The sequence below is a fragment of the Rhodococcus sp. UYP9 genome (genome assembly GCF_040547235.1).
Lineage (GTDB): Bacteria > Actinomycetota > Actinomycetes > Mycobacteriales > Mycobacteriaceae > Rhodococcoides.
Genome location: NZ_JBEPPH010000010.1, coordinates 57672 through 100883, shown reverse-complemented (window position 1 = coordinate 100883; position 43212 = coordinate 57672). Strand labels below are relative to the sequence as shown.

Below are 43212 nucleotides of genomic sequence, written 5' to 3'. Positions count from 1 at the left end.
AGGCGGTCCGATCCAGCTTCGTTCATCGCGGCCAGGTTGGTGGTCGGATTGGTGGCGAAGTGCGTCGCGCCGCGGGGACCGTAGACAGCGAGGTCAGTTCCAATTGCGAAAAAACGCAGAGGTCTGTTCAGATCATCGCATTGCTAGCGCTTAGTGCAATGAGCCGATCGAAACTCGGTGTCCCAGCATCGTTCGTTTGTGGCAGAGAAAAACCGAATAAGGCGTACTTCGACGTGGGGCTTGCGCCGTGGGACTTCCGACACCCTCGCCGACTCTAAGTTGACGACTGCACTTGCAGATCACATCCACGGCGTTACTCGCAACCGACGCCGTCACCATCACCGTCGAGCTTGCTGCTGTATCCGGGTTGTCCGGCCCTGATGGGGGCGGCACCGGCTGCACGAACTGCACTGCAATTCGTGTAGTACACGCTCGAAGGTGCAGGTGCCTCGACCAGCGGGGCTGGTGCCGCCGGAGCGGGTGCTGGTGCTGGTGCTATGGGAGCAGAAGCAGGTGCGACGGGTGCGGGTGCTGCTGGAGCAGGTGCGGGTGCGGCGACTGGGGCTGCGGCGCCGCAGTCACTGAGCACACGGGTGATCGCATCGTGTTCGGGCTGGGTCACCCACAGTCCGTAGACGGCCTTCACCTCGACCTGCCGAGCAACGTAGGTGCACCGGTATGCGTTGTTGCTGGGGAGCCATGTCGCGGCATCGCCGTCGCTCTTCTGCTGGTTCGCCGGGCCATCGACGGCCTGCAGGTTGCGCGGGTCGTTCGCCAGGTTCTGCCGCGTGGCCGGATCAAGTTGCTGAGCACCTGTCTGCCAGGCATTACTGAGGGCGACCACGTGGTCGATCTGGACAGCGCTCGAGGTATCGGTACCGCGAACGAAGCTGATGGTGGTGCCGGTGTATGCATCGGCCAGGGTGCCGGTCTGTACCGCGCACCCGTTGGACCCGGGCTTCTCGGTGATCGCGGTGAGATCTCGATGCAAAATATCATTGCGGGTGTCGCAGCCATTGTGCCCACCTTCGACGGTGACATCGTCGGTCCACGCCTGCCCGAACACGTCTCGGTCGTACCCGGTCTTCGGAGCACGCCCTTTGATCGGCACTGTCGCCAGCATGCTCAAAGCAGCGTTTCCACCGTCCGCGTTGTCGACCGCCAACGCCACCGGTGCGGGGGCGAGCGTCGACTCGGGTGTAGTCGCGGCGGCGCCCGGAGCCACTGGCAATGCTGTAGCGATGGCAGCGTTCGGGGTGCTGGTCGTCGTGGCGGATGCTGCCGTTACGGCTGCTTCCTGCGCGGCTGTGTCCCTCGACCCGGTCGGGTCCACCACACCGATGATCAGCAAGCCGGACACGACTGCACCGGTGACCCACGGCCACTTCCGTCGCCCCTTCAATGCAGGTGGTGCAGGCGACGGAAAGCCAGAAACAGACACAGCGGTTCTCCTATAGGCAGGGTGACTGACTAGCGAGCTCGGTCAGCATCGTAGTGGGACCACTGATGACGGCCAATACATCTAAAATGCCTCCGCCGTTGTCGGTGGAAGGAGTAGTGGTCGCATTCGATCGGGTTCGGGCTCAACGACACGATGTTCATCGCACTCGCCGACGTCCCCTGCAACGCGGGGTCGGAACATCGACCGCTGAGAAGGTCGACGACGGCGCCGGGGTTGTCGACACCACCGCCATCCTCGACCCATCTGGTAGCCGACCGGGACGCACGTGATCATCTGAAAGGAACGCCTGCACCCCTGACGAGCAGTTGAGGTTCACTGACCCAGACGGTCCGATTGACTGCACTCGCCACCGACACCGCTCACGGTCGGGCCCAAGATCTCGAACTTCGGCACAGTCACCGCGCTCACTGCGAGAACCGCATCCCGCCAAGGACGGGTGCGGTCGGATTCGAATCCGGACGCATCGAGCATCTCAACGAACGTTACCGAGCATCAGATCGTGGTCCAGGTACAAGCTTACTGCCACCGGTAACATGAATCTTTGCCGATACTGCCCCTAGCCCGGCGGCAACAACACATAGGATCGCGCCCACTATCCACACCAGAGTATAAGTGCCATTTGCATCGCGTATTAGTCCCCCAGTAAGCGCCATGGCGCCAGCTCCGATTTGATGAAATACGTTGACCCAACCGAATGCCAACGCACTATTCGCGCCGAAGTAATGCCGACATAGCGCGATCGTGGGAGGAACTGTCGCCACATCGAGAATTCCAAACCCGACGGCGAATGCTATGAGACTGGGGTCCATGTGTCTTCCAAAAATGAGCGGAAGTACCGCGAGTGTGATGCCGCGAGACAGGAAGAAGAGAGCAAGCAGTGAGCGGGGTTCTAGACGGTCGGTGAACCATCCGGCGGAGACTGTGCCAAGGATGTTGGCAAAGCCGATGATTGCCAGCAAAGTGGACGCAGTAGTGGGCATCATGCCGTGGTCATGGGCCGCCGGAGTGAAGTGTGACCACATCAGTCCGTTGGTCGTGGCCCCACACAGGAAGAACATTGACGCGAGCAGCCAAAATCGTGGCGACCGAATACATTCGAGAAGCACCGAAAGGGTCCGCGTCAGAACTTCTTGATCACATGTCACGTCGGGAGTGTCAATGGCGGAGTTGAGCCCGTAACGCTCGACGCCGAGTTCCGAGGGCGCACCGCGAAGGAAGACGACAACAAGGATGGCTGCGATCGCGGCGAGTGCTCCACACACCAGAACCGGCGCACGCCAGTCGTAGTGAGACATCACGACCGAGAGCACGGGCAACATTGCAAATTGACCAACGACACTAGACGCGGTCAAAATCCCGGTTGCCAATCCAAGATGATCAGCAAACCATCGGTTGGCGACCGTGGCACCGAAAACCATCGTAATCGATCCAGTCCCTATACCGACGAGAACTCCCCACCACAAGATGAACATTCCGACGCTGGAGCTAAGGGTTGTCAACAACACTGAGCTTGCGACGAGCAACGTAAGAGCAGATGTAGTGACCTTGCGCAGTCCGTATCGATCCATGGCCGCAGCACTAAAGGGCGCAACAGCCCCGTAGAGCACCATGTTGATCGCTACTGCGACTCCGATGTCGCTGCGGCTCCAGCCTTCGCTCATGACAAGTGGTTCAGTAATTAGGCCGGCAACGGTGGTATACGACCCGGATGCGAGCAGTGCCGCACCTGCAATCAGGACCATCTTCCACGCCGGGTGCAACCAACGGCGACCGCGGTCGACTACGCCTTCGGAGTCACTTTGCTTGGAAGTTGTTACATTTATGTCCATAAGTAGATGAGTAGTCTACTGTGAACGAGTTAGGTAGTATGCACAATATTGTCCATAGCTACGAGCTGGACTTTCACATTTAAAGTTGTTCAAGGGGAGAACTTCATGCCGCAAGCAACAGTCGTTATCCGCGAACCTGTGCGTCGCGCGTTGGAAGCCTGCCCCGTCGAGGTCAGCGTTGCCGTCCTCGGTGGCGCATGGAAGATGACAATCGTAAAGTATCTGCTCGAAGGTCCGAAGCGATACGGTGAGCTTCGGCGTTCGGTGGGGCAGGTGACACCTCGCGTACTCACGCGTCAGCTCCGAGAGCTTGAAAACGACGGCATCGTCACCCGCACTGCCTATGCCGAAGTTCCCCCCCGTGTCGAGTATTCGCTGACCTCCCAAGGTTTAGCGCTGCGGGCGTTCGTCTCCGCGCTCAACGATTGGGGAAAAAACTACATCGAACTCATCGGGTGTGATGTCCGATCACCTGAAGTCGATTCGAATGTTCTAGCTACAGGCTGACTGGGTATGCACCGGAAGCATCATGACGTTCGGGACCTACCACCGGAGGTGTGAAGACACAAATAGCCCTGAGTTCACTATCAGCCGTCAGAATATGCTCGTCGTGCTGATCAAGCAGATACATCGATCCTGGACCGATTTGGTGAACTACTCCCGTACCCAGATCGGTCACCGATCCTGTCCCTTCGATAATTAGTACCGCTTCGGAATGGTGTGCGTAGTGAAATCTGTTGACGCTACCTCTCTTCACGAAGGTTTCGTGGAGAGAGAACCCCACCTTGTCGTCGGCAACGACGATCCGGCGACTTGTCCACGTGTTATTTGCTGCCGTTACCTCAAGTTCGGTTCCTACAACATCCTGAAGTTTCTTCACCTTCATGTTCGCAAATCCCCTTGCTCCTCAGTCGCATCCGTCGAGAAACGTAGCGCAACCGCATCCCAATCGCGGTTAAAAACTTTCGACAAATAGCGCACATAACTCTATATTGACAAATTCTGTCGGCCGACTGGCGACGCAAATTTGATCACGCCGGCGTTGTCCCGGTGCGTCGCGATAAGTCCCCATCGGCGCGCAGGCTGTTACGACGTGACCGGTTGACTTGCCATCGCAGGGATCGCGCCGATAGACACCAAGTCCTCTCTCTCGTGCCCAGATCCACCGAGATCCTCTTCTGAGAGGAACAGCGAAATCTTCAACGGCGCACCGACCTGGTCAGCAAACTTCTGCAAGAACCTCAACGAAGCGCTGTTGTTGGGCGTGATGGTGCACTCGACGTATGAGAATTTTCCTGAGAAGACATGGTGCAGCAGCGCCACAGCGAGTCCAAGTCCACGCGCTTCGGGGATGATGCCGGCCTGCCAGATGAATAAATGGTCAGGATCCGAGGGGCGCGGGTAACACATGATGAAGCCCAGAACTCCACCGTTGTCATCGAGAGCGATGGCAGTGTACTCGCTGTAATCACGGCACCACAAGGTGTAAATATAGTGAGAGTTCATGTCAAGTTCGACGGTCCGCGCGATCCGAAAGATTGCTGATGCGTCATTGGGGGTGACGTTGCGTAAGATAGCTACCGAGCGTTGCGGTGCAACATGGGATGAAGAACGATTCACGACGTCTCTCCCATTCCAGCGGGTTTCAAACCCTGTTCGCTTCCAATGTAATGATGAATATCATCCCAGCCTGATGGCTGTGCAGCAGCCGACAAATAAGCGTCTGTGATGGAAGGCGCCGACATCGCCGCTTCCACCCACTGACGGAAACTGCGGATCCTGTATTCGAAAGGTGCGTAAACGTGCGATAAATTCCAGTGCGAACTAGTCGTGTTCTTCTGCATCCGAGCACAAGCATCAAAATCCTCGCGATTTGTCTTGTCGAATAACTCGACTGCGGGGTCTGGATTGAACAAGGGGTCCTCGATATCACTTGGCTGGAATAGCCAGTACCCAATCACTCGTGTTCGGTCGGGTCCTTCTGGAATCATGCAAAGCAATGTTGCGTGATCAGAAACGCACACTATTTGACCGGTAGGCCAAAGCAGTGCACCATAGAACATTCTCTCGTCGGATGAGCTAAGGCCGGGGAGAACAGTTCCAACCCTTGTCCCGGTAATCGAGAACCCTTCGTAACTGTCCGCTAGTCGCGCTCCCTGCCCCTGCGGTCCGGTAACGGTACCGTAACCCGAAGCGAACTGAGGCACAGCATTGCAGAGACTGTCATGCAATGTTGGGCAGTGATAGCACTCACTGAAGTTCTCCCATAGCAGTTTCCAGTTCGCTCCGATTGTTCCATAATCAATGGTGCGCGCCAGGCCTAACTTCTCGATGCCGTTCTCGCGAAAGGGGTTCGAGGCGTCACCGAACCGCATTTTAAAAATCAGGTCAAGGTGCACCTCAAGCGAGTCACATTCAGGATCGAGATTAACCCATACGAAACCCAACGCTACGTCAACAGATACTCGCGGCAGTCGACGCCCTGTAGTGTCCGCATCGAAGGCCTCCCGCGATGGGACACCTAATACTGAACCGTCATGACGGTAACTCCACCCGTGATACGGACACCGTAGGACTGCTCCAGCGTTGCCGCTAGGGGTTGTGCAAATCTCAGCTCCACGGTGCTGACAGATATTCACCATCGCGTGAAACTCCCCGCGCCGATTTCGTACGACAATAATATTTTCGCCGAAGATCTCATACCTTCTAAAGTCGCCGGCTCGTTCCCATTCGGAAGCATGCCCAACGATCCACCAGCTCCGCTGGTGGATCGATTTCAACTCTTGTTCATAATGAGCCTGAGACGAATAATGGTCTCCAGGCAGAGCTAAGTCTGACGATGAACCCATGTCCCCGAACCATCACTTTCTCTCGGTCTTAATTTAATTAAAAGTTCACAGACTTAGGAACTTTATGCGAGATCCCTGGGCAACCAGCCTCGGATACCGGGTTTAATTAATACCAGAATTTTTCCATCTTCGCGCCCATGGACAGGAAGGATAGTAATGGACTAAAAGAATACCAAGACAGGTAATTTAAAACGGAACAAAATGTTCACCTGAATAAGTGCACCGAGGAGTGCTCCAACTCTTCAAAGTTGGAGCACTCGTGCCAGCCGTGGGATAACTGGGGGTCAGACAGCCGGGCGTTAAAGAGCACACATCTCGCAGTCCGATGGTGTGCCTACGCCCCACTTCTCATCACTCAAGTTTGGCCGCTTCTGGGCGCCGAGTGCTGACGCCACTAGGCCTCGATCCACCGACTGAGGTTATGCACTGTCGTCGATGTTCGAATTGTGGGGTCGGGGTTCTTCGGGCGTGTGTCGCCCGCTGGTCTACCCAGCGTTTCCACGATTGTCGTTGCATGGGCCGAGTCTGCGTGCCGGTCTGGCTCAGGCAGGATTGGATGGACTGATCCCAATAATGTTGCGTCATAGTTGAAGCCACGCATCGAGCCACGGCCACTTGCGCGGTAGACGCAGTGTGGGTACGCGTTGTGGCCGCACGAAGCGGGCGGGAATGTTGACGATTTCCGCCGTAGCGTCATCCCGCGCGCTTTCGCGCGACGGCCGCCTGCCACGGTTCCGGCCGCGCGCAGCAGGTTGTGCGCGATCGCTGCGCACTGCACCCAGGTGGAGTTCGCGCCGAACGATCCCGAGGGCATGTGCGCGAGCGGTCCGTCGTGGTTGGATCTCCGATGCCGAGGTCGCCGAAACAGCCTTCACCGCTTTCTCTTCCACCGCCCATCCTGTTTCTGCACGGTTGATCGTCCGGCGGGTCAAAGACGCGCGCTACCGCGATGCATTGTTTCCGGTGTGGCAGTATCACCCATTTTTCACCAACAGCACCCTGCCGACGACGACCGCCGATGTCGTTCACCGGGCACACGCGATTATCAAAACCGTGTTCTCCGATCTGATCGAAGTTTCGCGAAACCAGCCCAACCGATGTCCGTGCGCGGGGCTACTGTGGGCGAGGTGAGCTTCGTCGAGTTGCAGGCCGGGGTGCCGAAAACTGTCCTCGACGAGCTCGCACAGACGTTGCTCGACAAGATCGACATCCTGCTCGATCGACTGACCGATCGGGCTTTGGCTGCACCCCAGGCGGGTTCGCAAGCTTGGCGGGCCCAATGGGCGGACCGTGGCAGTCGTGATGGCCAGCAATTGCAAGCTCAGCGGATGTATATCCGGGCTGAGCTGTCGAGTAGAGCCAATATCGGTCTCACCCAGGCTCCTGTGCCGGCAGCTCTCCCCCATGCGGCTGGGGTTGTAGCGCGACCGCGTTCACCGAAGCGCAACAGGGTCGCCCCTGAGCAGTTGGCGATGTTCTGAAAGTTTTCCCGAACGACGGAACCATTCGGCCCCCGGCCGCGTCTAACTCTGTGCGGGAGGGGTGGTTGGCCGTCTGAGGGGGAGGCCAGTCACCTCTCTCGCTCCTTCGATGTGCACTGTTCGAGCGCCGCACCGGTCGGTGCGGCGGTCGAACATCTATCGAGCCGAGTCGAGGATCAGGTATTGCGCCGCTACCTTTTGATGGACGCCTTTTTCGTCGTCGAGTCCGCTGACCTCTCCGAGGTAGCGGCCGTTGTGCACGAGGCAGTAGGTGTAGTCGCCCGAAGCGGTCTCGAACAGGAAGCAGCTCGCGCCCGGAACTCCCGGTGGGGATGCGGCCGGGATCATTCCTTGATCGGTGACGGCTTCCTCTGCGAAAAGGGTATGCAGCTTTTCGGCGCCGGCGGCATCGTCGGCGCGGTAGACGCTGGTGTCATCTCGCGCGAGGCGGTCCGATCCAGCTTCGTTCATCGCGGCCAGGTTGGTGGTCGGATTGGTGGCGAAGTGCGTCGCGCCGCGGGGACCGTAGACAGCGAGGTCGGTTGCCCAGCGGCCTTTCTCGGCGGGGATGGTCAACACGAGCACTTTGTCGATGTCCATCGGCAGTGAGGCGATCTCACCGACTGGTGTGGCGGGGAATTCGTCGATCATCGGGCCTTGCTGATCGACGGCCTTGGCGAGGATCTGCGCCGCCCAATCCTTTTCTCCGACTGGTGTTTCTACCCAGGTGTAGATGACGAAGTCACCGCGGGCGGTGTAGCCCTCGGACGAAAACGACTCACCGCTCTCGTATGTGGTCACCGAGGTGTCTGGGAGTGCGGCGATGCTCGACGGTAGTGAACCATCGATTCCTGCTGCTGGCTCCGTTCCTGCAGTGGACATTTCGCGTGCAGCGCGCGCTGCCGAGGCACTGTCTGGGAATCGCAGGACAGCGTGGACCACAGACTTTCCGGCCGCCCGGTCCAGATAGGAACGCGAGGTGGAGAAACCGACGATCATTCCGGCATCTTGCGCGATCTGTGGTTGGCGGCCGGGGAGGAGGTTTCCCAGCGCGGACCCCTCTTTGATGACATAGGTCGACATCTGAGCGCCCTTGGTCAGTTCGGGATCGAGCTCGGTGGGGAGTACGACATACTCCGCGAGGCGTTGACCTTCGACGATGCGGCCTCGTCCGTCGTTGGCGACGGCACCGAACTCCGCTTGTGGTGTTGTGGGGAAGGGGCCGGGGTCGATGTCACCGGGTGCGATCGGAAACTCGGTATCCGAATCTGCGGTAGCGACAGCATCACCACCCGTTGAGGTTGTACTGGAACAGCCTGTCACCAGCATCAGTGCCGCGATTGCGCTCGCTGCGGCGAGTGTACGGGGGTGCATCGTCGTGTGGTCCTCTCGAATTTCGATGTCGCGGCCACCAGTGGCAGCAGCAGCATCCAGCCACAGTGGAAGGCAGTGCGCTGGACTCTCGTGTATCGGATGCGCCGAGGACAGTGAATGTTCCCGCCGCACGGACTTCGAAAAAGTTTCCAGGTGACGGGAACAAAGCGTCGCGTCCTCGCATCTCACCAAAGAGCCAGTGACACATTCAGGTGTTGCTGCAGGTGATCGCGCAAAAGAGGGGGCGGCGGTGTCAGTCGGTGCGGAGGAGTCGGCGACAGCCGAGATGCCCAGTACCGTGCAGCAGGTCGAACAGGCTTTGGCGGGAGCTACGAAAATTCTCACTGCCTACGGTTTCGACACAGCTGCGGCGGTGGCATCACAGAAAGCCCACGCTCCGCTCCAGCCCCGAACCGTTGTTGTGGTCGGTGAGGTCAAGCGCGGTAAAAGTTCGTTGGTCAACGCCCTCCTCGGGTGCAGGGATGCCTCACCGGTCGGTGTCGATGTCACGACGTCGGCGACGGTCAGTTTCGTGGCGGAGTCCGAACGCTTCCCCCCTGGGTCTGCCGAGCTGGTCTTTCCTGGTCACACCGAGAAGGTCCTCGGTGCGCGCCTCCCCGACTGGGTCACCGCCGACGGTCGCCATGTCCAGGATCCTGCGCGAGATGCCTTGCCCACTCGGGCGATCGTCGGGGTCGAATCAGATTTTCTGCGCGGCGGCACGGTCGTCGTCGATACACCCGGCACGGGCGGGCTCGAGGCCGTGCATGGGCAACTGGCTCTCGTCTCTGCTCGTGAGGCCGGGGTTCTGGTGGTGGTCTGCGATGCCTCGACACCTTTGACTGCCCCGGAGATGGAGTTCGTGCGCGATGCCGCAGCGACGACGGAATCGGTGATCGTGGCGGTGAGTAAAACCGACAAGCATCTGCGGGGCTGGAAACTGATCGTCGAGGAGAACCAGCACCTTATCCAACAGCATCTTCGGCGCACGATTCCCGTGGTCGGCGTCTCGAGTGTCCGGGCATCGGCTGCAGCCGAGCTTCCTGTGTCAGATCCGCGCCGAGCACGGATCGAGCAGCAGTGCGGAATCTTCGAACTGCGCTCACTGATTACCGAGCGCCTCGCAGACCGACAGCACGGTCCCTCCGTCGACGCTCTGCGGACGGCGATCGAAGGCTTACGAAAAGTACAGGCCAAGATCGGTGTCGACATCGACGTCACCTCCGGCAGCGCCGCTGTGCTTCCCGAACTGACCGCCCATCGTGATCGTCTACAACAACTCAAGGACCAGAGCGCGCAGTGGGAGCACTACCTGGCCCGGGATCTGACACTTGCCCGCCAGCAAGCGCTCTCCCATCTCGAGGAACAACTCGACGAGATCAAAACCCGTTGGACGGTCAGTATCAATTCATCCGGAATGGCGGTGCTGCGTAAGAGTCCGCAGGTGTTCACCGCGCAGATAGAAGCTGATCTACTCGCGGCGATGACCAGCACGGTGACAGTGTTCCTCGATGCGCTCGCCGCGATCGTTCTGCCACTCTTCGAGTCCGAGGCGATCTGGTATCAGATTCGGGCCGACATCGTTGCCTCCATGCAGAGCGCGCCGCTGGCCACCGGGGAGGTCGCCAGCAAGAGACAGGGCCTGCTCGATCCGAGTGTGCTGACGATGGGCATGATCGGTACCTCGATGCTCGGGGCGCTGATCGGGGTCGGCGCTGTCGCCGGCGTCGTCTGGGTCGGGGTGAATCTCGGTTACAAGGCGATGCGCGCAGGAAAGACGAACCTACTGTCGTGGCTGCGCGAAACACTGGCCGCAGCGAAGTCGAGCACATCGAGAATGCTCGAGGCTGCCTTGGCGCTCTCGCGTCCGGAAATCGTGCTGCGCTACCGCGAACACGTTCGATCCTCGATAGAGACTGTCCAACAACAGATCACCGATGCCCGCGAGAGCGCCACTCTCGAAAAGGCCACTCGTGACGCCACACTCAAGCGGCTGCAGAACAATCTGCGCGTGACAACGGCGAAGATCTCCGAACTCGACAACCTCATCACGCGCCTGAATGTGCCGCCGCAACCAGTGAAAGTGACCTGACATGCTCGCACTGCTGATCATCGGTGCCGCCGCATCCTTGGCGGCCGCGTTCGCCGCCGGATGGGTACTACGCACCCACGCGAGCGAGCCGAAGCTCGATCCGTTCGCCCCGCGCCGCCTCACCCCCCGTACCGAGCATCCCGCGGCCGCCACCACACGCACCGTGACCGAGGCAGCGCTGCTGGCAGCGATGATTCGATGCCACGATCTCGGTGACGGGGTCCGCGAGCAGATCCGTGAGGATCTCGCTGCACTCGGTATCCATCTCATCGGAGCCGACACTGGGTCGAGATTCGACTCGCGGTTCCACAAGGCCGTCGGGAGCGTCGGCGCCGACACGGCCGATCAGGTCGGGATGGTGGTCGCACTGATTCGCCCCGGCTGGTCGGGGCCGAACGGTGATGTCATCCGCTTCCCCGAAGTGTCCGTCTACGCCCCCATCGTGGCGGCACGCTGAGATGACCATCCCCCCTCCCCTGGCCCCCAACGCATCCGAGCAGATCCGGACCACCATTCACCACGGTCTCGGGGCGATCGCGGGCCTGGGTGGTGATCTGATCGAGCACGCGAACCGCATCGGGGACGTGCTGTGGTCACCGCCGCGTGTGGTGATCGTCGGCCGCCTCAAAGCAGGAAAGTCCACACTGGTCAACGCCCTCATCGGTGCCCCCGTCGCCGATACCGCTGCACTGGAAGCGACGAACGTCGTCACCGTCTACCAGAACGGTGCACCCTCGCGCGCCGAAGTCGTCGGGCTCGACGGCATTCGTCGGCCACTCCCGCTCACCGGTGACGCTGTGGGCGATCTCGGTATCGCCGCCTCGCAGGTTGCCTACCTGCATCGGTATCTCCCATCTCAGGCCATCGAAGAGCTGACCTTGATCGACACCCCGGGACTTGCGACCCTGACCGTGGACAACGACACCGCTACTCGCCGCGTGTTGATCGATGGATTCGAACAATCCCGTACCGCCTCCGTCGATGCCGACGCCGCCATGTTTTTGTTCGACTCCGTACCCCGCGCCGATGAAATGGAGTTTCTGCGCAGGCTTGGCTTCACTCCACTGAACACACTCGGTGTGCTCTCGCGGGCGGACAGTTTCGGTGAGGGAGTACTCGGGCGGCGCAGTCCTCTCGAACATGCCGGCGCGCACGCACACAAACTTTCTGCGCAGTTGGCGGACACTGTCGCCGCCGTCGTTCCGATCGCCGGCCTGATCGGGCAGACCTCTCATACCGGCGCTCTCACCGAAGCCGACGCTGCGGCACTGCACACGCTCGCCGATCTCGATCCGTTCACCCTGATCGAGATCCTCGAGTCGGAGAACCCCGCACCGTTGAGCGGGCCGGTTCGTGACCGGCTGCTCGACCTGCTCGGTGAATACGGTGTCGTCGAAGGACGCCACCTCGCCGGCCGCGGCGCCCACGTCCTGAATTCATGGCTCGTCGAGCACTCGAACATCACTCCGTTGCGCAGACTCCTCGGTTCGACACTGCACGACTTCGCATCACTGCATCGCGCGAGCCGTATCCTCGTCGAACTCGACACCCTCGCCTACGCGCACCCGGCTCGCCAGCAAGTCCGAGAGATTCTCGACTGGATCCGCAACGACCCTTCGATGTCGTCGGTGTTGGCCTTCCGTGCGCTGCGTGCGCTGCTGCTGGCCGATCCATCCGCTGCCGCCGCCGAGCATCTACGGCGGGTCCTGCTCGGCCGCTGCAACGCCGAACGGGTCGGCCTTGCAGCCCAATCGCCGCCGCACATGGTGTACGAGCGAGCCACCGAGCATCTGACGTGGGTAGCGCAACAGTCGATTTCGACCCGTACCGCCGCAGAGGACGCAGCCCTCGCCGAACTGATGCGTACCTACACTCTGATCCGGAGCAAGCCATGACCACCGCAACTGCTGCCCCTTGGCTTCTGGCCGTGGACTTCGGCACCTCCAACACCGCCGCCGCCCACATCGGGTTGCGTAGCCAGAGCGCCGAAACTCTGCCACTCACCCACGAGGGCAATCTCATGTCCTCGGCCGTTTTCGTCGAATCCCCCGACTCGATCGACGTCGGCGACGTCGCACTCAACAAGGCCGAAACCAACCCTGCCGCGTTCCTGACCTCCCCGAAACGGATCATCGGTCAACCGTTCGTACTGGTCAACGGCTATGAGATCGGAACGTGGGTCCCTGTCGCTGCGGTCCTGCGTGTGGTGCTCGAGCGCGCCACCCGCGTGCACCGCGGTCAGCGGCCCGCGGCGCTGGTGCTCACCCACCCCGAAGGGTGGTCGCCTCGGGAGACTGCGGTACTGCTCGATGCCGCCGCCCATCTGGGGTATCCATCCGCATCGGTGACATTGCTCTCCGAGCCGAGAGCCGCCGCCCACTTCTACACCCGCACAGAACATCTGAAGCCTCATCAGAAGATCGCCGTCTTCGATTTCGGCGGTGGCACCCTCGACGTCGCGGTCCTGACCGCCACCGGCACCGGCACGTTCGAAGTGATCGGTGCGCGCGGTGACAATGCATTGGGCGGAAAGAACATCGACGCACTGATCCGGCGATGGGTCGATGAACGCCTGGCCGATCTCGATCCGGATCTGTTGGCAATTCTGCGCAGCGGAGGCGCTCCCCCACACGTTCTACGTACCCTCGACGATTCGATTCAACGGGCCAAGGAATTGCTCTCGACAACGGAGACTGCCTCGATCACTGTTGCGGACAGTCGCAACGATCGACGGCACAATCTGCTGCTCGACCGCGCAACCTTCGAACAGATCATCGCCCCAGAAATCGAACGAGCCCTCTCTCTCACCCGCGCGACCTTGCGCGATGCAGGGCTGTTCGGACCCGAAGACCTCACCGCGTTGTATCTGACCGGTGGATCCTCTCGAATCCCCTTGGTTCAGGCCCGTGCTCGGGAACTGGGCCCTGTTGCCACCCTGGACGATCCGAAGACCGTCGTTGTGCAGGGCGCATTGGTCGCGGCGTCGTCCTCGCCTGGAACATCACGCGCCATCGCGCTCGACCCCACGATCGGCGGCGCAGCAGAGCTCGTACCCGCTCGAACCTCCTTGCCTTCCGCTACCCGCAGTCGGTCCTACAAGGGCCCGGCACTTGCGGCTGCTGCGGTAGTGCTCACCGCTGTAGGCGGAGCGGGATGGGCACTGAACGGCAACAACGGGACCACAGGATCCCCGGCCGCATCCGCCCGCAACGTCACACCCGGCGCCCCGGAGGACATCGCTGCCGTCAAAGATTTCACCGCCCACTACCTCGACCTACTGGGACAGCAGAAGCGCACCGAGTACGCTCCACTGCTCTGCGATGAAGACAAAGCCTTCGTCGTTGCCAACGACGACACCCCACCATCGCCGCCGCGCACCATCACCGTCGATGAGTGGGTTGGACTGAACATCACCGGTGATATCGCCACCTCGAGGCTTCGTCTCTCGGTCACCGGCACCGATGGCGCACCCGTCGCCGACGTCGACGGGGCGGTGGTGGTCATCGACTACCAGCGTATCGACGACAACTGGCGCTTCTGTGAACTCAAAGACGAGTAACGACAGATCACGTCCGCACCATCTGTACCGCAATAGATTTCATCTGAACACTTTCTGATCGAGGAGAACGACGTAGCTATGTCAGGTTGGATGCTCGGAATCGATTTCGGCACCTCGAACACCGCCGCCGCCCATACCGGAGTCAGCACCGGTACCGCCGAAACGCTGCCACTGACACATCAGGGCAATCTCATGTCCTCGGCCGTATTCGTCGAATCCCCCGATTCGATAGACGTCGGCGACGTCGCTCTCAACAAGGCCGAAACCAACCCGGCCGCATTCGTCCCCGCCCCGAAACGCCAGATCGGCTCCCCGATCATGCACGTCAACGGTTACGACATCCCCCCGGCCCTCGCTGTGGCTGCGGTACTGCATTCGGTGCTCAGCCGAGCCAACGCCGCCCACCGCGACCAACGCCCGCACCGGTTGGTACTGACCCACCCCGAAGGATGGTCCCCCCGCGAGATCGGGGTACTCATCGACGCCGCCGCCCGTATCGGATTTGGCCACCACCATGTCACCACGGTTTCCGAACCACGCGCTGCAGCGCACTACTACTCGCGCACCGAAACAATGGCTCCCGGGGCGAAGATCGCCGTCTTCGATTTCGGCGGCGGCACCCTCGACATCGCAGTTCTGACCGCGACCGAGCACGGCACATTCGAAGTGATCGCCGCACGCGGTGACAACGCACTGGGCGGGAAGAACCTCGACGCGCTTCTGCGGGGCTGGGTCGACGACCAACTCAGCGACCGCAATCCCGCCTTGCTGGACTTCATCCGCAGCGGGGCACCGGCCCACGTGCACCGCAACCTCGACGATTCCATTCGCCGCGCCAAAGAGCTCTTGTCCTCGACGCCGTCCGCGACGATCACCGTCGTCGCCAAAGGCCAGCAGGAGACGTTGACAGTGACCCGGACCGAGTTCGATGCCCTGATCGCTCCGACCGTCGAACAAGCAACGCATATGGCCGGCCAAACCCTCCGCGACGCCGGCATCCGCTCCCCGCACGAGCTGTCCGCGCTATATCTCACCGGCGGCTCATCACGTATTCCGCTCGTGCACACTCATCTTGCCCCGCTCGGGCCGATCGCGACCCTCGACGACCCCAAGACCGTCGTAGCCCAGGGAGCGTTGATCGCGGCCGCCGCCGCTAGTCACCCAGCAGTGCAGGCGCCTTCGGCATATACCGCACAATTGACCGGGCAGTACCCACAGTCGCAGGCCTGGCCCGACCGGCCATTGTTCACACCCCAGATCCGACCCCGCGAGCAACTCCGCGACGATTCCACGAGCAATCCCACCGCGCGCACCGGGTTTCGCCGCGTATCGGTGATCGCCGGAGCAGCTGCGACTGTCGTCCTACTGGCCGCAGTCGCAGCGATCGGGTTCACCGGAGGGTTCACCACACCTGCAGAAAGCGCCGCAGCTCAGTCACCAGTGGCCGCGGAGACGCCCGCGGCGACGACTGCACCGAGCGGGCCGGCAGACTCTGTGGAGGCCATCGAGGCGAGGCTACCGGCCGCTCTGGCCGAGGTCATCACTTCGTGTGAACGCCAGACCTTCGTGATGGACGTGCTGCAAGCCAAATGCACTGTCGACCCGGACAATTCCCTCGCCGATTTGTTCGGGCAGTACTCGGAGTACTTCTCGGTGTCCATCGACCCGAAGAATGCGAAGAAAGCCCTCATCGGATTCGAGAGTTACCAGATCCCGAACACCACCTTCACCGCTAATGCCGCCGGCACCGCTGGGGTGAACATCTCCGAGCTCAACAACTATGTCTCTGCCAACTACGTCAACAAGGAATCCGGGGTGATGCTCACCCTGTACGGCATGCGCACCGCTGCGGACGCGCTGACCTTCCTCAAAGCGACCGGCCTTCTGTGAGTGGAGACTTCACATGACGATCTACACCGCCGAACTTCGCTGGGGTCCAGCTCCCACCGTCTGGTTACATGACCCTCAAATCCGGATGACCTGCCGCAGTCTCGACGAACTCGACGAACTCATCGCCGATCGACTGCTTGTCTACATCGCAGACGGCAACGAGGACTGGCACGGGGACTGGGACGAGGACGACGCAATTCTTCAAATCGTCGCCGACACCGAACATGGATCGTTCACCCTCGCCGAATTCACCGGCACCGCCGCCGACATCGAACAGAACTATCAGACTGGCCGGCAGCGGGGTTTTCGCGCCGCCGGAGCGAAAACACCGGAGGAGGTCGACTCTCTCCGGCAGGGAAGAACTGGTCCGCAATAGATCTGGTCCGCAATAGATCTGGTTCGGTGCATCGGTGTACGCCGCGGGAACATTCGGTCCTTCTCGTGCATCTCACTACTGACCACCGAGAGCGTGCAGTAACCCCAATGACCCGTGAAAGAGGAATCCCGTGACAACGTCCAACGACCGCCGCCTGAACGACCCGTATGCGAGCACCGGCTCATCGAGTGATCCCGACACCGGGAGTACCGACAATTCCCAGGTGGTCGGCAACCCTGACGACGCCACCTTCGATGGATCCGGCGCAGCGCCGGCGCCGAATGCTCAGAGCGCACCGGTGGGGACGTCACCGTACGTCTCCGAGCGCGACATCGATGGTGACGGGGTGATCGACACGATCCATATCGACCTCGACGGAGATGGAACGGTCGATCAGATCCAGCACGACACGGACGCAGACGGTGTCGCCGACGTGGTGGAGACCTCGAGCACCGGCAACGGGACCTTCGACATCATCGACACCGACACCGACGGCGACGGCGACGCCGATGTCAGCGAACTCGACATCAACGGTGACGGCTACTTCGAGACCGCGGTCTTCGACACCGACGGCGATGGTCGACCGGACGAAATCGACGCCGACACCGACGGCGATGGCGCGATCGACACCGTGCTCCTCGACACCAACGGCGACGGCATCATGGACTACCAAGGCATCGACACCGACGGTGATGGGTACGCCGATGAGGTGTATATCGACGCCGGCCAGAGCGGAGATTGGAACTCCGCTCCCAACCCCGGTGACTTGGTCTGATGGACGATAGCTTCTCAGCCGCTCACTACGACGTCATCGACGAGCCCACGGCATACGACGATGAGTCGGAGCTGCTCGGCGATGCCATCGCGCTCGAACCCATGCCCACGATGCCGCTGATGATCGAGACGGGCGCGGCGCCGGATACCGACGTGTCGATGCCACTGATGCCTTCGATGACCGCCCCCGACCCATATCTCACTGTCCCGGTCTCACCGGCACCGGAGCTCGCGCCAGCACCACCTACACCGGACCTGGACCTGGACCTGGACCTGGACCCATCTGAACCCGAAGCACTCCCGGACCCGGCAGACGGCACTCAGGGCACACCCGCGGCATGGACGGCGGACTGGTTCTATCAGGAATTCGATGGGGCATGCGGACCGTCTTCGGTAGCGCAGATCGTTTCCGAATACACCGGCCTCGACATTTCCGATCCTTCGCAGCTCATCGACCGCGCCCTCGAACTCGGCTTGTTCGTCGACGGAGATCCAAGTACCGGCATGACCTCCCAATCCATCGAGATTTTGATGGAGGATCAGGGTGTTCCCTGCCACCTCGAGTACTCTTCGATCGAGGATCTGAAAGTGAAGCTTGGCGATGGCTACGGTGTCATCGCCATGGTCGATTCCGGTGAAATCTGGTATCCAGGAGAAGAAGTCGTCGAGGACGATCGGCCCGATCACGCCCTCGTGATCGCCGGTATCGACGAAACACGTGGGGTCGTCATCCTGTCGGACCCCGGTACTCCGAACGGCAACCAGCTCGAAGTACCGATCGAGCAGTTCGCCGATGCCTGGGCCGACTCCGGGTACGAGATGCTCGTCGCCGATGCACCCGACCCGGACCTCGCAGATGACTCGGTGGATCCCTCGGTCGCAGCCCTTGTCGGTCGAGCCTGGGCAATCATCACCCTGACCTGACTGATGATGCACACGTGGGACCATCGACACCGAAGGCGGAACAGGAGAGGCAGCAATGAGCGACGGTGACGAAGTAACCCTGTTCGAACTGCTCGGAGTCTCGCGCGACTCACTCCTCGAACCTCCACCCCAAAGTATCTGGGAGGATGCGATCGCATACGCGGTCGATCCGGACTCCCCCGATGCCGAGGACGGCCTGGTCCCTCACGACGGTGGTGCCGGTAGCGAGTTCGTCGAGTTCGTCGACGATGATGACAACGACTTCTACCTGTCACATCTTGTCGGCGATAGCGACGCAACGACGCTGGAAAAGGACCCCGCCGATGATGTCCCCGAGGTCGCCGTGGACGACAGCACAGACTTCTGACGCGGTTGGGATGACTGACCCGGCACACTGCCGGTTAAGATCTGGGCGATAAGAGTGGGCCACAAAGTCCGCTGGGGTGATCCGGGGGGACACGATGATCGACGATGCAGCAGTGCTTGCGTCGTGCCGCGAAGGCGACACTGCCGCATTTGCTGCACTCGTTGCCCACCACCGCAGCCATGTTTGGGCTGTCTGCCTTCAGATCACCGGCAATCGGCATGACGCCGAAGACGCATTGCAGGACACACTCCTTGCGGCATGGCGCAACCTGCACCGCTTTCGAGGCGACTCCCGATTCGGCACCTGGCTGCACCGGATAGCTGCTAACTCAGCTCTGGCCGTTATTCGCCGACGCAAGGAGACGGTCACCGCCGAGCCGGACGAACTCGAACTCATCGACGCAGCGCCGTTGTCGGCCGACCGCGTCGCGGACATCGACGCAGTCCGCCGCGCCCTCGCTACGCTCCCCGAAGACTTTCGCGTCGCGATCGTCCTGCGCGAGTTCGCCGACATGTCCTATACCGAGATTGCCGCACATCAGAACATCCCTGTTCAGACGGTGAAAAGCCGAATCAACCGCGCGAGACAACGACTGCTGACACAGCTCTCACCTACCTAGTGACGGGGTCTCGGCGGAGTCGGCCGCAGCCGACGAACACTCCGACTGCGGTGCGCGCACGGGAACGGCGTCCTGCCCCCCGGGACGAAAAGTTTTCAGCCGAAGTCGTTGTATAAAGTTTTCGGAGCCCATCGGGCCGGAGCGCCGCGGAGTCAGGGGTGGGTAAGCCGGGACCGGGTGATGCAGGCTCGGAGAAGCTAGATGTGGAAAAGAAATTCGATTCTTTTCACGGTACGGAGCGCAGCGGAGTTCGATTCTGGTGGACACCGTCAGGCGGCCGGCGCACCGCCGAGTAGGCGGGGTGCAGTGCCACGGTTCGGCCTGTTCGGGGTGGGCACCTCCCGGCGGGCAACTACAGCGGGTGATTGTTGTGCGGGAGCGACGGAGCCTGCTCACGCTCGGTATCACGGAAGCAAAATAATCAACGATGGCAGATGCTTTTAGGAGCTTGAACAGGGTTTAGTCGAGAAAGTATCGCCTGAACTATAGATACCCCGCAGTACGGGTTGTCTCGGTCATGGTGTCCACGCCATCGTTCATACCCCGCAGCCGCGCGGACGTCTCGCCTGCCTCGCCGCACAGGTTCCGACGCGAAAGCAAAGCAGTCCACGATGCGGGGCCTGGCGGGATGCTGCTGAAAGATATACAGGACGTGATGGGGTCTCCCGGTCGACGCTGTACCGCGCTTCTCCCCTCCGCCGACCGGCCTCCCTCTTCACTCAGGAACGGCTGCACGAGTTCAAATAACCCCCGTATGAGCGCTTCTCCGCTGGTGCGCTCGGGTCCTGTTCTGCGTGCGCAAGACTCTCTGATGTCGGTTTAAATTCGAGCTAACGGACGGCAGTGGCAACCGGCTCAAGGAGGAAAAGGCACGAACGCTCCTCGAAGCGATCGACCTCGGCCGTGACGCCCAGGTTCGTCCCAACGCCGATCGTGTCCGGTACCGAGCCGACAAAGTGCAGATCGCCCACGGTGTTCTCATCACGGAACTGGAAATCCGGCCCGGGCACCGCAAATGTTCCGTCGAAGTCGCCCGCGTTGATGAGGATGTCGTATCTGGTTTTCGCGCCGTCGTGAGGTCCCATCGCGACGATGTTGCCCGGGAACGAGATCGTCTGACGACGATGAGCCGCAGCGAACGCTGCGATGTCAGGTGAGCAGGTGTCAGTCAATGCGAGCACGGCCGCGAACTCCGGGTTGTTCTCAGGCGTGAGAACAACGTCATCAGGAGCCGGCGATGGGGCCGGCGCAGTTCCTGTCGCTTCCGGGGAAGGTTGCTCGCTCGGGGCAGCTACCTCACTCGACGCAGGAGCAGCGGTTTCCGCAGGGTCAGTGTCCCTTTCGCCAATAATCCCGATGGCGAAGATGACCACGAGCGCAAGCGTCAACACGCTGCCACCGACAATCCAAAGAAGTCGACGAGACCTGGGCACTGGGCGTCGGAACGTGATCTCCGTCCGGATCTTCGCGGGTACCTGAGAGACAACCTCCCAGCCTTCACCTTCCCACTTTTCGATGGTCCGCGACTCCATGCCGCGAACCGCGCGGACCGTCTTAGTCTCATACGTGATTTCGGTGTCCGTTGTCATGTCCTAAGCTCCCAGATTTACGCCGGAACGTGACCGGACTCGCGAAGAGCTTAGCGACCGACAACGGCAGTGCGGCTTGGGGTACCGAGGACGCGGTGTAACCGTGTCAGGCGAAACAAGTTGCAGCTCCTGCCAGCAGGAGTGTGCGCGTTGTATCGGCTCGCTGCTAGGTCACCGACTGGAACCCACGAAGTCGCGACCGGTTCCTATCGGGGCGTGGTCACCCTCGACGCGGAAGTCTCCGCCGATCTCCGCGTCGTCGGTGTTCTGGACGTTGCGGGGGTCGGTCGCGGGCTGCTGGTCGGCTATCGGCGGGGCGGTGGTGCTGCGTTCGCTGGCGATGTTCTGCTGTACCTGAGTCCAGGTCTTGATGTGCCGCGACACCGTCGAGGTGTGGAGCTCGAGGTGGCGAGCGATGTCGCTCAGGGACCACTCGGGGTGCGCGAGGTAGAGGTCGACACTGGTCCACACGGCGGGCTTGAGCAGGCCGTTGTCGAGGTCCTCGTCTATCCCGGCAAGACCTGACACTGCTGTGCCGCTGTGCTGTTCCGCCTCGACACGGTCGATCGGGTCCTCGGTCCCAGCTGGCGCGGTGACATCGTCAGGAGTACCGGCCGTCCCAATGCTTGTCGTGGTCCGGCGGCGGCGTGGTGCGCGTAGGACGACGGCGACGATCTCGCTCATCGTCAGGACCATCGCGGGCGCTAATGCTGCTATTGCTGCTGCGACGGCTGCGTTGAGGACCGTAGCGGTCAGCACGGCATGGTAGGCGTTGCCTGCGATGGACAGGATCGCCGAGACTGTCAGCACGGCCACGACAAGTCGCCTGCCACGTTGGGTTCCGGGGTCGGTGTGCTGGGAGAGGGCGATCCGGATGACGGCGGCGGCGAGGATCGGGCCGTCGAGGGCGACGGGGATGACCCAAGCGTCGGCCGGGTGGATGCCGGCCATGACGGCGAGATCGAGCAAGGTAGAGAAGGAGAGCTTGAACGAGGCCGCACCGACGATGATGGCGATGGCCAACCCGGTGATCAGTGCCCCGGTCAGGACGCGGGGGTGGATGTCGAGGGTGTCCTCGCTGGTGGCGTCGAGGTCGGGGGTATTAGCGTTGTTCATTGATCGCAGGTCCGTTCTGTGATCGACCGGCCCCGGCGGTGTGTCAGCACTGCCGGGGCCTTTGTGGTCGGATGGGGTACTTGGTGTGTTCACAAGCGGGCGCGACGATCCGCGAATCACTGCGCCGCTGTTGCGAGTTCGGGCGATTCGATGTCGTGCCGAAGTCGTTCCAGCGCATCGCTTTCGATGTCATCGAGGTCGATGAGCTTTCTCATTCCGCAGGAACAGGACAGCCACCGCGAGATGCTGCCCTGTCGACCACTCGGGCCGGGGGTTCGCCGAGTTCGTTGCAGGTGACCCGTCCCCGCAACGCTACTGGCGGGGCCGAGCAGGACCAGCCGCGTCGGCGGCCGCGGCGGTCCACCCGTTCACACCCACCGGGCGGCACTCGTCGTGATACACCGGCCACGACGGCTCGAGATGCGCCGGGGTATCGGAGACCCACCCGTCGCACCAGGCGCACCGGATCACTGCCCGTTCGGCGGTCATGACGTCGCCTCGGCGGAGAGGCCGAACTGGGCTCTATCGAGCCGGTCGGTGGCGTAGCGATCGGTGTGTGTAGTCATCGAGAATTCAGCTCCTGGTCGTCGTGGAACGGGGTGTGGGTGCGGTGTCTCGTTGCTCGCGCGCTCGGACGAGTGCGGCATAGACAGCGGATCGGCTCAATCCGTAGAGCTCCATGAGTTTCACGGCACCGAACTCGCCTGATTCGTAGTCCTTCAGGATGCGTTCATGTTGCAGCGCGGTGAGTTTGGGTTTGCGTCCGGTCATTCGGCCTTGCTCTTTGGCAATCGCGACGCCCTCGCGCGTGCGGGCGCGGGTGAGAGCAGCTTCGAATTCGGCCATTGCGCCGAGGACGGTGAAGAACATCTTGCTCGACGGATCGCCGGGGCTGTAGACCTGGCCGCCGTAGATCAGACGGGTGACCCAAAAGGGCTGTGCTAGCAACGCTAGCTAGCACAGCAAGCGGGCATCCTCATTCAGTAGTCCTAAATGCCCCGCTTGTCGAGGTACTCACAGAGCGCTGCGTCGGTCAAGGAAGCAATACTGATTGATCGATCCCCTGTTTCATAACGCAGCCTGTCGACGGCTCTGTTCAAACGAAGCTTGGTCGAACTCCGTACCCGCACATTGTGCTGCTCAGTGAATTTTTCCGCGCCTGGTCCTGCCGCCGGCTGCGCATTGCGCGGAGTCGATGGTTCGTTCGACGCCGGAAGAGTGGGCTCGTTTGCCGGTCTGATACCGCCAGCACTGGTCGAAACGTCGACGCTCGGCGACGCGGTTGATTCTTGCTGTGCTTCGTTCCCAACGCGCCGGGGTGAAACGGTCGGTCGCGAAGGGAGGTCTGCAGCCGGGTGGCGGCGGATGGCGGGTTCGCGTTGTGCGTTCATGCGGCAGGCTCTCCTAGGAGGTCGATAGACAGTTCTTTTAGCAGGGCGTCGTAGGCGACTTGCAGATCGATCGCCCGGCCGCCCTTGTAAGAATGGATGGGGGTGTGGCTGCTATGAGCGTCTTGGCGCGCCGCCAGCTCTGGGATCCCCGCTCTTGCAACCAATTCTCCGTATGCAGCACGCAACTCGTCCTCGCGATACTGATGCTCCGAGGTCCTTCGTTTCTTCGACAAGACGATCTTCTCAAGCTCGAGACGAGGGTTCGCACGCCGCTTGACGTTGGTGATGGTTTCCTCAACCTTGGTAATCGCTCGCACGCTGTCGATGGTCGGTTCGGTGACCGCAATGACCGAGTCGCAGGCGCAGAGGACCGCGAAAAGTAATTTCCCAAGCGACGGCGGGCAGTCGATGAAAACTGCACTGTAAGGCGACAGATCGACACCCTCAAGCGCGATATCCAACCGAAAGATCAGGTCGTTTGCGCCGTCAGCCTCAAGATTGGCGAGGCTCTGAGTCGCCGCGATCAGGTCGACCCGATCCCATTCGGTTGCTACTACCGCATCCGCTGCTGCACCCTCGCCAGTGACCGACATCAGGTCGAAGGTAGTTCGCATGTCGTCATCAACGTCGACTCCCAGACCGGTCGTCGCGTTGGCCTGAGGATCCATATCGATGACAAGGACGTGTTTGCCCTTGTCGGCCAAAGCACTCGCCAATCCGAGTGTTGTCGCTGTCTTCCCAACCCCACCCTTCTGGTTGCATATTGCGAACTTCCTGGGTTGCTTCGACGACGTCGACATTGGAATTCGCGTTCCTTTCTCTGTTCGAGGATCAAGGCCAACGAACTCTTCTCCGAGGAAAACTGCGTTGGCTCGCACCCTGGACCTGTGCCCTGCAAGCCTTCTGGCTCGCTACGCTATAACCAATTGCTTCGTGTGCTGCGTTAACACGCGGAGCGAAGCTTGCGACGAGCGCTCTGCTTGCTTGCGTAGCTCGGTTCGCTTATCTCGCACTGTTTGCACGCCACGCTGCGATACCTAACATATCTAGCCAAGTGTCACTAGCTAAGCAAGAAACGCGTGCTACACGCGCAACGCTCACTTGCTTCGCTATCGACGCTTGTGTAGCACCCGCATCGAGCACAACACGCCTACCAAGCCTTGGTCCGCTAGCTATGTCAGCTACGTTAGCTTACTTCGCTTTGCTCTGCTCGCTTCGTGTCATTCGCTAGCTCTGCTAGCTATCATTGCACTCATACTTCTCTTATTTACGGCAAATAGAACACGCACGGAGCGAGGCTGGTTAACCACCCGTCTGAACGCAGGTACACATCGCGTGCAACCGCCCTCAGCAGGGTAAATAGCAATGCTAGCTTGCCTAGCATTGCTATACCGAAACCCAAAAGGGCCCGTGGAGCGCTGGCGTTGCAGAGCCTTGCAACACCTTGCCCCACAGTGCATCAGACGAATGTCGACAGACCCTCGGGGGCGGCGGACTGGATTCAGAGGCGACTCACCTGCGACGGACTGCGTCAGGCAGCAACACCGGCAAGCAATGATCGCAAGCGGTGATCACGTACGGATCGGATGCTTGTTCAACCCGTGCGAAATCATGACCGACGAGTACGCCTCTAGCGTTGCTAGCGTGGATAGCTATTGTCACTAGCGTTGGCATCCAACACGACAAATCGATCGGTCGTCCCACACCATGATGACTGACGGGATGTCGTGCAACTCGTCGGCTGCAACCGACTCGGCCTGCGGCGAGTTCAGCGTCGAGGATGGGAAGTTGACGTTGGCGGTGTAGACAAGCGCCCTCGGCACCATTTTTGAAGGTGCGCGACGTGCGTCAGGCCGACACCCAAGACACGAGCGCTGCCGCCGCGACGCTGTTCCTGTCTAGGTTGGAGGAACTGTCGGAACCACAACTGCGCCCGAATGCAACCAATCATTCGGTGGAATACCGAGGTAAACGGTCAGCCCCACGGCCACAAGGAAATCCCACCGTCCGAGCCCGCTAATCCAGATGCGGAACTCCCGGTAATTGTTCCACCGGGGGAGGCAACAACCGCAAAGATTGCCTGGTGCGGCCGCGGGCCAGATCAGCTGGGGGTCTACTACGGCGGCTCTTTCAAGTTGAGCAGCAGGGAAATACTTACCGCATTCCTTGTCACCCGTAGTTCTATGGACTACGCCAACGTAAATTGCATTTTCCGCACCATCGTCAACAAAACAGCAGCTCAGCACAGTTTTGCTCCGCAGTCTTGTCGGTGACCTGCGTTAGGCTGCCCCTATGGACTTTCGACCAGGGCGTGTACCTGCCGCGCGCAGTGCCGCGGGCACCTCCGAGGGCGGAAGATCGGTGGCGATCGAGCCGGAGATCCCGCCTGCCGTCGCAAAGCGGATAGCGGCCGCCGTGCAATCCTCCCGCTCCGAGGGGACTCGAAAGACGTACGCGGCCGCATGGAGACGGTTCACCAGGTGGTGCGAGACGAATGGTCACGTGACGTTGCCGGCGCACCCGATCACGGTCGCCGCCTACCTCGTCGACGCGGCCGACACCCGGAACGAAACAGGAGAGCGGGCCTATGCCGTCGCCACCTTCGGTACCTGGATCGCCGCGATCAACCACCAGCACCGCACCACCGGCCACCTGTCGCCATCCGCACACGAGCTGGTCGCCGCGACCCTGTCCGGGATCCGACGGGAGTACGCCGCTGCGGGGGACCGGCCCCGCACATCGCGGGACCCACTGCTCGTTGACGACATCAAACTCCTCGTGTCAACAGCACGACAACGCTGTCGAGGCTGGGCCGACGAGGTCCTCGAACGCCGCGACTCCGCGATCCTGCTGCTGGGCTTCGCCGGCGCGTACCGCCGTAGCGAACTTTCAGAGATGGTGTGCGGGGACATTGCGGTGCATCGGCTCGACGGACTGCACATCCGGCTGCGGAAGTCGAAGACCGACCAGGAGGGCAGGGGAGCGGTGAAAGCTCTGCCGTACTCCGCCTCTCACGAGACCTGCCCTCCCTGCGCGTACGTCCGCTGGGCACAGGTCGTCGCCGCATTCGATGCCGGCGGCCGGCCGTCGGTGATCCGGCTGCTCCGTAAGGGCGAACCGTTCGAAGCGCATGTGTGCCGCGGGGGAGTACCACGCACCGCCGCCCGGGCGCCGCTGCTCCGCGCAATCGCAAAGAACGGCAACCTCGGTGCCACGCCGCTATCCGGAGCCGCGATCCACCAGACCATCCGGCGGCGGGCCGAACAGGTTGGCTATGACCCCACCGCCCTAAACAAGCTAGGCGGACACTCGCTGCGCGCTGGGTTCGTCACCCAGGGCACCCGCAACGGCTCTGACGGATCGGCCATCGCTCGGCAGACCGGCCATGCCAGCCTCGACTCCGTCGAGGTGTACCGCCGCGAACACGCGCCCCTCGTCGGCAACGCCGTCACTGAAATCGGGCTTTAGTAGATAACTGTGGCCCTCGCACGACGCTCTTAGTCCTAAGGTTTTCGGGGCTTATCCGCAGATTCACCCCAGCACCCAGGCGCAGCCTGATCTCGCGGATAAAGTTGGTGTTTGCCTGAACGGATCATGGAATGGAACAGAGGGGCGCCGCGATGGACCCGAGGCTAGCCGATGTGGACCCTGCCGAGTTGTTTACTCGTTTGTCCGAGAAGTTGACAACAGTCGACGCGATGCACCGGACACTCAAGCGGGCGCAGCGGGGCAAGGAGCTGTACACGTGGGCGCTCAACCCTCAATACGCGGACCCGAATAGCAGCCTGGCAGCCGATGACGGGGAGTTCATGAACGAGTACACGGGCGATATGGTTAGTGCGACAGCCCTGTTTCCGATCATGAATGCTATCGACTGCCTCTGCGCGACAGCAGAATTGATCGAGTGGCGACCAAAGTCGCGGAGCAGTCACGCAACGTCGATCCTTGCCCAGTGTCGTACCGCGATTGAGTCGGCATCGACGACGATATGGCTACTGTCCGACCGTGATCGTCAGATGCGCCGCGGTTTAAGCGTGCGGTTCACCACCTCGGAGTTGAACGCTCAGCGTTCTTATCACAAATCGACCAACAAGAGGTTCGACAGCGACCCCGATCATGCTGATACGCAACCGTACAAGGACTTTGCGGAGCACGTTCGGCTGTTCGACAACCGTGTGACGATGCTGCGACGGGGCGAGAACATCACACCCAAAGCATCCGTACGAACCAGCGACGGGGTCGTGCGGTTCGCGGCGAAGTGGTTGGACAACCATCCGCCCGCCCACGCGGCCGAGGGCGAGCCGTACGGCCGCAAAGCGTTCGGGTTCGAAGACACGGCATCTGAGTTCTACTTGACTAGTTCTGCCGTCATGCACGGGCTCAAATGGCCGCTGGATTACATGCCCAGCGGCGAACTGGACATGTCGCGCCTGATCGTGGACGGGGTCAGCGTCGCTGTCGGGATGGCAGAATGCGCCGTCGCTTTATTCGAGGTACACGCGCAGCAGCGAACACCCAGAACACAACGAAAACCGTTGTATCCGGATCGCCTTCGGCCGACCATCAAACGGTGGGCTCGATATTTCTACGAGCCGGTACATCCATCTGTCAATCCGGCGTTGCTGGCTCTGCCCGGCTCACCGAAGACTTAGCCATAGTTGCGCCGCCCGTCAGTTAGACCAATGCGGCCGCAGGTGAGCGGCTCGCCTTCCGGCTTCGGGGTGAGTGCGGCGGTGCGGATACTGCTGCAACGGCCAGACCGGAGAGAACGTGTCCACGGTTCCCGATACCGCACATTTGATATCGACACTCCGCCAGTCCTCTGGCTAACTTCGATGCGGGACGATCGCGCGTACTGCGTTTGCGGCTCATTGAGACCTGCCGACGGCCAGCCGAACAGCAATAGCAGTGGTGAGTTTCGACCGCGCAGCAAACATTCTGCTAGGGATGGGTCGCTGTATCCCCGCAGCGTCCAACACCTCTTGCAGGCTGGACGGCGGTCTTCCCGTAATGGTGCGAGTCATCGCCTCACGTCGCCAGTGTGAGATCAGTTCCAGAACATCTCGCGACTCAGAACTGTTCCACTCTGCTATCCCTTCCAACAGCTCAAGATCCTGCAACCGGATTACGGTTGGCGAGTAAATTTTCTGCGTACGCGCTAGGTCTTCGAAGATGCCTCTGGATCGTTGGATCAGATCGCCTTCCGTGATTCCGAGGTTGGGAACCCCGTTGACCGGCACGACCACGATTGGCACGAACACTGTACGTTCTGTGGCTCCAAAGTCTGATCGGGAGCGGAGTTGGCGGATCGTCTTCGCGATCTGATCGCACTTCTTGAGTAGGGACTCCTTCGCATCCTGCTCGTACTGCTCGATCGTCCCCAGGCCCTGAGCGAATTTGAAGTTCAAGTGATGATTGGTTGCGTCCATCACCAGATACAATCCATCTCGCGACGGCACGACGAAGTCGCACACCGACGGTTTTTCACCTCGCTCGATCCATGCTGCTTGCATCTCGTTCTCGTGAACGATGCGCTGCATCGACGTGCTCGAAGCGATGATGGATTCGAGCACGTCTGCCACTGCTCTTTCGAACATGTCGTTCATTGCCAAGCTGAACGACTCTGCAACAGAACCAGGTAAGGGCTCACCCAGACGGAAGAAGGTTTGCCAGTACAGCTGGGCACCGAAGAAGCGGTCGATCGCCCATTGGTAGCGGAGCAGGCGGACGTTTCCGTTGTCGAGCGCCACGAACGGTCGTTCTGTGAGTGTGTACCGCTGATCTGCGACCGCGCCTCGAGCACGGTCCTTAGCAAGACGTTTCTTGAACTGTTTTAGGGGTAGTGCCATTTCGTCGAACAGCAGATCGACTGCGCCTTCAGTCGCTCCGGCTGCCACCAGCTCTTCTCTGGTGTACTCGTTCTGACCTCGGCGCGCTCCGTCGGCGACGATGGTGCCCAGTACGAGAACGTCGATGAGTTCGACCCCGTTGGCTTCCCGAAAGCAGTCTGCCGGCGATGCACCGAGTCGTGGATCTGTGACGCGCTCAGGCCATGGCGAGAACCACATGTTTTGCGTATCAGCTTGCAGCACTTCCAATTTCAGAGGGGCGTTACCCTGGAAGTTAGCGATCTCATCGAGCGCAATCTGGGCCATCAGGTCGATGCTCTGCTCAAGATTCATGCCCAGGACTCTCCGAGCTATTCGCGCTTCGGCGTCCGGTGTGAGCGTCCCGTCCTCGCTGAACTCATTGCGATCGTGTTCGGTGTTGATTGACATGATCAGCCGCAGGACTGTTTCGAGTTGGATCGGGTCAGCATCTGGATAGGACACGGAATTTTCGAGCGCCTCACGTATCAGCTGTGTCAGCGATCGGGGCGGTACCAAACGGCCGTTGGTTCTGGTTTTGGCCGAAACCGTTGCAGACCATGGTTGCTCGGCTTCACGGAGTAGTGCACGTTCGATATCACCTTGAGACCAGTCCGTCGTCGTCGCCACGTCCAAGCGTGACTGGATCGAGGCGAGCAACTCAACTGTCACGCTTCCGTCGTAATTGCCGAGGGTCGTTCGGCGCTCTGCTTCTCCAACGACATCAATCCCTGCGTGCGCGCACACGATTGGGTGAACTTGGAGCCGGAGTTCCTGCTCCATGAAGGCGCGTTCGTGCGGAGTCAGGAGGTCATTGCTGCGCTGGGACGGAATCGCACTTCGACGTCGGGGAGGGCGGTTCTGGTTACGTCGACCAGGCTTGCGGCTCAATTGGTGCTCCTCGGAATCTTCGGTGACGGAGATCGGTACCGAGTTCACCAATTTTGGCACCTACTGCACGGCGAACGACAAGTCGCTCTCTCTGATGTGACGCAGGACTCGTTCAGCGAACTGGGGAGCCTGAGCTTTTTCCAAACGTTTGGGAAGGGTGGGGTGTTCGTCGTTCGGACTTGCGTTCTTGCGTCTGAGCCAGTGCGCGAACTGGTATTCGAGCACTTCTGCCACAATCGCGGGCGATGAGTCGTCTACCAGGATGAAGAATTCGTCGGCGGTGTAAACCTCGTAGGGAAGATCGTCCGCGAACCGGACGTCTTTGACGTTCTGACTCAAAATGATGTCGACGTCTCCGTGTACAGCTGCCGCATGCAGGTGTGCGTCTTCGTTGTCGCGGTATTCGAGCGTTGGGTCGATTTCAAAGCCGGAGATCATGCCCTCTGGAACGTTGTCGATCAGCTTGCGTCGTACGTCTGTCAGTTGCGCGTCCGAGGCGAAAGGAACTTTCTTCCTGCGGTGGTAGGCGTATTCGGTGACGACGTCTTCGGTCCACTTGATGTCGTACATCGTGCCCCGAGGGTGCCACGACAGAAGGAAAGTCCAATCGCGAAGCGTCCTAGAGAGCAGGATATTTGCGTCCACCAGGACGCTCATCCCCCCTGTGCTCATACTCATGACGGGAATCGTACAAGTCGAGAAGCGGGGTTCCTTTCAACGCGCAAACTCAGTCTTCGTCGAGACCCAATTCGTCTTCGAGATCCCGTACTGCTTCGAACGCCGCGAGACGGGACCGGCGCTGCGCTTCCTTGTACGACATGACATCGTCGCTCTTGAGGCGTGTGTGGGACCCCACCTTGTGGCCCTCGATCGCGCCCTGCGCTATGAGCTTCATCAAAGTTGGGCGAGAGATACCGAGCAACTTGGCCGCCGCAGTCGTCGTGAGCTCATCGGGGACTGTTCCAACAGTCACGGTTCCTCCGCGGCTGACCACTTCCAACACCTGTCGCATGATCGCGACCAGGTCCGACGGCATGGCCGTTCCTTGGCTCCCGTCACTGTCGCCTGCCACGACGATTGCGCCGTGGATTGTCGGCGCGGATTGAGTGAACTGCCGCGCTTGTTCGACTTCATGCTGATTGAGGGAGAGAACCGTCCGGTCGTCGCGGGTCAGTAACGTGCTCATTCGACTCGGTCCTTCCTGTTTCTCTTCGACTTCGTTTGGCGTCGCCTGATGATAACTACTTTTCACTTATAAGTGCAACAGCATTATGGTTATGTTCCCAGGAGGTCGTCTCACAGCATGCCCGACCTGCCGTGGCCGGCCGTAAGCCCGCTTCGCTCTTACGGGCGCCAGTGGGTCATGGTTCGCGCGTTTCAGTCGAGCAACCAGCTGCTACGAGAGTTACGCAGCTGGACAGGCGCCAGTTTCTGGAAAAGTCTGGTGAGGACCCCCTGAAGAGTTTCGCTCCCTTGATGTTGGCTACGTGGCCGGGTCCCGCTGACTGCCTGGTGTCCCGAGTGCAGAGCTCCATAAGATCCGTGATGTCACCTCGACGTTTGGCGTGGGAGGCACATAGATGATGGGCGGATCGATCATCTCCGCATCGTGGGCATACCGGTCCTGGTCTGCGGCCCACTCGGCAGACAAGTCGAAATCGATGGTTCCGCCGGGTCCTATTCTGGTAGCGGTCTGTCGATGTGGCCGATCGCGGCCGGGATCGTTAGCATGTAGGACGACCTCCACGTTGTGGGCAACGTCGATGCCGATGTTCTTGACCCTCCATGTGGGTTCCTCCGGCTCGTTGCTCGCCCAACCGCCAGACCACGCGACGTCACGACGCTCCCGATCACGGGCATCGATTTCCTTCACGCGGATGTCAGCCGAGCGCGCTCGATATGCGCCCCAGATCCCCAGGGAGCCGCCGATGAGACCCCCGGTAGCGCCGATCAAGCCGCCCAGAGGTGCCACCCAGTCCCAGCTCATGATCTCAACCATAAGACGCGCTCAGGCGTGCGCTAAAACGAACAACCCGCCTCACGCGAGTAGCGAACGGTGCACCCACGGTCATTGCCAGCCCACTAAGTTGAGGTTGAACAGATCTGATGACGGAAGCGGATGTCCGTCGAAGACGTTGCGTCCTCGGTGAATTCATTCAGCGACCTGAACAGCGCGAGACTGGCATCGTTGTTGATATCGACCGAGCATTCCACCGTGCAGGCATCGGTATCCATGGTGGGCAAAACGCTGAGGACAGCGTGCATGGTGCGGCGTCCGAACCCCTCTTCACGACGACCAGGTGCCACTGCACAGATCACCCCCAACGAGGCCGGGCCGTCGACATCTGGGATGTGTGCAGTGCGACCCACCATCAGCGTGCGCCCCGCCAACCTCCGACGTACTTCGCCGCCAACGAAGGAGACGGGGTCGAGACCGTCGTATCCAATCCAGGCGTAGCTTCCCAATCGCAAAGTGTGGCCGCCGTCGCTTGCACTTCCGACAGTGTCGAGTCCTCCTGCGAAACGTGCGAACTCAAACTCACTCATCCACTGTCTAACCTGCAGCGTCTGATACCACTGAGCCACTACAGACAGATCAGCCGCACCAGCATGGGCACGTTCAACTCGAAAAGCATCACCAGTCACAACGCGAGACGATAAAGCATCGGCGAGCAGTCGCAGAGCTTACGAGCATTGAAGCAGACCAGAACGTCAACATTCCTTGACGGTGCGGTAACTCGTGTTTTGGTAATTGATGACCGAAGCAGGGCCAACTACCGGCTAAACCAGCAGGAACGACCACTGGGTCGGATGCGAAAGAAGTCCGGTCGGGAGTTTGGTCCGCACCGGGTTAGTTCAGTCATCCCGCCCTGACTGACCGCGCGGCGGTGCCTGTTCGTGGTTGGCTTCGTCCAGTGGCCCAGGGGTGGCGCGCCGGAAACTATAGCGCGTCGACGATTCCCTTCACCTTCTGTCCGTCGCTCGGTGACAGTCCCTCATTGATTTGCACGAAGATCAAGGCTGGCTCCGATCCGTAGCGGTGAGGGCCGGCCAGGAAAGCGGCATCCTCGTAGCTCTGCACGGTCTTTTGGTATAGGTCGACTTCATCGAATGCCATGACCGCACCACCTTCACCGGGAACGGATGGAAGATCGAAGTCGTAGACCTCGGTCGCCGCCAGAGCCAGTCCATTTCCCTCACCGCGAACACAGTTCGCGCCGATCCCGGCTTCTTCGATCTGCGCACACACGCTTTCAGCTGTGCTGGCTGCTGCTGCCGGAACCGGCTGCGAGGCCTCCGTCGATGTAGCAGTTGCCGTCACCGTAGATGCGACGCTGTCTTCGGATGAGTCGGATGAACAACCCGTCACGACGAGAAGTACACCGACTGCGGTAACAGTAGCTGCGGCTTTCAAGCGGTTCATATCTGTCCATTCTGTTCGATCAGGCACTATTTGCTGCGTAGGTGAATCTTTTGGCTCGGTGGGGCGAGCAAGAAGCCCGAACCAGTCTCCGGTACGTCGTGGGCGGTTGTGCACCCCGAGCCACCGGCAGTCGGTCAGTTAAACGGCGCTGCTGAGGTCTCACGGCGAAGACTTTCATATACCGGTTCCGGAAGCGGTGATGTGGGCACCGCGACGTGCATCTGCAGTGCCGCCCCGCGCGTTACTGCGCTGCAACGTGATTAACCCAGCGACGTGCAAGTTCTCGCTGAGTTAATCCATTCGAATGACGCGTCGGTGTGCGCTCCAAGCCTCGATCCACCGACTGTCCCATCGGCCCGGTGTCGCGTTGTAGTGCGTCGAAGTCCTGTGGCTCTCGCCGTCGATCAACATCGGCGACGGTCAACTGATCAGCAGGGCTCATGGTGGGGCCAGTGGCGACATCATTGGACGGTGTCAAGACTTCTCGACGGACACCTCGAGAAGTCGATCCGGAGCTGTCGGCCCAAGCCGGTACCGTCGCACAGATGGCAAGACAGGGCACCGCGGTGAGCGGGTATCGCTACGAGTGGGGGCTGTTCGCCGACTGGTGCGCCGCCGGCGACGTCGAGCCACTACCCGCGACGCTAATCACGTTGGCGGAGTTTCTCGATGAGAACCCTGCCGGCGAGACGGTGCAGTTGCGGCGGGTCTCTGCTATTAACCACGTCCACCTCGATGCCGGCCTCCCCGCGCCGGGGCGCGCGACTTCGCTCCGGTTGGCATTGAACTCTGCCCGCAGCGCGAGAACGATCCGACGTGCCGTGCAGTATCAGGCGATCGCGGCCGGACTGCCGACCGTTGGATCGACGGCTGCATTGTTCGGACGCCGTGACGCCGTACTTCTTCTCTTGGCCGGAGCGGGTTTGTCGCACAGAGCGATTGCATCACTCGACCGCGGCGACATCACCATCGACGGTGAAAGTGTCTGGATCGGCGGCCACCACCGTGTTCGCATCGATCCCCACGACGTCACCGACTTCAGGCCAGTAGAGGTGTGGGAGCGGTGGCATACGATCCTGCAGTTCTCCGACCGCTACCCATCGACAACTCTGCTCGCAGAGCATCTGCAGGACAACACGTTTCCCGAGATGTATGGGTGGCCGATCCGATCGGGCCCGATCGCGGTCCCGATCGATCGGTGGGGACACATGCCCCTACCCGTCGCCGCGATGACTGCCGCCGAGATCGGATCGGTAATTGCCATGCATCGCGCCGGGAACACACCGCTACACAACTCGCGCCGCCATCGCGTCGTCCCCTCGCAGAATCGCGTGGACACCGAACAGCTCCAGGTCTTCGGCCCTACCGAGTTGGAGCGCTCTTTGGAACTCGATTCCGGGTACTACCGCTCAGGCGTCGATGCACGACACCGCGCACATACCGCTTTGGCCAGCGTTCCCGACATGTTCGACGACGTCGAGGTCCGTATCGAAGTGCTCCTGCAGCGCACACTTGACCTACTCGATAGCGAGACACCTTGACACACCTGAGTGTCCGCGCAAGCCCGCATGGAGGCAGCAGCACCACAAACGCATCGTCAAGAAAGGTTGACGGTCACCGGATCTTGAGAAGCGAACGAGCACCACATTCGTGTCTGGCCGAGATACGTGCCCGGCACACAACGCGTTAGAACAGGTCAGGTGGGCCGGTGTGCATCACCGCCATGATGTATTCGCGGTCGGGCGGGTCGGCCGGGTGATCATCGGCGATCACGAACAACGCACTATCCGGTTCCTTCGGGGTGCGTGCCTCGTCGCGGGCTGCGAGCCATTCTCGCCAGACAATGCGTTCGGCGCGGTGGCGCACGATGCGGGCACGGACGGCCGACGTGAGACCGTGGCGATGGCCGATGTCATCGAGTTCGACCGGCCCGACACCGATTTGCGCGTTCTCGACCGTAAGCAGACCGGCGACGCGCAGATCCAGCAAAGCCTCGTACCCGCTGGTACGTCCGACCCCGATGGCGGTGAACAGCTCGTCCGGGGTCTGGGGCTCTGCTGCGGCGACTACTGCGTCGTAGAGGATGCGGTGACGCCATCCGATGACGCTCCATGCCGGGTGTACCGACTCCACCTCTGCTGGCCCTGTCAAGGTGTCGACTGTCGTCGCTCGTCCCGTGCGTGTAGGCACCAGCGCGTACCGGTCGGGGTTCCGGCCCACCCCACGCTCGATCAGCAGCAACGGTGAGCCTTCCATGTCTCGCAGCCGCTCCAAAACTGACCACACCGTTGATTCAGGGAGCATGCCGGCGGCAATGGACAGCGACCGCCCACCTACACCGACAGTGGGAACGCCTTCGACTATCTGGCCTGACACTGCCGCAGCCCACGCCAGTGCTTGAACAACTGCGTGGGTAGTCCATCTATCTCGCCGATGTAGGAACTCAGTAGCGACCCAAGTTTGAGCGTGGGTAAGCCATAAACGAAGTACCGGGTCGTATGTCCCCCCTGTGTGCTTTTGCTTGTGCCCGATATCCCGAACTGAGTCGGAAAGTGTTGATGCGGCCCAGTCGAGGGCGCGGGCAGTGTCGCGGCGGATGGCGCGTTCAGGTTCTGCATAGCGGGCGTACGCGGCACGCACACCCGCCCAAGCAGGTTCGGTGACGCGGGCGAGGATGTTGGCGGTGCTGGCACCGGAGAGGATGGCGTGGGTGATGACGGACTGGCGTGCTTCCGAGCGTGAGGGCCAGCGGCGGGTGTCGATGCGGCCGGTGCTGGCGAAGTCGAGGACGCAGCGCGGCGGCGGGGTGGAGCGGCAGAAACGCGGATGCAACCGGGCGTCATCGCTGATGCCGAGGACGCGTTCTGCCGACGTCTCAGCTCGGATGTGGGCGTCGATCGGGCTGGTGATCGCTCGGCCCGTTCCTCCGAGCAGAGCTTCGAGCCGCTGGAGTGTGCCGGCATCGGACCCGACGGTCAGAATGTCGGACGCTGCCGCCGGGTCAAGGTCGACGAGGGTGCGGTAGCCACCTTCTTTGCACTGCGAGCCCGGCACGGTGATGCACCCGGTGACGTCGTTGGTCATCGGTGTGATGTCCAACGTGGGAAGTCGCGCTGAAAGAAGACGCAACAGCGGCCGGATCTCGTCGGCAGTGACCGTTTTTCCCGGTGCCAGCGGTACCAGCACGTGTCGGCCACCGCTGGTCGATTCGTCGACTACTGCGCGGCCACCGCATTCGGTCAACCACCCCAGCAGACGTGACACGTCGGCGACAACGGAGGCGTGGCAATGATGTTTGGTGTCGAAATCCAGAGCAACGACGCCAGCGCGCCCGCGTGAGAACAGCGGTACAGCCGCTGGCAGTACCGGCCTTTTGACCGTCAACGGCCCCGCGGACGAGTATTTACGCGTCGTCGGGTCGTAGAGACGCATCGATCGGCGCGCAGCAATGACCGACGCGAATCGATGCCACAGCCGGTCCGCAGTCGCATCCGGGTGGACGACACGAACGTTCAATCTTGTACCTACTTCAGGGCACGATGTACCCTGAGACATGTCTCCCAAGACAGTCCCTTCGGGGAAGAGCAACACAACACGAGTTGCGAGCTAGTCACTCGCTTCTCTGACTTCGAAAACCCTCGGCCCGCCCGCCGGGGGTTTTTCGTCGTCTGCAGTGATGCGTAGATTTAGTTGACGCAGGACCCGAATGTCGATTCGGGTCGAACGGCTATGCAGTCAGGGGCAGCACCCCTTGGTCATGCGGTCGGTTGAGTTCAAGCGCTAGATCTTCGCGGTCATTTACGATCGCGATGAGGTCTGCTAGGTACTGACCTAGAGACGTCACACCTGCCGAACTCTGCTGTTGTTCGAGCGTCTTGATTAGCTCTAGCGGGATTCGGACAGTCAACGGCTTCCGCTCACCCTTGCTGGGCATCGGCATGGCGTGGCCTCCTTAGTCTGCATCTTCGGTCCCAACCGGACCGATATCCATCCTGATGCAGAATCACCTTTGAGGCAGCCTGACACGCCGAGAAAATCTCGACAAATTGCACCGATGTGACCTCACAGCCCTAACGGACTGAAATCGGGCGCAGGATGGCACACAGTCAGAGGTCGTATCGATCAGTTCACCGTGCAGTTGCAAACCGCGAGTGGTGAACAGGGCGACATCGCCGATCATGCACCTCGACCGCCGAATTCATTGATGGCACAGTACGTCGTGCTCGCTCAAAGTTGTGGCTTCGTTGAGCACACTTGCTGATTAGTTGGGAGAGACCTCGAATCGCGGTCAGCGAACGTGAAGCCATTGTCGACGCCAGGTGTCGCCCTGATGCCGATCATAGGATCAAAGGACACATCCGAAACCAGGCCCGCCGTAGCAGGTCGTGATAGCTTCGGCCCCGGCACCTCAAACTCTTCGAGTCAGTGGATACCTTTGGGCCGCATGGCTTCCAGATGCAGCCTCTTCACCGCGCAGAGCACTGTGCGCGGCCTAGAAACTTGCGTTTTGAGTGGAATGTTGCTGTGCCTCAGTCTATTTCTCGGTCATGCCGGTTCACCGCGCGGGCGGCTTCGAACTCGTTTATACGCATTGCTTATCCGCCCTTCGGGGTACTCCAGTACACCCGCGAGCTGGCGTGAAACGTGTGGGGTCAGGCTACTTTGGCCGCGCTCTAGTGACCCGATGTATTGACTGCTGACCCCAATCGTGCTAGCCAGCATCCCCTGGGTGAGTCCACGCGAGATGCGCAAATCACCGAGATATTCCTCGTTCTCCGAGACCCAGACAAAGTCACTTATCGGGCATCCAAATTCCTCAGCGCATCGTGCGAGCGAGTCGATCCGAGGATGCGATTGGCCACGTTCCCACTGTGAGTACGTGGTTGACGCAACTCCGAGTAATCGAGCGACCTCTGCGGCGCTAAGACCCAGCGCGATGCGTCGAGCGCGCAGCTTATCGGGCGCGAAGCCTCGCAATCGACGCCTCACTGATGGAACCTCACGAATAGACACGATGCCACTTGTCTCAATTCGGTAGCACATAACGCATGTTTGGATGCTATTGTATGAATCTAGTTGTTTAGAAACAGACTAGGTATTCGGGAACATTCGCTGTCGACGTTGCATCTGATCTACGAGAGTCCAACTACATCTACGACCTTTGTTCACCGGACGTGACAGTCCGATCAACGTGCGAACAGAAAGTCACTCGACCCGAGGCCCGCTGCACAACCCAGCGCAAGTAAAAGAAAGCGAGAACCCCGCCGTGATCAGATGACTCGCAATTAGCAGACTCCAGATGCGTCGTGATTGGCGTCCCGATCCGCATCCGGAGTCCCTCCAGCTACGACAACTCAACCCTTCGAAAAAGGGGCAGAGTTGTATCCGCAGTGGCTCTCCAAGCCTATGCGGATACAGCAAAACCGCAATCGGATCAGGAGACACAGATGCAACCTCATCTGCCACGAGAAGCACTCGCTACAGCCGACATCTATGCGACTACCAGCCGAATCATACCCAACCACGACGAGCTACCGCACGCCCGGACAAATCCATGTTCACTGACGTCGATTCCCTATCTCACCCACGGACGCTGTGTCAAAAGACCCGTGAAGTCATCAGCGTAGGGCAGACGCCGACCCGCGTTCCGTGCTCTTGATACCCATCACACCAGCGCCTCAACACCTTCGGCCACGCTTCTTGACCCCACAGTCTCGGCTGCTCGAGTTCGAGGCGCATTCGTGAGCGGGAGATCTCGGCCTCACCGCCCTGAAGCCGCGATCCACCACTTGTCTCATGGACCAACTCACCGTTCACCGGTTGACACTCTCTTCTCGATCTGCCGGTCCTTCAAAAGCGTCCGGTCAAAAATGCTCTCGCAGAAAGGAATACAACTGATTTATTCGACCTCGTTGCAGCTCTGATTCTGGCCAGCCTATCCACTGATCAAAAAATCACCACGTTGTCTGCGCTGAGGGGATCACCCGAAGGCTGACCCTCGTTTTCGGTCGGTTTCTCAGCGCAGACGGTGGTGGTTCCACCACCAAACACTTCTTCCCCAGAACCTGAATCTCGCTGGTAGCACAGCACATAACGAAGGGTTTCAACTCCAATGTCTTCACAGCAAGGAATCGGTGGCCGCCACCGCCGCCGCAGAGAGCGTGCAGCAGTGGTTACCGCCGTCCCGATCATCATCGCTTTGGCCTGGGGATCCGGTGTCGGACACGCAGCTCCGCAGGACTTCGTGACCGCACCCGACACTGCACAGTCCGGAACGACGGATACCACCCCCGTTGTCCCACCGCCGGCACCGACACAGGAACGTCAGTTCCTACCTGGTTACCAGCCCTCACCGCGAGTGCAACAGTCCGAGTGGCGCAGCTATGACGACTATCAGTCCGGCAACCAGCAGTCCTCGTACCAGACCACTTACTACGAACAGACCCCCACGCCGCAGGCCGCACCCACCGAGGCACCACCGGCATTGCAGGCAGCTCCACCGCCCCCACCGCCGATTCCTACGGTGCAGCGCACTGTCATCGCGCCGATCGACGCACCCGACGGCTACATCCTCGCCGGTAGTCAGCTCGTGCCGTACGACCAGAACATGCTCGACCCAAACCTGGTCGAGCAGTTCAACAACACCGCGCAGGCTTTGCAGGCAGACGGCGGTAACTTCCTCGTCGACAACGGATTCGCCGATGCCCCGCAAGCCGACCGGATCGCGGCAGGCACCGCGACCGGCTTCATCGCCGGCGGCGCAACCGGTTTCTTAGCTTCCTTGCTCCCTGCCGCTGTGATCACCGGCACCGGGGGCGCCATCGGGGCCGGGTTGGGAATCGCGGCCACCACGGGCACAGGTGCCATTGTCTGGGGAGGACCAGCGGGATGGATCTTCATCCCCGGCGCTGCCGCTCTCGCTGGCGCAGGAATCGGCGCTGCGCTCTCGGTTCCCATCGTCTTGGGCTTGACCGCCACAGGCGCCGGTATCGGAGCGCTCCTCGGCGGCACCCTCCTGGGCGGCGAGCAGCAGATCATCGAAGAACCCGCACCACTACCGGCACCACTTCCGGCACCGGAGAGCATCCCGCCCGCGCCGGTCGCGCCACTGACCCTCGATGCTCCCGGCATCCAAAGCGTCATCGACACCACTGTCGGCCAGGTCGAGGAGTACCTCAATCCCGCACCAGCCGAGTCCGATTGGGCAGTCAGTGAAGCCCAGACGTGGATCGAACCCGCCTACGAGGCAGCACAGGGCTTCACCACGACCGTGCTCGAACAGCCCGCGGTGGCAGAGACGGTCGCTGCTGTGAACGCGGCCGCGGCACCCGCTCTCGATCAGGGCACTACGGCACTGAACAACGCCCTCGCAGGGGCCGGTCTGAACTTCGCGGTCTGACCTCCGGGTGCAGCCCGCCCCCCTGGTCGGGCTGTATCCGAAGGTTCGACCCCGCTCTATCCCACCCTAGGAAAGGCATGTTGTGGCACCTCGAGACCACACCACAGACGCTGACACCCACAACGGCGTCGGCGACGATTGGTTCGAAGACCCCGCCGTCGCCGAATCGACCTCCACCACAGGCCCTTCCGAGACCTCTCCGGGACGGCGATTGACTGTCCTGACCGAGCAAAACGACCCCATCACCAGTGATACCGACGACGACTGGTTCATCGACGATCGCGGCGCTGACCCGGCATCCGCAGCGGAGTGGGACAGCGCCCCCGACATCGCCGCCCCACACGACTCCGAACACTACGAATCCTTCGGCGCACGTACCGCTGTGCTACGCAACCAGCGCACCTACAACTCACCCACCCCGCCCCCACAGTCGTGGTGGAGGCGTCACCGCGCAGCGGTAGCGGTCACCACCGCGCTCACCGTTGTCATCGGCGGCGTCGCGGGCGCAGCTCTCGTACTCACCGGCGTCGGCAATGAACCACAACCCCCCGCCGCGCTACCTCTCGACGAAATCGTCACCACACCGGCAACACCCACCTCCACCGCGCCCGCAGCCGCCGGGGCAGCAGCCGCCGATGTCACCTGGTGCGCAGGACAAGCCGACGGCGACCCGGTCACCGGCGACAGTAACGACCCCGGCGCGGCCGCGATCTGGCGATTCGAGAAAGCCTTCTACTTCGACCGCGACGGCGCAGCTGCACGCGCGGCCGGCGCACCCGATGCGGTCATGGCCTCTGCGCAACGCCTGCAACAGGGCATCGACCAGTTGGAGGCCGCTATCGAGTTCTGCGTGCTCGCTGATGCGATCGACGCCGGGATCTACAACGTCACCGTGCTCGAACGCGGACCCGGTATCGACGGCCGACTGAGCCGTCAACGGATCACCACCACCAAGGCACCGGATGGCCAGACCCTCATTGCCGCGATCGTCCCCCGCTGACCAGGCACACCCACCAGAGAAGAGAGAAGCTGTGCACACAACTATCGACCAGGCCCGCCGCCTCACCCCGCGCCTGCTTGCTGCCACCGCAGCGCTGACCATCGTGGTCTCCGCGAGCGGTGTCGCCGCGGCGCAGCCGAGCACACCCACACCTGCACGTGGTGACGGTGGTGACTGCTCGGTACTGCATCTCGTCGTCGTACCGGGCACCACCGAAATCGACGAGAACTCCTCTCCAGACAGCGATTCCGGCTTCTTTTCCCGCGTGACAGTCCCGGCGATGCGTGATGCGAACTCCGGCGACAGCCCTGCTCTGAGCCGCAGTTACGTGCCGTACCCGGCCAGCTTCGGGGGCAAGCCCGGTGACCGTTCGACCGTCCCGTACGCCCAGTCGGTCGACATCGGGGTCGAGAACACCCAGAACATGATCTCCGACATCGCCGCCCGCTGCCCCGGCACGAAGTTCTTCGTCTCCGGATATTCCCAAGGCGGCGAAGCAGCATCACAGGTCCTGCGCTCCATCGGCGCCGGGGACGGTCCGATTCCCGCCGAGGACCTAGCAGGGGGAGCCTTGTTCTCCGATCCCACCCGCGCCGAAGGCGAAGACATCATCGCCAGCGGCGCGTCTGCACCGGCACCGGCACCGGGAACCGACGGCGCAGCCGTGGATACCGTCACCCTCGCCCCGGCCGTCGCCGCAGCTGCCCCCGCCGGGGGCGGTATCGCGCCGACACCGAAGATCAGCGGCTTCGGCGCAGTGTCGGATCGTGTCGCCTCCTACTGCACCGCAGGCGATCTCGCGTGCGATACCCCCGCCAACGCCCCCGCCGCCAAGCTCGTCGCCTCCATCGCCGGTCAGTCCTCGATGGACACCCGCGACCCCGTCCGAATCCTCACCGACGTCTCGACCGCAGTCGGGCGCACCGCCCTGATGACCGG

Annotated in this window: 38 protein-coding genes and 3 pseudogenes (1 of these 41 cut by a window edge); 19 read left to right on the top strand and 22 right to left on the bottom strand. The window is 61.2% G+C overall.

Annotation, left to right across the window (positions count from 1 at the left end; all coding sequences use genetic code 11):
• Nucleotides 1-313: 313 nt before the first annotated feature.
• The 3 genes from ABIB36_RS21260 to ABIB36_RS21250 form a co-directional block, all read right to left on the bottom strand.
• Complete coding sequence (locus tag ABIB36_RS21260) at nt 314-1441, bottom strand: GmrSD restriction endonuclease domain-containing protein (RefSeq protein ID WP_354563349.1); 1128 nt, start codon at nt 1439-1441, stop codon at nt 314-316.
• A 333-nt stretch (nt 1442-1774) separates the two neighbouring features.
• Nucleotides 1775-1933, bottom strand: a complete 159-nt coding sequence (locus ABIB36_RS21255) for a hypothetical protein (RefSeq protein ID WP_354563351.1) — start codon at nt 1931-1933, stop codon at nt 1775-1777.
• A gap of 11 nt (nt 1934-1944) precedes the next feature.
• A complete protein-coding gene (locus ABIB36_RS21250; RefSeq protein WP_354563354.1) occupies nt 1945-3291 on the bottom strand; it encodes an MFS transporter in 1347 nt (448 codons plus the stop codon).
• A gap of 105 nt (nt 3292-3396) precedes the next feature.
• On the opposite strand from ABIB36_RS21250, the gene ABIB36_RS21245 reads away from it, so the two are divergent.
• Nucleotides 3397-3798 carry a winged helix-turn-helix transcriptional regulator gene (locus ABIB36_RS21245; protein ID WP_354563356.1) on the top strand — a complete coding sequence of 134 codons (402 nt, stop codon included), beginning with the start codon at nt 3397-3399 and terminating at the stop codon, nt 3796-3798.
• On the opposite strand, the gene ABIB36_RS21240 is transcribed toward ABIB36_RS21245, so the two are convergent.
• The 5 genes and pseudogenes from ABIB36_RS21240 to ABIB36_RS21220 all read right to left on the bottom strand — a co-directional run.
• Entirely contained in the window at nt 3788-4177 is a 390-nt protein-coding gene (locus ABIB36_RS21240; RefSeq protein ID WP_354563358.1) for an ectoine synthase, read from the bottom strand. The genes ABIB36_RS21245 and ABIB36_RS21240 overlap by 11 nt on opposite strands.
• Nucleotides 4178-4377: 200 nt before the next feature.
• Complete coding sequence (gene ectA / locus ABIB36_RS21235; RefSeq protein ID WP_354563360.1) at nt 4378-4911, bottom strand: diaminobutyrate acetyltransferase; 534 nt, start codon at nt 4909-4911, stop codon at nt 4378-4380.
• Entirely contained in the window at nt 4908-5738 is an 831-nt protein-coding gene (locus ABIB36_RS21230; RefSeq protein WP_354563367.1) for an SRPBCC family protein, read from the bottom strand. The genes ectA and ABIB36_RS21230 overlap by 4 nt, the downstream gene beginning before the upstream one ends.
• A gap of 69 nt (nt 5739-5807) precedes the next feature.
• A pseudogene (locus tag ABIB36_RS21225) lies at nt 5808-6140 on the bottom strand (aromatic ring-hydroxylating oxygenase subunit alpha); the annotation flags it as partial.
• A gap of 581 nt (nt 6141-6721) precedes the next feature.
• Nucleotides 6722-6972 (bottom strand): annotated as a pseudogene (locus ABIB36_RS21220) (IS1380 family transposase); the annotation flags it as partial.
• 5 nt (nt 6973-6977) lie between these two features.
• Between ABIB36_RS21220 and ABIB36_RS21215 the strand changes: the two are divergent.
• Nucleotides 6978-7214: pseudogene (locus ABIB36_RS21215) on the top strand (IS1380 family transposase); the annotation flags it as partial.
• Nucleotides 7215-7267: 53 nt separating this feature from the next.
• Complete coding sequence (locus ABIB36_RS21210; RefSeq protein ID WP_354563344.1) at nt 7268-7621, top strand: hypothetical protein; 354 nt, start codon at nt 7268-7270, stop codon at nt 7619-7621.
• A 156-nt stretch (nt 7622-7777) separates the two neighbouring features.
• On the opposite strand, the gene ABIB36_RS21205 is transcribed toward ABIB36_RS21210, so the two are convergent.
• Nucleotides 7778-8995, bottom strand: coding sequence for a DUF7373 family lipoprotein (locus ABIB36_RS21205; protein WP_354571684.1), 1218 nt, complete (start codon nt 8993-8995; stop codon nt 7778-7780).
• 250 nt (nt 8996-9245) lie between these two features.
• Between ABIB36_RS21205 and ABIB36_RS21200 the strand changes: the two genes are divergently transcribed.
• The 10 genes from ABIB36_RS21200 (at nt 9246) to ABIB36_RS21155 (ending at nt 19596) form a co-directional block, all read left to right on the top strand.
• Nucleotides 9246-11087: a dynamin family protein gene (locus ABIB36_RS21200; protein WP_354563205.1), complete on the top strand. Its 1842-nt coding sequence runs from the start codon at nt 9246-9248 to the stop codon at nt 11085-11087.
• Nucleotide 11088: 1 nt separating this feature from the next.
• Nucleotides 11089-11544, top strand: coding sequence for a nucleotide exchange factor GrpE (gene grpE, locus ABIB36_RS21195; protein ID WP_354563207.1), 456 nt, complete (start codon nt 11089-11091; stop codon nt 11542-11544).
• A gap of 1 nt (nt 11545) precedes the next feature.
• Nucleotides 11546-12982: a GTPase gene (locus ABIB36_RS21190; RefSeq protein WP_354563208.1), complete on the top strand. Its 1437-nt coding sequence runs from the start codon at nt 11546-11548 to the stop codon at nt 12980-12982.
• Complete coding sequence (locus ABIB36_RS21185; RefSeq protein WP_354563209.1) at nt 12979-14646, top strand: Hsp70 family protein; 1668 nt, start codon at nt 12979-12981, stop codon at nt 14644-14646. The genes ABIB36_RS21190 and ABIB36_RS21185 overlap by 4 nt, the downstream gene beginning before the upstream one ends.
• Nucleotides 14647-14724: 78 nt before the next feature.
• Nucleotides 14725-16536 carry an Hsp70 family protein gene (locus tag ABIB36_RS21180; RefSeq protein ID WP_354563210.1) on the top strand — a complete coding sequence of 604 codons (1812 nt, stop codon included), beginning with the start codon at nt 14725-14727 and terminating at the stop codon, nt 16534-16536.
• Between the two features lie 13 nt (nt 16537-16549).
• Nucleotides 16550-16912, top strand: coding sequence for a hypothetical protein (locus ABIB36_RS21175; protein WP_354563211.1), 363 nt, complete (start codon nt 16550-16552; stop codon nt 16910-16912).
• Between the two features lie 130 nt (nt 16913-17042).
• A complete protein-coding gene (locus ABIB36_RS21170; RefSeq protein ID WP_354563212.1) occupies nt 17043-17687 on the top strand; it encodes a hypothetical protein in 645 nt (214 codons plus the stop codon).
• A complete protein-coding gene (locus ABIB36_RS21165; protein ID WP_354563213.1) occupies nt 17687-18610 on the top strand; it encodes a C39 family peptidase in 924 nt (307 codons plus the stop codon). Before ABIB36_RS21170 ends, ABIB36_RS21165 begins: the two co-directional genes overlap by 1 nt.
• A 55-nt stretch (nt 18611-18665) precedes the next feature.
• Nucleotides 18666-18977, top strand: a complete 312-nt coding sequence (locus ABIB36_RS21160) for a hypothetical protein (RefSeq protein WP_354563214.1) — start codon at nt 18666-18668, stop codon at nt 18975-18977.
• Nucleotides 18978-19074: 97 nt separating this feature from the next.
• Entirely contained in the window at nt 19075-19596 is a 522-nt protein-coding gene (locus tag ABIB36_RS21155) for an RNA polymerase sigma factor (RefSeq protein ID WP_354563363.1), read from the top strand.
• A gap of 830 nt (nt 19597-20426) precedes the next feature.
• Here ABIB36_RS21155 and ABIB36_RS21150 read toward each other — a convergent pair.
• The 5 genes from ABIB36_RS21150 to ABIB36_RS21130 all read right to left on the bottom strand — a co-directional run bounded on the left by ABIB36_RS21150 (nt 20427) and on the right by ABIB36_RS21130 (nt 24492).
• Nucleotides 20427-21185 carry a DUF4839 domain-containing protein gene (locus ABIB36_RS21150; RefSeq protein ID WP_354563216.1) on the bottom strand — a complete coding sequence of 253 codons (759 nt, stop codon included), beginning with the start codon at nt 21183-21185 and terminating at the stop codon, nt 20427-20429.
• A 171-nt stretch (nt 21186-21356) separates the two neighbouring features.
• On the bottom strand, nt 21357-22301 hold the full coding sequence (locus tag ABIB36_RS21145; RefSeq protein ID WP_354563218.1) for a DUF2637 domain-containing protein: 945 nt from the start codon (nt 22299-22301) through the stop codon (nt 21357-21359).
• Between the two features lie 312 nt (nt 22302-22613).
• Entirely contained in the window at nt 22614-22790 is a 177-nt protein-coding gene (locus ABIB36_RS21140) for a hypothetical protein (protein WP_354563220.1), read from the bottom strand.
• Between the two features lie 84 nt (nt 22791-22874).
• Entirely contained in the window at nt 22875-23249 is a 375-nt protein-coding gene (locus ABIB36_RS21135) for a recombinase family protein (RefSeq protein ID WP_354563222.1), read from the bottom strand.
• A gap of 439 nt (nt 23250-23688) precedes the next feature.
• Entirely contained in the window at nt 23689-24492 is an 804-nt protein-coding gene (locus tag ABIB36_RS21130; RefSeq protein ID WP_032407517.1) for a ParA family protein, read from the bottom strand.
• Between the two features lie 1492 nt (nt 24493-25984).
• Between ABIB36_RS21130 and ABIB36_RS21125 the strand changes: the two genes are divergently transcribed.
• Together ABIB36_RS21125 and ABIB36_RS21120 are read left to right on the top strand one after the other, a co-directional pair.
• On the top strand, nt 25985-27160 hold the full coding sequence (locus ABIB36_RS21125) for a site-specific integrase (RefSeq protein ID WP_354563226.1): 1176 nt from the start codon (nt 25985-25987) through the stop codon (nt 27158-27160).
• A 152-nt stretch (nt 27161-27312) separates the two neighbouring features.
• Nucleotides 27313-28344, top strand: a complete 1032-nt coding sequence (locus ABIB36_RS21120) for a hypothetical protein (RefSeq protein WP_354563227.1) — start codon at nt 27313-27315, stop codon at nt 28342-28344.
• Nucleotides 28345-28560: 216 nt separating this feature from the next.
• Here the strand turns inward: ABIB36_RS21120 and ABIB36_RS21115 are convergent, their stop codons facing one another.
• The 6 genes from ABIB36_RS21115 to ABIB36_RS21090 all read right to left on the bottom strand — a co-directional run bounded on the left by ABIB36_RS21115 (nt 28561) and on the right by ABIB36_RS21090 (nt 33874).
• Complete coding sequence (locus ABIB36_RS21115) at nt 28561-30342, bottom strand: hypothetical protein (RefSeq protein ID WP_354563229.1); 1782 nt, start codon at nt 30340-30342, stop codon at nt 28561-28563.
• Nucleotides 30343-30510: 168 nt separating this feature from the next.
• Nucleotides 30511-31128, bottom strand: coding sequence for a PIN domain-containing protein (locus ABIB36_RS21110; RefSeq protein ID WP_354563231.1), 618 nt, complete (start codon nt 31126-31128; stop codon nt 30511-30513).
• A 49-nt stretch (nt 31129-31177) separates the two neighbouring features.
• Nucleotides 31178-31636 (bottom strand): helix-turn-helix domain-containing protein, encoded by a 459-nt coding sequence (locus ABIB36_RS21105; protein ID WP_354563233.1) that lies wholly within the window; start codon nt 31634-31636, stop codon nt 31178-31180.
• 297 nt (nt 31637-31933) lie between these two features.
• The gene (locus ABIB36_RS21100) at nt 31934-32437 is read right to left on the bottom strand and encodes a hypothetical protein (RefSeq protein WP_354563234.1); all 504 of its coding nucleotides are present in this window, start codon (nt 32435-32437) and stop codon (nt 31934-31936) included.
• 95 nt (nt 32438-32532) lie between these two features.
• On the bottom strand, nt 32533-33096 hold the full coding sequence (locus ABIB36_RS21095) for a hypothetical protein (RefSeq protein WP_354563236.1): 564 nt from the start codon (nt 33094-33096) through the stop codon (nt 32533-32535).
• Nucleotides 33097-33391: 295 nt separating this feature from the next.
• Nucleotides 33392-33874: a hypothetical protein gene (locus ABIB36_RS21090; protein WP_354563238.1), complete on the bottom strand. Its 483-nt coding sequence runs from the start codon at nt 33872-33874 to the stop codon at nt 33392-33394.
• Between the two features lie 452 nt (nt 33875-34326).
• Between ABIB36_RS21090 and ABIB36_RS21085 the strand changes: the two genes are divergently transcribed.
• Nucleotides 34327-35415, top strand: a complete 1089-nt coding sequence (locus tag ABIB36_RS21085) for a hypothetical protein (protein ID WP_354563240.1) — start codon at nt 34327-34329, stop codon at nt 35413-35415.
• Between the two features lie 145 nt (nt 35416-35560).
• Here the strand turns inward: ABIB36_RS21085 and ABIB36_RS21080 are convergent, their stop codons facing one another.
• Nucleotides 35561-37390: a hypothetical protein gene (locus ABIB36_RS21080; RefSeq protein ID WP_354563242.1), complete on the bottom strand. Its 1830-nt coding sequence runs from the start codon at nt 37388-37390 to the stop codon at nt 35561-35563.
• A gap of 1029 nt (nt 37391-38419) precedes the next feature.
• Complete coding sequence (locus ABIB36_RS21075; RefSeq protein WP_354563245.1) at nt 38420-38917, bottom strand: helix-turn-helix domain-containing protein; 498 nt, start codon at nt 38915-38917, stop codon at nt 38420-38422.
• A 1069-nt stretch (nt 38918-39986) separates the two neighbouring features.
• On the opposite strand from ABIB36_RS21075, the gene ABIB36_RS21070 reads away from it, so the two are divergent.
• The 3 genes from ABIB36_RS21070 to ABIB36_RS21060 all read left to right on the top strand — a co-directional run.
• Nucleotides 39987-41273, top strand: a complete 1287-nt coding sequence (locus ABIB36_RS21070) for a hypothetical protein (protein WP_354563247.1) — start codon at nt 39987-39989, stop codon at nt 41271-41273.
• A gap of 82 nt (nt 41274-41355) precedes the next feature.
• Nucleotides 41356-42273, top strand: a complete 918-nt coding sequence (locus ABIB36_RS21065) for a DUF8176 domain-containing protein (RefSeq protein ID WP_354563249.1) — start codon at nt 41356-41358, stop codon at nt 42271-42273.
• 31 nt (nt 42274-42304) lie between these two features.
• Nucleotides 42305-43212, top strand: partial view of a cutinase family protein gene (locus ABIB36_RS21060; RefSeq protein WP_354563251.1) — the 5' portion only. It continues 805 nt past the right edge of the window; the window shows 908 of its 1713 coding nt (coding positions 1-908); its start codon is at nt 42305-42307; the stop codon falls past the right edge of the window.

Coding starts and splice junctions, on each gene's coding strand:
- ABIB36_RS21255 (WP_354563351.1), bottom strand. CDS start 1,933: ATGCTCGATGCGTCCGGATTCGAATCCGACCGCACCCGTCCTTGGCGG.
- ABIB36_RS21250 (WP_354563354.1), bottom strand. CDS start 3,291: ATGGACATAAATGTAACAACTTCCAAGCAAAGTGACTCCGAAGGCGTA.
- ABIB36_RS21245 (WP_354563356.1), top strand. CDS start 3,397: ATGCCGCAAGCAACAGTCGTTATCCGCGAACCTGTGCGTCGCGCGTTG.
- ABIB36_RS21240 (WP_354563358.1), bottom strand. CDS start 4,177: ATGAAGGTGAAGAAACTTCAGGATGTTGTAGGAACCGAACTTGAGGTA.
- ABIB36_RS21205 (WP_354571684.1), bottom strand. CDS start 8,995: ATGCACCCCCGTACACTCGCCGCAGCGAGCGCAATCGCGGCACTGATG.
- grpE (WP_354563207.1), top strand. CDS start 11,089: ATGCTCGCACTGCTGATCATCGGTGCCGCCGCATCCTTGGCGGCCGCG.
- ABIB36_RS21190 (WP_354563208.1), top strand. CDS start 11,546: ATGACCATCCCCCCTCCCCTGGCCCCCAACGCATCCGAGCAGATCCGG.
- ABIB36_RS21185 (WP_354563209.1), top strand. CDS start 12,979: ATGACCACCGCAACTGCTGCCCCTTGGCTTCTGGCCGTGGACTTCGGC.
- ABIB36_RS21180 (WP_354563210.1), top strand. CDS start 14,725: ATGTCAGGTTGGATGCTCGGAATCGATTTCGGCACCTCGAACACCGCC.
- ABIB36_RS21175 (WP_354563211.1), top strand. CDS start 16,550: ATGACGATCTACACCGCCGAACTTCGCTGGGGTCCAGCTCCCACCGTC.
- ABIB36_RS21165 (WP_354563213.1), top strand. CDS start 17,687: ATGGACGATAGCTTCTCAGCCGCTCACTACGACGTCATCGACGAGCCC.
- ABIB36_RS21160 (WP_354563214.1), top strand. CDS start 18,666: ATGAGCGACGGTGACGAAGTAACCCTGTTCGAACTGCTCGGAGTCTCG.
- ABIB36_RS21150 (WP_354563216.1), bottom strand. CDS start 21,185: ATGACAACGGACACCGAAATCACGTATGAGACTAAGACGGTCCGCGCG.
- ABIB36_RS21145 (WP_354563218.1), bottom strand. CDS start 22,301: ATGAACAACGCTAATACCCCCGACCTCGACGCCACCAGCGAGGACACC.
- ABIB36_RS21140 (WP_354563220.1), bottom strand. CDS start 22,790: ATGACCGCCGAACGGGCAGTGATCCGGTGCGCCTGGTGCGACGGGTGG.
- ABIB36_RS21130 (WP_032407517.1), bottom strand. CDS start 24,492: ATGTCGACGTCGTCGAAGCAACCCAGGAAGTTCGCAATATGCAACCAG.
- ABIB36_RS21125 (WP_354563226.1), top strand. CDS start 25,985: ATGGACTTTCGACCAGGGCGTGTACCTGCCGCGCGCAGTGCCGCGGGC.
- ABIB36_RS21120 (WP_354563227.1), top strand. CDS start 27,313: ATGGACCCGAGGCTAGCCGATGTGGACCCTGCCGAGTTGTTTACTCGT.
- ABIB36_RS21115 (WP_354563229.1), bottom strand. CDS start 30,342: ATGGAGCAGGAACTCCGGCTCCAAGTTCACCCAATCGTGTGCGCGCAC.
- ABIB36_RS21110 (WP_354563231.1), bottom strand. CDS start 31,128: ATGAGTATGAGCACAGGGGGGATGAGCGTCCTGGTGGACGCAAATATC.
- ABIB36_RS21105 (WP_354563233.1), bottom strand. CDS start 31,636: ATGAGCACGTTACTGACCCGCGACGACCGGACGGTTCTCTCCCTCAAT.
- ABIB36_RS21100 (WP_354563234.1), bottom strand. CDS start 32,437: ATGAGCTGGGACTGGGTGGCACCTCTGGGCGGCTTGATCGGCGCTACC.
- ABIB36_RS21090 (WP_354563238.1), bottom strand. CDS start 33,874: ATGAACCGCTTGAAAGCCGCAGCTACTGTTACCGCAGTCGGTGTACTT.
- ABIB36_RS21075 (WP_354563245.1), bottom strand. CDS start 38,917: ATGTGCTACCGAATTGAGACAAGTGGCATCGTGTCTATTCGTGAGGTT.
- ABIB36_RS21070 (WP_354563247.1), top strand. CDS start 39,987: ATGTCTTCACAGCAAGGAATCGGTGGCCGCCACCGCCGCCGCAGAGAG.